Annotated in this window: 51 protein-coding genes, 1 tRNA gene and 1 pseudogene (1 of these 53 running past the window's edge); 27 read left to right on the top strand and 26 right to left on the bottom strand. The window is 68.6% G+C overall.

Annotated features, from left to right (window positions below; all coding sequences use genetic code 11):
- The 5 genes in view from ACWGIC_RS14065 to ACWGIC_RS14045 are tightly spaced (at most 55 nt apart) and all read right to left on the bottom strand, a layout consistent with a single transcriptional unit that may run on beyond the window.
- On the bottom strand, positions 1-1,858 hold the beginning of the coding sequence (locus ACWGIC_RS14065) for a TIGR02680 family protein (protein WP_452076306.1). It extends 2,195 nt beyond the left edge of the window; 1,858 of the gene's 4,053 nt are visible here — the first part of the coding sequence; its start codon is at positions 1,856-1,858; its stop codon lies beyond the left edge, outside the window.
- Complete coding sequence (locus ACWGIC_RS14060) at positions 1,855-3,096, bottom strand: TIGR02678 family protein (protein WP_452076305.1); 1,242 nt, start codon at positions 3,094-3,096, stop codon at positions 1,855-1,857. The genes ACWGIC_RS14065 and ACWGIC_RS14060 overlap by 4 nt, the downstream gene beginning before the upstream one ends.
- Positions 3,093-4,631, bottom strand: coding sequence for a TIGR02677 family protein (locus ACWGIC_RS14055; RefSeq protein ID WP_452076304.1), 1,539 nt, complete (start codon positions 4,629-4,631; stop codon positions 3,093-3,095). Before ACWGIC_RS14055 ends, ACWGIC_RS14060 begins: the two co-directional genes overlap by 4 nt.
- A gap of 50 nt (positions 4,632-4,681) precedes the next feature.
- Positions 4,682-5,917, bottom strand: coding sequence for a TIGR02679 family protein (locus ACWGIC_RS14050; RefSeq protein WP_452076303.1), 1,236 nt, complete (start codon positions 5,915-5,917; stop codon positions 4,682-4,684).
- A gap of 55 nt (positions 5,918-5,972) precedes the next feature.
- Positions 5,973-6,845: a LysR family transcriptional regulator gene (locus ACWGIC_RS14045; protein ID WP_452076302.1), complete on the bottom strand. Its 873-nt coding sequence runs from the start codon at positions 6,843-6,845 to the stop codon at positions 5,973-5,975.
- A 130-nt stretch (positions 6,846-6,975) separates the two neighbouring features.
- Between ACWGIC_RS14045 and ACWGIC_RS14040 the strand changes: the two genes are divergently transcribed.
- Genes ACWGIC_RS14040 through ACWGIC_RS14015 form a run of 6 tightly spaced genes read left to right on the top strand, consistent with a single transcriptional unit; the run spans position 6,976 to position 13,728 of the window.
- The gene (locus ACWGIC_RS14040) at positions 6,976-8,142 is read left to right on the top strand and encodes a CaiB/BaiF CoA transferase family protein (RefSeq protein WP_452076301.1); all 1,167 of its coding nucleotides are present in this window, start codon (positions 6,976-6,978) and stop codon (positions 8,140-8,142) included.
- 3 nt (positions 8,143-8,145) lie between these two features.
- Complete coding sequence (locus tag ACWGIC_RS14035) at positions 8,146-9,318, top strand: acyl-CoA dehydrogenase family protein (RefSeq protein WP_452076300.1); 1,173 nt, start codon at positions 8,146-8,148, stop codon at positions 9,316-9,318.
- Positions 9,319-9,331: 13 nt separating this feature from the next.
- Positions 9,332-10,495, top strand: a complete 1,164-nt coding sequence (locus ACWGIC_RS14030; RefSeq protein WP_452076299.1) for an acyl-CoA dehydrogenase family protein — start codon at positions 9,332-9,334, stop codon at positions 10,493-10,495.
- 14 nt (positions 10,496-10,509) lie between these two features.
- Positions 10,510-11,367, top strand: coding sequence for a 3-hydroxyacyl-CoA dehydrogenase NAD-binding domain-containing protein (locus tag ACWGIC_RS14025; protein WP_452076298.1), 858 nt, complete (start codon positions 10,510-10,512; stop codon positions 11,365-11,367).
- Positions 11,364-12,845 carry a CoA transferase gene (locus tag ACWGIC_RS14020; protein WP_452076297.1) on the top strand — a complete coding sequence of 494 codons (1,482 nt, stop codon included), beginning with the start codon at positions 11,364-11,366 and terminating at the stop codon, positions 12,843-12,845. Before ACWGIC_RS14025 ends, ACWGIC_RS14020 begins: the two co-directional genes overlap by 4 nt.
- Position 12,846: 1 nt before the next feature.
- Complete coding sequence (locus tag ACWGIC_RS14015) at positions 12,847-13,728, top strand: hypothetical protein (RefSeq protein ID WP_452076296.1); 882 nt, start codon at positions 12,847-12,849, stop codon at positions 13,726-13,728.
- Here the strand turns inward: ACWGIC_RS14015 and ACWGIC_RS14010 are convergent.
- The gene (locus tag ACWGIC_RS14010; RefSeq protein ID WP_452076295.1) at positions 13,725-14,324 is read right to left on the bottom strand and encodes a TetR/AcrR family transcriptional regulator; all 600 of its coding nucleotides are present in this window, start codon (positions 14,322-14,324) and stop codon (positions 13,725-13,727) included. The genes ACWGIC_RS14015 and ACWGIC_RS14010 overlap by 4 nt on opposite strands.
- Positions 14,325-14,456: 132 nt before the next feature.
- Here ACWGIC_RS14010 and ACWGIC_RS14005 point away from each other — a divergent pair, with 132 nt between their 5' ends.
- On the top strand, positions 14,457-15,452 hold the full coding sequence (locus tag ACWGIC_RS14005; protein ID WP_452076294.1) for a fumarylacetoacetate hydrolase family protein: 996 nt from the start codon (positions 14,457-14,459) through the stop codon (positions 15,450-15,452).
- Between the two features lie 2 nt (positions 15,453-15,454).
- The gene (locus ACWGIC_RS14000) at positions 15,455-16,405 is read left to right on the top strand and encodes an MBL fold metallo-hydrolase (protein WP_452076293.1); all 951 of its coding nucleotides are present in this window, start codon (positions 15,455-15,457) and stop codon (positions 16,403-16,405) included.
- A 4-nt stretch (positions 16,406-16,409) separates the two neighbouring features.
- Here ACWGIC_RS14000 and ACWGIC_RS13995 read toward each other — a convergent pair whose 3' ends face one another.
- From ACWGIC_RS13995 to ACWGIC_RS13985, 3 genes are all read right to left on the bottom strand, one after another.
- Complete coding sequence (locus tag ACWGIC_RS13995; protein ID WP_452076370.1) at positions 16,410-16,793, bottom strand: hypothetical protein; 384 nt, start codon at positions 16,791-16,793, stop codon at positions 16,410-16,412.
- Between the two features lie 100 nt (positions 16,794-16,893).
- A complete protein-coding gene (locus ACWGIC_RS13990) occupies positions 16,894-18,072 on the bottom strand; it encodes a cytochrome P450 (protein ID WP_452076292.1) in 1,179 nt (392 codons plus the stop codon).
- Between the two features lie 238 nt (positions 18,073-18,310).
- A complete protein-coding gene (locus ACWGIC_RS13985) occupies positions 18,311-18,907 on the bottom strand; it encodes a TetR/AcrR family transcriptional regulator (protein ID WP_452076291.1) in 597 nt (198 codons plus the stop codon).
- A gap of 98 nt (positions 18,908-19,005) precedes the next feature.
- Here ACWGIC_RS13985 and ACWGIC_RS13980 point away from each other — a divergent pair, with 98 nt between their 5' ends.
- Positions 19,006-20,010 carry a hypothetical protein gene (locus ACWGIC_RS13980; RefSeq protein WP_452076290.1) on the top strand — a complete coding sequence of 335 codons (1,005 nt, stop codon included), beginning with the start codon at positions 19,006-19,008 and terminating at the stop codon, positions 20,008-20,010.
- A 32-nt stretch (positions 20,011-20,042) separates the two neighbouring features.
- Positions 20,043-21,356, top strand: a complete 1,314-nt coding sequence (locus ACWGIC_RS13975; protein WP_452076289.1) for an MFS transporter — start codon at positions 20,043-20,045, stop codon at positions 21,354-21,356.
- Here the strand turns inward: ACWGIC_RS13975 and ACWGIC_RS13970 are convergent, their stop codons facing one another.
- Entirely contained in the window at positions 21,357-22,031 is a 675-nt protein-coding gene (locus ACWGIC_RS13970) for a TetR/AcrR family transcriptional regulator (protein WP_452076288.1), read from the bottom strand.
- A 55-nt stretch (positions 22,032-22,086) separates the two neighbouring features.
- The gene (locus tag ACWGIC_RS13965; RefSeq protein WP_452076287.1) at positions 22,087-22,746 is read right to left on the bottom strand and encodes a TetR/AcrR family transcriptional regulator; all 660 of its coding nucleotides are present in this window, start codon (positions 22,744-22,746) and stop codon (positions 22,087-22,089) included.
- Between the two features lie 63 nt (positions 22,747-22,809).
- Between ACWGIC_RS13965 and ACWGIC_RS13960 the strand changes: the two genes are divergently transcribed.
- Positions 22,810-23,796: a methyltransferase gene (locus ACWGIC_RS13960; protein ID WP_452076286.1), complete on the top strand. Its 987-nt coding sequence runs from the start codon at positions 22,810-22,812 to the stop codon at positions 23,794-23,796.
- On the opposite strand, the gene ACWGIC_RS13955 is transcribed toward ACWGIC_RS13960, so the two are convergent.
- Entirely contained in the window at positions 23,763-24,353 is a 591-nt protein-coding gene (locus tag ACWGIC_RS13955; protein WP_452076285.1) for a TIGR03086 family metal-binding protein, read from the bottom strand. The genes ACWGIC_RS13960 and ACWGIC_RS13955 overlap by 34 nt on opposite strands.
- Before the next feature lie 75 nt (positions 24,354-24,428).
- Here ACWGIC_RS13955 and ACWGIC_RS13950 point away from each other — a divergent pair, with 75 nt between their 5' ends.
- Positions 24,429-25,388 (top strand): RNA polymerase subunit sigma-70, encoded by a 960-nt coding sequence (locus ACWGIC_RS13950; RefSeq protein WP_452076284.1) that lies wholly within the window; start codon positions 24,429-24,431, stop codon positions 25,386-25,388.
- Complete coding sequence (locus tag ACWGIC_RS13945) at positions 25,382-26,536, top strand: AAA family ATPase (RefSeq protein WP_452076283.1); 1,155 nt, start codon at positions 25,382-25,384, stop codon at positions 26,534-26,536. Before ACWGIC_RS13950 ends, ACWGIC_RS13945 begins: the two co-directional genes overlap by 7 nt.
- Positions 26,537-26,640: 104 nt before the next feature.
- Here ACWGIC_RS13945 and ACWGIC_RS13940 read toward each other — a convergent pair whose 3' ends face one another.
- The 4 genes from ACWGIC_RS13940 to ACWGIC_RS13925 form a co-directional block, all read right to left on the bottom strand.
- Positions 26,641-27,450 carry an SDR family NAD(P)-dependent oxidoreductase gene (locus ACWGIC_RS13940; RefSeq protein ID WP_452076282.1) on the bottom strand — a complete coding sequence of 270 codons (810 nt, stop codon included), beginning with the start codon at positions 27,448-27,450 and terminating at the stop codon, positions 26,641-26,643.
- Between the two features lie 46 nt (positions 27,451-27,496).
- Positions 27,497-28,279, bottom strand: coding sequence for a helix-turn-helix domain-containing protein (locus ACWGIC_RS13935; protein ID WP_452076281.1), 783 nt, complete (start codon positions 28,277-28,279; stop codon positions 27,497-27,499).
- Positions 28,280-28,295: 16 nt separating this feature from the next.
- Positions 28,296-29,564, bottom strand: a complete 1,269-nt coding sequence (ftsW, locus tag ACWGIC_RS13930; protein ID WP_452076280.1) for a putative lipid II flippase FtsW — start codon at positions 29,562-29,564, stop codon at positions 28,296-28,298.
- Positions 29,565-29,677: 113 nt separating this feature from the next.
- Positions 29,678-30,919 (bottom strand): LCP family protein, encoded by a 1,242-nt coding sequence (locus ACWGIC_RS13925; protein ID WP_452076279.1) that lies wholly within the window; start codon positions 30,917-30,919, stop codon positions 29,678-29,680.
- Positions 30,920-31,166: 247 nt separating this feature from the next.
- Between ACWGIC_RS13925 and ACWGIC_RS13920 the strand changes: the two genes are divergently transcribed.
- Together ACWGIC_RS13920 and ACWGIC_RS13915 are read left to right on the top strand one after the other, a co-directional pair.
- Positions 31,167-31,673 carry a pyridoxamine 5'-phosphate oxidase family protein gene (locus ACWGIC_RS13920; protein ID WP_452076278.1) on the top strand — a complete coding sequence of 169 codons (507 nt, stop codon included), beginning with the start codon at positions 31,167-31,169 and terminating at the stop codon, positions 31,671-31,673.
- Positions 31,674-31,745: 72 nt separating this feature from the next.
- Positions 31,746-32,600 (top strand): SDR family oxidoreductase, encoded by an 855-nt coding sequence (locus ACWGIC_RS13915; protein ID WP_452076277.1) that lies wholly within the window; start codon positions 31,746-31,748, stop codon positions 32,598-32,600.
- Here ACWGIC_RS13915 and wzt read toward each other — a convergent pair.
- Positions 32,572-33,336: a galactan export ABC transporter ATP-binding subunit Wzt/RfbE gene (wzt, locus tag ACWGIC_RS13910; RefSeq protein WP_452076276.1), complete on the bottom strand. Its 765-nt coding sequence runs from the start codon at positions 33,334-33,336 to the stop codon at positions 32,572-32,574. The genes ACWGIC_RS13915 and wzt overlap by 29 nt on opposite strands.
- 68 nt (positions 33,337-33,404) lie before the next feature.
- Between wzt and ACWGIC_RS13905 the strand changes: the two genes are divergently transcribed.
- The 3 genes from ACWGIC_RS13905 to ACWGIC_RS13895 all read left to right on the top strand — a co-directional run bounded on the left by ACWGIC_RS13905 (position 33,405) and on the right by ACWGIC_RS13895 (position 34,373).
- On the top strand, positions 33,405-34,037 hold the full coding sequence (locus tag ACWGIC_RS13905) for a TetR/AcrR family transcriptional regulator (protein ID WP_452076275.1): 633 nt from the start codon (positions 33,405-33,407) through the stop codon (positions 34,035-34,037).
- Positions 34,038-34,053: 16 nt separating this feature from the next.
- Positions 34,054-34,126: transfer RNA gene (locus ACWGIC_RS13900), tRNA-Arg, on the top strand.
- A 58-nt stretch (positions 34,127-34,184) separates the two neighbouring features.
- On the top strand, positions 34,185-34,373 hold the full coding sequence (locus ACWGIC_RS13895; RefSeq protein WP_452076274.1) for a hypothetical protein: 189 nt from the start codon (positions 34,185-34,187) through the stop codon (positions 34,371-34,373).
- 651 nt (positions 34,374-35,024) lie between these two features.
- On the opposite strand, the pseudogene ACWGIC_RS13890 reads toward ACWGIC_RS13895, so the two are convergent.
- The 8 genes and pseudogenes from ACWGIC_RS13890 to ACWGIC_RS13855 all read right to left on the bottom strand — a co-directional run.
- A pseudogene (locus ACWGIC_RS13890) lies at positions 35,025-35,273 on the bottom strand (recombinase family protein); the annotation flags it as partial.
- 873 nt (positions 35,274-36,146) lie between these two features.
- Entirely contained in the window at positions 36,147-36,734 is a 588-nt protein-coding gene (locus ACWGIC_RS13885) for a hypothetical protein (protein WP_452076273.1), read from the bottom strand.
- Positions 36,735-36,919: 185 nt separating this feature from the next.
- A complete protein-coding gene (locus ACWGIC_RS13880; protein ID WP_452076272.1) occupies positions 36,920-38,242 on the bottom strand; it encodes a DNA-methyltransferase in 1,323 nt (440 codons plus the stop codon).
- The gene (locus tag ACWGIC_RS13875) at positions 38,239-39,282 is read right to left on the bottom strand and encodes a DNA-methyltransferase (protein WP_452076271.1); all 1,044 of its coding nucleotides are present in this window, start codon (positions 39,280-39,282) and stop codon (positions 38,239-38,241) included. Before ACWGIC_RS13875 ends, ACWGIC_RS13880 begins: the two co-directional genes overlap by 4 nt.
- Positions 39,279-40,529: a DNA-methyltransferase gene (locus tag ACWGIC_RS13870; RefSeq protein ID WP_452076270.1), complete on the bottom strand. Its 1,251-nt coding sequence runs from the start codon at positions 40,527-40,529 to the stop codon at positions 39,279-39,281. The genes ACWGIC_RS13875 and ACWGIC_RS13870 overlap by 4 nt, the downstream gene beginning before the upstream one ends.
- The gene (locus ACWGIC_RS13865) at positions 40,526-41,278 is read right to left on the bottom strand and encodes a recombinase family protein (protein WP_452076269.1); all 753 of its coding nucleotides are present in this window, start codon (positions 41,276-41,278) and stop codon (positions 40,526-40,528) included. The genes ACWGIC_RS13870 and ACWGIC_RS13865 overlap by 4 nt, the downstream gene beginning before the upstream one ends.
- Positions 41,279-41,380: 102 nt before the next feature.
- On the bottom strand, positions 41,381-42,301 hold the full coding sequence (locus ACWGIC_RS13860; protein WP_452076268.1) for a DNA methyltransferase: 921 nt from the start codon (positions 42,299-42,301) through the stop codon (positions 41,381-41,383).
- Entirely contained in the window at positions 42,294-43,277 is a 984-nt protein-coding gene (locus tag ACWGIC_RS13855; RefSeq protein ID WP_452076267.1) for a hypothetical protein, read from the bottom strand. Before ACWGIC_RS13855 ends, ACWGIC_RS13860 begins: the two co-directional genes overlap by 8 nt.
- A 534-nt stretch (positions 43,278-43,811) precedes the next feature.
- On the opposite strand from ACWGIC_RS13855, the gene ACWGIC_RS13850 reads away from it, so the two are divergent.
- The 9 genes from ACWGIC_RS13850 to ACWGIC_RS13810 all read left to right on the top strand — a co-directional run bounded on the left by ACWGIC_RS13850 (position 43,812) and on the right by ACWGIC_RS13810 (position 56,107).
- Entirely contained in the window at positions 43,812-44,834 is a 1,023-nt protein-coding gene (locus ACWGIC_RS13850) for a hypothetical protein (protein ID WP_452076266.1), read from the top strand.
- A 185-nt stretch (positions 44,835-45,019) separates the two neighbouring features.
- Positions 45,020-45,337, top strand: coding sequence for a pilin (locus ACWGIC_RS13845; RefSeq protein ID WP_452076265.1), 318 nt, complete (start codon positions 45,020-45,022; stop codon positions 45,335-45,337).
- 4 nt (positions 45,338-45,341) lie between these two features.
- A complete protein-coding gene (locus ACWGIC_RS13840; protein ID WP_452076264.1) occupies positions 45,342-47,510 on the top strand; it encodes a hypothetical protein in 2,169 nt (722 codons plus the stop codon).
- Positions 47,507-48,670 (top strand): PrgI family protein, encoded by a 1,164-nt coding sequence (locus ACWGIC_RS13835; RefSeq protein ID WP_452076263.1) that lies wholly within the window; start codon positions 47,507-47,509, stop codon positions 48,668-48,670. The genes ACWGIC_RS13840 and ACWGIC_RS13835 overlap by 4 nt, the downstream gene beginning before the upstream one ends.
- Positions 48,667-50,577, top strand: a complete 1,911-nt coding sequence (locus ACWGIC_RS13830) for a VirB4 family type IV secretion system protein (RefSeq protein ID WP_452076262.1) — start codon at positions 48,667-48,669, stop codon at positions 50,575-50,577. Before ACWGIC_RS13835 ends, ACWGIC_RS13830 begins: the two co-directional genes overlap by 4 nt.
- Positions 50,578-50,663: 86 nt before the next feature.
- On the top strand, positions 50,664-51,500 hold the full coding sequence (locus ACWGIC_RS13825) for a GP88 family protein (RefSeq protein WP_452076261.1): 837 nt from the start codon (positions 50,664-50,666) through the stop codon (positions 51,498-51,500).
- 42 nt (positions 51,501-51,542) lie between these two features.
- Entirely contained in the window at positions 51,543-54,044 is a 2,502-nt protein-coding gene (locus ACWGIC_RS13820; RefSeq protein WP_452076260.1) for a type IV secretory system conjugative DNA transfer family protein, read from the top strand.
- Positions 54,045-54,112: 68 nt separating this feature from the next.
- Positions 54,113-55,147 carry a replication-relaxation family protein gene (locus ACWGIC_RS13815; protein ID WP_452076259.1) on the top strand — a complete coding sequence of 345 codons (1,035 nt, stop codon included), beginning with the start codon at positions 54,113-54,115 and terminating at the stop codon, positions 55,145-55,147.
- Between the two features lie 6 nt (positions 55,148-55,153).
- Positions 55,154-56,107, top strand: a complete 954-nt coding sequence (locus ACWGIC_RS13810; protein WP_452076258.1) for a M23 family metallopeptidase — start codon at positions 55,154-55,156, stop codon at positions 56,105-56,107.
- A 96-nt stretch (positions 56,108-56,203) separates the two neighbouring features.
- Here ACWGIC_RS13810 and ACWGIC_RS13805 read toward each other — a convergent pair whose 3' ends face one another.
- On the bottom strand, positions 56,204-56,479 hold the full coding sequence (locus ACWGIC_RS13805; protein ID WP_043837078.1) for a hypothetical protein: 276 nt from the start codon (positions 56,477-56,479) through the stop codon (positions 56,204-56,206).
- Positions 56,480-56,636 lie beyond the last annotated feature (157 nt).

Here is a 56,636-nt window from a genome sequence, read left to right as displayed (position 1 = left end):
GGTCGTTTTCCGGACTGTCGGCGGAGAAGTCGACAAGCCGCCACAACGGCGCACCGGCCATCCGCGTCCGGTCAGCGGTGCGGGTCGACGGCGCGGGCGGGGGAAGGTCCTTTTCGGACTGGAGCCGGGCGATCTCGGTGCCGCAGTCGTCCCGTCGCTGTCGTAACTCGGTCACCCGCGCTTCGCGGGAAGCTTCCTGCCGGGTGATGTCCTCCAATGCCGTGTTGACCGCGTTCTCCACCTCGGCGTTCAACGCCCGTTCTGATTCGAGGAGGTCCAGCAGCAGGTCAGGCTCGGGAAACGCCAGCTCGCGACAGGCACTCGCCCACGCGAGTACATCGGTTCGCAGCTGTTCCAACGCGGCTGTCTGCTGCGCCGCGGCAAGGTCCAGTTCTTCCTTCGCCTTGGAGAACGCCGACCTGGCCTGCTCCAGTTCCTCCTCCGCCTGCCCCCGGCGGTCGACGGCGCGCTCGTGGCCGTCCAGCGCTTCGTCGACTGCCCGCAGCTGCTCCTCCCGGCTTTGCACGGCGGCGCGCAGCAACGGCCGGGCCGCGGCCGGGTTGTCGCCGTCCAGTTGAGCCGCGAGCTCGTTGTGCACGCTGGGCATCCCGGCGCGGACGGCGGCCTGCCGGGTTTCGTCGGTCAGGTTCCGTACGTGCTCCGTCCGGCGGCGGACGTCTTGTTCCGCGATGCTCCTGTCGCGCTCGTCTTCCTCCGCTGCCTTTTTCTTCCGGCCGGACGCGGCCGTCAACCGCTCCGCCCGGGACTTGGCGTCGCCGGTTCGCCTGCGAAGGAGTTCCAGTTCCGAACCGCGCTGATAGGCCTCGCTCTCGATCAACCCGGTCTTGTGCGCCGACGAGGTGCGGATCTGCTTGGCCAGTTCGTCGATCTGGTGTTCAGCGGCTTCCTTTTCCCGCGTCGCGGTTTCGTACCGGGCCGCCGACTCGTGTGCCGTCGAGGCCCGCTTCTCCATCTCGGTGGTGGCTGAGATCAGCGTGCCCGCGCCGGCGCGCAGCACCCGCTGGGCGTACGTCCGCTGCCGGGCAGCCAGCGTGCGGGTCGATTCGACCAGCTCCTCCAGCCCCTTCAACCGTTCGTGGTGCTTGTCCAGCCTTTCGAAGCCCTCGGCGAGGTCGGCGATTTCCTGCCGGCCCAGCGGCGGGAGCGCCTTGGAGAGCAGGTCGGACAGCATGCCCGGGTCCAGCCGTTGCGACAGCTTCGGCATGCGCAACTGGAGCAGCGCGAGGATCAACGCGTCGAACCGCTGTTCGCTCAGCCCCGGGAACAGCGTGGTGCGGACCTCGGCCCGGTAGTCGGTCGCGTTCCCGTAGAGCGTGCCGTCGGCGCCGAGCCGTTGTTCGAGCGCCTGCCGGGTCAGCGGCTGCCCGGAATCGTTGACCAGGTCGAGGCCGCCGGGAATCCTGATCCGCTGGGAGGTCGTGAAATAGTCCGGGTGCACGGTCGAGGTGCGGGAGCTGGCCTGAAGCCGTGCGCCGCAGGTGAACCACCGCTCGGGGGTTCCCGGAAAACGGAACTCCAGCCAGACGTATCCGACCCGGGTCACCCCGGTCGCACCTTCGCCCATGAGGTTCCAGTGCATCGTGCGTTCGCCGGTGCCGAACGTGGACAGCCTGTTCGCGCGGAGGCTCGCGTCGAAGAGGAACGGCAGCAGCAGTTCGAGTGCCTTCGACTTGCCGCTGCCGTTCGGTCCCCGGAGCAGAAGCCTGCCGTGGTGGAATTCGAAGACCTCGTCGTAATACCGCCAGATGTTCAGGATCCCGGCGCGAACCGGTTGCCACCGGTCCGCCTGGGGCGAGAACGAGTCCTCGGCGTGCCGAGGGAGTTTGGTGACCGTCATTCCGACGCTCCTTCGGGATCAGAGGTGCGGGCTTCGCGGACGGTATAGCGCGCTGCCGCGGGAAGCGGCCGGACGATTCCGGAAGACAGCTGGGCCAAACCGAAGGCCATCAGCACCTCGATCGCATCGGCGGCCAGCCGGGCCGCACCGTCCGTACCGCGATATCCCTCGGCCCAACGAGGGAATCGGCTGAGCAGCCCAGATGCTTCAACGCGCAACTGCTCGACAGTGACCGGGCCAGTGAGCTTCTCGAGCAAGAGGAGCGCGGCCACCTTCGCGTTGCCTGCGTCGTCGGGGAAACGGGAATCCGTCGCGACGCTCTCGATGTCAACCAGCAGCACGCCCTCCGCGCGCTCTTCCAAGACGAAGCCGCCCTGTTCGGCCGCTCGGCGAAGCAGTTGCCGTCCGGTGGGGGAGGCTAGGTACGCGCGTTCAGCGCTGCTGAGGTCTTCGAAGTAGAGCACGGGGTCGTCGACCAGCCGACGGAAAACTGAGTGCCGGAGCCACAGATTGCGCTGTACGTCCGATTGCCTGGGACGGTCGCTGTGTGCGCTGGAGTCGCCGTAACGACGTTCGCGGGACACGGCAGCGAGGAGTTCCTCGAAGCGAAGCGCGACTTCGTCAAGCGGCACCGCGAGACGAGAAGGCCCGATCGGTGCGGACAGCAACCGCAGCAGCAACGTGCCGTCGATCTGGTACAGCACTTTGGCTTCGGTCGATTCGACGAACGCTTCGGTCGAGCCGTCGACCGCGTCGAGGACGCCGTAGTGCTCCAACAGCCGGAGGACATCGACCAACGCCCGCCGTTCTTCGCGGCTGGCGGTGTCCAGGGTCGCGAGCGCTTCGTCGGCGGCGGTGGCTTGGACCACTCGTTTCGCGAGCAATCCGATGGTGGTCACCGGCGTCGCGAGCAGTTCCGCCGCGGTGAGGCACAAGAGCACATAACGTCGCCGATCGAACGGAGCTTTGCCGGAGCGGAGCCGGCGCAGCGGTCGGCTCGGGTCCTCCGCGACCCGCACCTTGGCCAGGCGCGCGTAACCGAGCCGCGGCTCGACCGTCAAAGCCCAGCCGCAGTAGTAGTCGAACCATTGCCGGATCGGATCGCCGCGTCGCCGGATCAAGTCGAACGCGTCCGGTTTGCCGCGTTCGGTGATCAGCGGAGTGGCGAGGAGCTGGCGGATTCCCAGCGCGACCTCCTCGCGCTCTGCCGCGGCCAGTTGATTCGCCAGCTGGCTCATGACCCGCCCCCGCTCGCGCGGCGGACCCGGCTGGCGCCCCCGGAACGGATCTCGATCTCGTAGTCGGGTCCGTGGAAGAACCCGCGCGGAGTGGCGAGCTTGGCGACCGCTCCGTCGGACGGCGGGCGGAGCAGAATCTCGATCCGGCCGTCGGAAGTCGTGCTCTGCCGGACACCGCCTCGGCCCGGGCCGGTTCCGAGAGCGCGGCCGAGCAGGTCGAGCAGTCTTTCGAACACCGCGTGGTCGAGCCTGCCGAAGGCGGAGAGCCGGATCGGCCCGCCGGTGTCGAGCAGGTCCCAGGCGGCTTCCAGTTCGGCTCGCTCGGCGCGGGCCTGCTCCGCCCTCGCCGCCTTGATCGCGGCGACGTCGCGGACTCTGCCGGTGCGGCTGAACCGCTCGGTCTTCCCGGAGGTGCGGAGCAAGGGGGAGACCTCGACCGGGGGAGCTTCTTCCCACGACGTGGCCGAGCTGATCAGCTCGGGATCGGGATGGGCGAGATGGGCGTGGCGCGCCGAGCTGAGGCCGAAGACCGTCGACCACAACCGGTGCAGATCGCCCTGGGCGGGGACGGCGGCGAACCACCTGGCCAGTTCGCGGAAATCGGCCGCCGCGCTGCTGGCCCGCCGCCGTGATTCGGTGATCCGGTCGAGGACTTGCAGCAGCGTGATGATCGCGCGGCGGGCGACGACATGCAGCTGTTCGGCTCGTGGCGTCGCTCCGTCCGAGGGCAGGAACCAGGCCCGCAGCCCGTCCCAGCGAGCCCGGCGATGCGCCAGCCACTCCGGACCGGGATCGGTGCCGGAGAGCTGCGGCAGATCCGCCCCGACCAGTGCGCGCTGGTGCATCAGGGCGACCCCGCGGTCTTCGATCTGCTGGATCCGGACGCTGATCGTGTGCTTCCGCTGCTCCAGGTCTGTCAGGAACTCCTCGAGGTAGGCCACCGTGGACGCCTTGACCTCATGGAAGGTGTCGAGGGTGGCTCCTTCCGAACGCAGCAGCCGCTGCAGTTCGCCGTTGAACTGCTTGGTGTTCGCGCGCAACGCTTCAAGATGGCTTTCCAGTTCGGTCAGCGCGGTGAACACCCGGCGATCCGAACCAGCGTCCAGTTCGCGCGCCAAATCGGCGAGCCGGTCGGCGATCGCGTCGAGGACCGCTGTTTGCAGCGCTCCGGCCGAGGCGAGCACACCCATCGCGTGCACGACGCCGGCGAACGCGGCTTCGCCTTGCCTGGTCAGGGAATACTGCAGGTTGCGCCGCTCGTACTCGGCGGCTGAGCGGTAGTTCTCCGAGTGGTTCTGGACGATGTCGACGAGGTGCCAGGCGTGGAGCTGCTCCAGCGCACGCCGGAGGTCCTCGTCTTCGAGCGCGTCGAGCCAGCCGACCGAACGCAAGCGGGCCCGGACGTCGTCCAATCCGAGGGAAGTCTCCAGCCGCTCGTTCGCCTCTCCGAAAGCGTGCAGCACCGACACGTACAGCCCAGCCAGGTCTCCGCTGGTGAAGCGGAACATCTCAGGCGGGACACGGATCGGGTCCATGCGTCCTCCCGCAGTCGTCACCGGCAACGGTACGGGAGGACACCGACACTTCAGCCGTTCGGCCGCACGGCCCCGGTTCGAGAGGACAGTTGTTCGACGATCTCGTCGAACAGGCGGTCGGCGACGCGTTCTTCCGGCACCGTTTTCCCTTGCTCAGCCAGGTGGATCGCCAGTTCCGGATCCCACGGAACCGGGGTCGCCCTCCCCGCCGGAGGGCCGTCGGCGAGGGCGGCGAGGTAGTCGGCGCTCGTCATCCGCCAAGGCTGCGCACCGGTTCGGGCTACGACATTCGCGGCGATTCGCAGTCCGTCACCGTCGAAATCGCCGTGGTAGTACAGAGTTGTTCCGATCTGCGCCAGCTGCTTCAGCAATGCGACCCCGGCGCTGCTCGGCCAGCCGGACGTGCAGACCATGGGGGGACAGGAACTGCCGAAGCGGGCCAGCGCGAGGGCGAGAACGCTGGGATTCTCGAACACCCAGACCGTGCTCGGCGCTGCTGCCAGCCTGGAGCCGCGGAGCTGCTGCAACGTCAAGACGGCAGCCGTTCCCGTGTCGCGGCACGCCTGGAGGATCCGGCCGACGACGTGGTCGCCGGGGAGCTGGAGCCCAGCCGCGAGCACGGTTGACGACAGTTCGTCGTCGGCGATGCCCGCTCGCTCCCACAGCGCGCGACGTTCAGGTGCGTCCGTCGGCGGCGGCACGTCGTAGATCGCGGTCAGCGCTTTGAGGACGAGATTCGCGGTGCGGGTGCCCTCGTCCAGCGCGTGAGTCGCATCGAGCACCGAGTCGGCGAATACCGGCAAGGGCACCCCCGCGGCCGGCAGTTCGGACAGCACGCGCAGCGCCCGCTCGAGTTCGAGCTGGGTGCGTTCGATCGAACCGTCGATCAAGCCGGCCCGGCGGATGCCCGACGTCCAGGACCGCAACGCTGGCTGTGCGGCGATCACTGGATGGCCGTCCAGCCAATTCCACAGCCGGGCTCGGGCTTCAGCGGCCGTCCGGCGATCCTCTGCCCGGTTGCCGATCGGGCCGACCAGCCTCGCGACGACTTCGCGCACCCCGGTGCCGGTGACTTCGTGAAGGACTTCGTCCAATCGGGTCAAGGCGATGTTCGGGTACTGCCCGGGCAACTGGGCCGAGCCGAGCAGGTCGGCGACAGCCGTTTGCTGCTCGGCGTCGAGCGGGCCGACGCGGACGCGGCTGACCGGAAGCCCGGACGAGAGCCGGGCGTGGACTGCTTGCCATACCGGGGCCAGCGCCGCGGGAAGACGGTGGATGGGGTCCACTTTGGCGAGTGTAGGGCTCGTGAGTGGCAATGCCGGTTCTAACCGGGATTGCCACTCACGAGACGCGGGCGTGCCGCAGCACCTCGACCACCGGATCCAGCCGGGTGTCGGCGGTGCGCCGGATCAGGAACGTGGTCAGCGTGGCGACGAGATCGTCGATCGGCAGGACCGCGCATTCGTTCGGGTCCAGTGCCAGCACGGTCGCGGATTCGATCGGCACGAGGGTGAAACTCTTGGTGCTGCGCAAGAAGATCAACAACCCGCTGACGTCGGAGAACTGCGCTTCCGGATCGACCAGCACGCCCCGGGTGGCGAGCTGCTCGGCGCGCCGGGAGCCCAGATCCCAGTGTCGCGGACCTTGCAAATACTGGAATCCGCGCAGGTCAGCCAGGGTGAGCGAGGTGCGGCCGGGGAATCGCGACGCGTCCACCACGGCGCCGAGCGGCTCGCGGTAGAGGACGATTGTGGACAGCCGGTCGTCGGAAGTGCCCAAATGCGACACCGCGAGGTCGAGCGAGTTGCTGAGCAGCGCCGACTCCATCCCGAGCGACGGCATCTGCCGCAGCGTGAACCGGTAGGAGCCGTCCAGTGCCCGGATCGATTCGCTGAGCTGGCGGCGGTGCGCGGGGTTGAGCACGTCGGGGATGGCGAGGCGGACGTCGGCGCGCTGGTCGCGGGTGCGCATCCGGAGCGGAATGGCGTCGAAGCCGGAAACGACCGATTCGGCGAGCGGCAGCAGCGCTTCGCCCGCTTCGGACAGCCGGGTGTGGTGGGTGGAGCGGTCGAACAGCGGTTCGCCCAGCTCGCGTTCGAGGTCGCGAATGCGCTGGCTGAGCGGCGGCACCGACATGTTCAACGCGCGCGCGGCGCGGGTGAAGTTCAGCTCGCGCGCGACCGCGAGGAAGTACCGCAGGTGGTGTATCTCCACGCTGAGCAGCGTACCCACGGTGTTATCACCGTGGTCATACCGATCTGATGCACTCGGTCATTCCCTTCCGGTGAGCGAGCGCTTAGCGTCAGTGGTGAAGCCAAGATCGTCAACGGGAGGGACCGCGAAGATGGATGCCACCGGACCGCTTTCCGGGGTGAAGGTGCTCGACCTTTCGTCCGCGGTGATGGGCCCGTACGCCACGCAGATCCTCGGCGACTTCGGCGCCGACGTGATCCGGGTCGAACCGCTGCGCGACGTCGCCCGGCACTCGCCGGCCAACACCGGCCGCACGCCCGGGATGGCCCCGCTGTACATGCAGGTCAACCAGAACAAACGCAGTATCGAACTCGACCTCAAGGACCCCGCCGGCCGCGAAGACCTCTTCGCCCTGCTCGCCGACGCCGACGTCCTCGTCACCAACATGCGCGCCGCCGCGCTCGACCGGCTCGGCCTCGGTTACGAGCAGCTGCGCGAACGCTTCCCGCGCCTCGTCTACGCCCACGCGCAGGGTTTCGCGCCGACCTCGTCGCGCGCCAACCGGCCCGCCTACGACGAGGTCATCCAGGCCACGTCCGGACTGGTCAGCCTGCAGGACCGGGCGGGCGGCACGCTCCAGTTCGTCCCGACCTTCATCGCCGACAAGACCGCCGCGCTGTACCTGCTCAACGGCGTGCTCGCCGCGCTCTTCGACCAGCAGCGCACCGGCAAGGGCCAGCAGGTCGAACTGGCGATGGCCGACGCGATGATCGCGGTCAACCTGGTCGAACACCTGGCTGGCGACGTCTTCGTCCCGGCCGCCGGCGACGTCGGCAACCCGCTTTCGCTCAGCGACACGCACGCGGCCATGCGCACGGCCGACGGCGGCGCGATCGCCGCGGTGCCCTACACCAACGACGCCGTGCGGACGCTGCTGATCGGGGCCGGCCTCGAGGACGCCGCGGCCGATCCGGCCTGGGACTCCCCGGTGATCGACCGGGAGATTTTCACCGCGGGGGTGGAGAAGGTGCTGGCCAACTCGACCAGCCGCACCACCGCGGAGTGGGAGGAGTACCTGACCGCCCACGACGTTCCGTACGCGGTCGTCGTCGACATCGCCGACCTGCCGACCGACCCGTACGTTCAGGAAGTCGGGCTGATCACCGAGCGGGAACACCCGACCGAGGGCACGATCCGCGTCGTGGAGAGCCCGCTGCATTTCTCGCGGACCCCGGCCGGGTTCCGCAGGCACGCCGAACGCGCTGGCGCGAGCACCGCCGAAGTCGTCGGGGCCGTACGCACCACTGAAGGGGTTTGATCGATGGATCTCGAACTGTCTAAAGAGGACCTCGCGTTCCGCGACGGGCTGCGGGAGGTGTTCCTCGGCGCGATTCCCGAGGAAATCCGCAAGCGCAGCGCACTCGGCCTGATCACGCGCGACGACATCGTCACCAGCCAGCGGATCCTGAACGAGCACGGCCTGGCTGTGCCGCACTGGCCGGTCAAGTGGGGCGGTCGCGATTGGACTCCGACCCAGTCCCACATCTACGCCTCCGAACTGCAGCGCAACGCGGTGCCGCAGCCGCTCGCCTTCAACGCGAGCATGGTGGGCCCGATCATCGCCGAGTTCGGCAGCGAGGAGCAGAAGCAGAAGTTCCTGCCCGCCACCGCGAATCTCGACATCTGGTGGTCGCAGGGCTTCTCCGAGCCGGAGGCCGGGTCGGACCTCGCCGGGCTGCGCACGACCGCTCGCCTCGAAGGCGACCACTACGTCCTCAATGGACAGAAGACCTGGACCACGCTTGGCCAGTACGGCGACTGGATGTTCGTGCTCGCGCGGACCAACCCGGACGCGCCGCGCAAGCAGCAGGGCCTGTCCTTCCTGCTGCTCGACCTGAACACGCCGGGCATCGAGCGTCGTCCGATCAAGCTGGTCGACGGTTCCGCCGAGGTCAACGAGTTCTTCTTCGACAACGTGGTGATCCCGGCGGAGAACCTCGTCGGCGAGGAGAACAAGGGCTGGACGTACGCGAAGTTCCTGCTCGGCAACGAGCGCAACGGCATCGCGCAGGTCGGCACCGGTCAGCGGATCTTCGCCGACCTCGCCGCCGCGGCCGCTGATCTGCCCACTGAGGACGGTCCGCTCGCTGACGACGCGGAGTTCCGCGCGGCCATGCACACCGCGAAGACCACGCTGCTCGCGCTGGAGGCGACCCAGATGCGGGTCACCGCCGCTTCGGAAAACGGCCAGCCGAGCCCGGTGTCGTCGCTGCTCAAGATGGAGGGCACGCAGGCACTGCAGGCGCTCACGAAGCTGCGCATGCGCGCGGCCGGTTCCGACGGCATGCTGCTGGACACCGAATCGCCGGTGCGGGCCGACGAGGCCTCCGTGGTGGCCGCGGCGCAGTACCTGAACCAGCGGAAGCTGTCGATTTTCGGCGGCTCCAACGAAATCCAGCGCGGCGTCATCGCGAAGACGATCCTCGGTCTGTAAGGGACGGCGACTCATGAACCTCGAATTCAACGAAGACCAGAAGCTGCTGTTCGAGACCGTCGACACGGCGGTTGGCCGCGGCTACCCGGCAGGCGGCCGCGCGGCCGCGACGAGCAGCGAACTCGGATGGAACGACCAGGTCTGGAGCACGCTCGGCGAGCTGGGGCTCGCCGGACTCCCGATCTCCGCCGACCACGACGGCGCGGGCGCCGGCCCGGTCGAGGTCTACGCGACGCTGGAGGCGATGGGCAAGCACGCGGCGGCCGAACCGCTGCTCGACAACGTTTTCCTGCCGTCGTGGATCATCGCCGAGCTGGGCACCGACGACCAGGTCAAGGAGCTGTTGCCGCTGCTGGCCAGCGGCGGCACGACGATCGCGGTCGCGCACGCCGAGCCGGGACGTCCGTGGGGCGTCGCGCCGTCGGTGTCGGCGGCCGGTTCCGCGCTGACCGGGGTCAAGTCGCCGGTGCGCAACGCCGACCAGGCCGACAAGTTCCTGGTCACCGCGGTCGACGAGAACGGCCGCACCGGGGTGTACCTGGTCGAGGCCACCGCGGACGGCATCACCCGGGTGGACGGTCGCGCCGCGGACTGGGGCCACACCTCGCAGGTCGAGTTCGCTGGTACGCCAGCGGTTCTGCTCGGAACCTCGGACGCTGAGGTGTCGGCCGCGTTGCGTCGCGCGTTCTCACGGGCGCGGGTCGCGGTGACCGGCGAGGCGATCGGCCTGATGGAGACCGGGCTCGCCATGACGGTCGAATACCTCAAGACCCGCAAGCAGTTCGGTGTTCCGCTGGCGGCGTTCCAGGCTCTCGTGCACCGCGCCGCCGACCTGTACGCGAAGGTCGAGCTGGCTCGTTCGCTGGCGCTGTGGGCCACCGCGACGGTCGAGGCTTACGACAACGGTGCCTCCACAGTGGACCTCGCGACCGCGGCTGACGACGCGTTCGTGTTCGTGTGCGACGCGGCGACCGCGGCTGCCGAGGAGATCGTCCAGCTGCACGGCGGCATCGGAATGACTTACGAATCAGAGGTCGCGCACCACGCGGCGCGCCTCATTGCAATTACGGAGAGTTACGGCGGAGTGAGCGCGGCCCGTCGCCGCGCGCTAGCGTCGGACGCGTTGCTGACGCCGCCGAGCGCGCTGCTCAACAACGCGGACGCGGTCACCGCCTGAGAAAGGAGTGCGCCATGCCGGTCGTCGCGATCGTCGGCGCTGGGGTCATCGGAGTGTCGTGGGCTCGGCTGTTCGCCGAGGCCGGCTGGACGGTGCGGGTCAGCGATCCGCGTCCGGACCTGGGGGACATCGTCGCCCGGGACCTCGCCGGGCTGCCCGCCACGGCAGTCGCGGACCTCGCGGAAGCCGCTGAAGGGGCCGACTTCGTCCAGGAGTCGGGCCCGGAGCGGATCGAGCTGAAGCGGGAAATGTTCGCGACGCTCGCCGCCGCCACGCGCGACGACGTAGTGCTGGCCTCCTCCTCGTCGTCGCTGTTGCCCTCGGTAATCGCCGAGGGCAACGCGGCGGCGTCGCGGATCGTGATCGGGCACCCGTTCAACCCGCCCGAGCTGATGCCGCTGGTCGAGGTAGTGCCCGGGGCTTCGACCTCAGAGGAGACCGTGGCGAAGGCCGTCGAGGTCTACCGCGGGCTGGGCAAGAAGCCGATCACCCTGAAGAAGGAAGTGCCCGGCTTCGTCGGGAACCGGCTGCAGAAGGTCTTCAACGACCAGGCGATGTACCTCGTGCAGCAGGGCGTCGTGTCCGCGACGGACCTGGACGAGCTGGTCAAGGCGTCGCTCGGGCCGCGGTGGGCGACCATCGGGCCGTTCGAGAGCATGCACCTCGGCGGCGGCCCGGACGGGATGCGGCATCTGGTGGGCCACGTCGGCTCGCAGATGAAGTTCGAGATCGGCCGCCCGGACCGCGAACACTTCGAGTCGGTGATCGAGGAGGTCGAACAGGCCTACGGCACCGCGGACACTTACTCGCAGCGGGTCGAAGCTCGCGACAGCCGGACTCGCGCGGTGCTGGACGCGCTGGAGAAGGAATGAGCCTCACCGAGCAGCTCGAAGCCGCGCTCGCCAAGCCTGCCACCACCGGCGAGTACGACCTGCACCAGCCGCTGGCCGATCTGCTCGGCTCGGTCGGTCTGCAAGAGTCCGACGCCGGCGGCCGGATCGAGTTCACCGGAGCCGACCCGGTGCTGCCGGGCGCGCTGCGGCTGGCCGGGGCGACGTCCATCGCCTTGGCGGCGAAATCCGTTGCGGTGGCGAAGATCTGGCAGCTGCGCGGCGGACGCGGGCAGGACATCTCGATGGACCTGCGGACCGCGCCGCACCGGCTGTGCCCGTTCTACGACAAGAAGTGGGAACTGCTCGACGGTTACCCGCAAGGAGATCCGGCGCGCGTCGACCCGGCGTTCGGCACGGATCGGTTCTACGCCACCGCGGACGGCCGCTGGGTGCATCCGATCAGCCCGTACCCGAAGCTGCGCAACGACGCGGCCGCCCTGCTGGGCGTCCCGGAGCGGGATGCCTTGGTACAGCAAGCGATCGCGCAGCGGAACTCGTTCGAGCTGGAGGACGCCGCCGAGGCCGCGGGCGTCATCATGCCGGTGGTGCGCACGACCGAAGAGCTGATGGCGACCGAGCAGTACCAGTCGGTGCTGTCGACGATGCCGCCGGTGATTGTCGAGCGGATCGGCGACAGTCCAGCGGAACCGTTGCACCGCAACCCTTCCACGCCACTCGAAGGAATCCGCGCGCTCGGCCGGGCACACATCATCGCGGGCGCTGGCTGTGGCCGTGCGCTGGCATTGCACGGTGCGGACGTGCTGAACGTCTGGGATCCCGGCGAATACGAACTGCCGGTGCTGTACGCGACGTCCAATGTGGGCGTTCGTTCGACGCGGCTCGACTTCCGCCGCCCGGCCGACCAAGACCGGATGCACTGGCTGCTGACCGGTGCGGACATCTTCTACGCCAACCGCCGCCCAGGCTACCTCGCGCGGCACGGTCTGGACGCGGAAACCGCCGCCGAAATCCGGCCCGGCATCATCCACGCCGAGGTGACGCTCAACGGCGGCACCGGCCCGTGGTCCGGCCGCGTCGGTTTCGATCAGACCGCTGGCTGCCTGTCCGGCGTCATGCTGCTGGAAGGCGAGGGCGGGGTTCCGTCGCTGCCCGCCGTGCCGGTGGTGAACGATTACATCACGTCGTGGTTCCTGCAGCTGGGAATCCTGCGCGCGCTCATGCTCCGCGCGGAATGGGGCGGTTCGTATCGCGTGCAGGTTTCGCTGACGCGCGTCGCCTTGTGGTTGCTGAGCCTGGGAATCTTCGACAAGGGCTACGCTGCTGAGGTCGCCGGCGTCGCGCCCGGGCACGAATACTTCGACCCCGAGACGTTCACCGCGGACACCCCGCTCGGCCGCTATCGCGGCGTCACCGAGCAGATCCGGATGTCGGAGACGCCGGGTTATTACACGAATCCTTTGATCCCCATGGGATCGCACCGTCCAGAGTGGAGGTGACATGTTCAGCGAACTTGTGGTGCTGGGCATTCGCACCGGGACGATTTACCGCGTCGGGCTTCCCGACGGGCAGGTTACCCCGCTGTACAAAGAAGCCGGTGTCTCGCCGGATGGCGTCGTGGTCGCCGATGGCACCGTTTATTGGACCACCATGGGCATGCCTTCGCGCGATCCGTCGGTTCCTGGCGAGGCAGGCCTTGACTACTCGGCTCGCAACGGCGGTCTGCACGCGGTGTCCTTCGACGGCACCGGTGCGCGCGACGTTGTCCCGAATGGAACTTTGACCACCGGGAAGCAGCTGGCGTACAACGGATCCCTTTACTGGGGAGACCGGGAAGGCTGCCGGATCACCCGGGTGCGCCCAGACGGCACGGGGCTCGCCGATCTGATCGTGAACGAACCGGACGGCAGCGGGACGCAGGAATGCGTCGGCGTCACGGTGGACGCGACGCATCTGTACTGGACGCAGAAAGGCCCGGCTAAGGGCGGCATCGGGCGGATTTTCCGGGCTGGACTGGAGATTCCGCCGGGGGAGACGGCACGCGAGCGGTCCGACGTCGAGGCTCTGTGGGAGCACTTGCCGGAGCCGATCGACCTGGAAATTCACGGTGGGTACCTGTATTGGACTGACCGTGGTGCCGCTCCGAAGGGCAACACGCTGAACCGCGCGCCGATTCCTGTCTCGGGGGAGAAGGGCGCCGAACCGGAGATCCTGGCGAGCGGGTTCACCGAGGCGATCGGCCTGGCGGTGGACGACGAGGTCGCGTACGTGTCCGATCTTGGCGGCCGGATCACTGCGGTGTCATTGAGCGGCGGCGAATCGCGGGTAGTGGTGGACATGGGCGAGTTGCTGTCCGGGATCGCCGGGGTCGTGAGGAGCTAGCTCGCCGCGATCCCGCGCAAAATCATCTCCACCATGTTCAGCAAATGCTCCTGCAGATCGAACGGCGCGTCCTCGCTCTCGATCCACGAGCTGAGCGTCCCGAAATAGGCCGTGGCAAGCAACAACCCAGCCTGTGCCGGATCGATGTCCGCCCGGATCTCCCCGCCCTCCTGCGCCCGGGCGACGAACGCGCCGAACTGCCGTGCCAGTTCCGGATTGCCGAACACATTGGTGGAGTGGATCGCCGCGCCCATGCAGGCGACGGTTTCCGCGCGAGAGTCGAGGCTGTTGCGCGCCAGTTCGATCAGGTACCGGCTGAGCACCTCGCGCAGCGGCCGGTCCTCCAGGCGTTCGGCGCGCACCGCGGTCATCGCGCGTTCGCGGCGGCGCAGGCTCCACTCGTCAAGGAACGCCGTTTTGCGCTGGAAGTGGTTGAACACGGTGGCGCGCGCGGTGTCGGCGCGCTCGGCGATGTCCTCCATCGTGGTGTTGTCGTAGCCGCGTTCCACGAACAGCTCCACGGCCGCCTGGAACAGCCGGTCCCGGCGTTCGTGTCGCTGCCTGGTCCGCCGGTCGCCCATCGCTTCTGCCGTCATGTCTGGCAGTCAACCATCATTTTCTCCCGGCGCCTGCTGAACGGCGCCCTTGACGACTTCTGCCGCCGTGGCATAGCTTGGCAACTAGTTGGACTCCAGTCCAAAGTCAGACTCTGGTTCAAGGAGGCGGCGGTGCGTCTGGTCACCTATGACTCCGCGGGCACGGCCCGGCTCGGTGTGCTGCACGGCGACGCCGTGGTGGATCCGGCGCGGGTTTTGCGGGCGGAGAAGGCCGGAATCGAGGTCCCGGCCGAGATGGTCGCGTTCTTCGAGGGCGGTGCCGAGGCGCGTGGCCGGGCTGAACAGGCTCTTCAGCTGGCGGACGCCGCGGCCGACCGGGGAGATCTCCTGATCGACGAAGGCCATCCGGCAGTGCTTCCGCGCGACGAAGTCCGGCTGCTCGCTCCGGTGCCGAGGCCGCGCCGGATGCGCGACTACCTGACTTACACCGAGCACGCCTCGGGCTCCGGCTTAGCTGTTCCACCCGCCTTCGCGGCGATGCCGATCTGCTACCAGGGCAACGTCGAGACGGTGGTCGGGCCGGAGGAACCATTGCTGTGGCCGTCCTACACCGCGCAGCTCGACTTCGAACTCGAACTCGGGTTCTTCACCTCTGGCGGCGGCACAAACCTCACCCCGGACGAGGCCGCCGGACGCATCGCCGGGGTCACGATTTTCAACGACGTCAGCGCCCGCGACATCCAGATGTTCGAGATGAGCATGACCATCGGGCCGTCCAAGGGAAAGCACTTCTGCACCGCGATGGGCCCGTGCGTGCTCACCATGGACGAGGTCGACGAATGGGACGTGCGGATGTCGGCGACGGTCAACGGCGAGGTCTGGGCCTCCGGGTCCACAAAGGACCGGCAGTTCTCGTTCGCCGAGGTGCTCGCGTGGGCGTCGCTGGACGAAACCGTCTATCCCGGCGAGTTTTTCGGGCTCGGCACGGTCGGCGGCGGCTGCGGGCTGGAACTGGACCGCTGGATTCAGCCGGGCGACGTGGTGGAACTCGCCGCGTCCGGCGTCGGGGTGCTGCGGAACCCGGTGGGCCAGCGGCAGAGCGCGCCGGAAGGCGCGGGATTGGCTTCGTATCAAGGTGCGCCCGAGGTGCACGTCCCTAGGAGGTAAGGTTGCCGCGCACACCCAAGGATGTTCCCTACACCAAAGGACATCACCGGCTCACTGAACACTGCTCAGCCTGGCTGGTCCCGGACGGAACCTGGGGCTGGAGCAATGCCGGGCTGATCGCCGGTGCAGAGGAATCCCTCCTGATCGACACGCTCTTCGACGTGCCGATGACCCGGGAAATGCTGACCGGGCTTCAGGAAGACACAGTGGACAGTCCGATTAAGACAGTCGTGAACACGCACGCGAACGGAGACCACTGGTTCGGCAACGAACTGGTCGCCGACGCTTCCATTATCGCGTCCGAAGCCACCGCGGAGGAGATGCGCACCAACGGTCCCGACCTCATGCGCGGCCTGGTGCATCAGGAAGGACCGCTGGGCCGTTTCGCTCAGCACATTCTCCACCCGTTCGACTTCGACTCCATCACCGCGACCCCCGCGACCCGGACGTTCTCCGAACAGCTGAAGCTCGACATCGGCGGCGTCGCAGTCGAAATTCGCTGTCTCGGCCCCGCGCACACCGAGGGCGACAGCGTGGTGCTGGTCCCCGACGAGGGCGTGCTGTACGCCGGGGACCTGCTGTTCATCGGCGGCACCCCGATCACCTGGGCCGGGCCGGTGTCGAACTGGATCGCCGCCTGCGACGCGATGCTGGCGATGGACGCCGAGTTCGTCGTCCCCGGCCACGGACCGGTCACCGACGCCGACGGCATCCGCTCAGTTCTCGACTACCTGCAATGGGTGCAAGCCGAGGCCGCCGACCGTCATCGCCGGGGAATGACCTCGGAGGAAGCGATGCGCGACATCTCGCTGGGCCGGTTCGCCGACCTGGACGAACGCGGCCGCCTCGCGCAGAACGTGCTCGCGGTGTACTACGAACTCGACCCGGAAATGGAGCGCGTGGACACCCGCGAGGTGTTCCGGCGCATCGCCGAACTGGAAGGGTTCGCGTGAGCCGTTAGCTCGCCACGGTCAGGATCCCGAGCGCCAGCAGCACGAGCACCTTCACGGCTTCCGTTGCGACGTAAACGAAATGCGCCCGGGACCGAGGCACCTCCACGCCTTCCGGGGCGGCGAGGACGCGGTCCGTCCGCCGGTTCAACGCCGGACGGACCGCCCCCAGTTGCACGACCAGCACCACCACAGCCACCGCTGCCAGCACCGTCACCGCGGTACTCGGCCGCCCGGCTGCCACGGTGACCACCACGCCCGCCGCGAGCAGGATCTCGGCGAGGTTCAAGGCCCGGAACACCAGCCGTCCGATGCCGAGGCCGATCGGGATGGTGACGCCAGGGGCGCGGAACTTCAGCGGGGCTTCGAGGAACGAGATGGCGAGCACCATCCCGAACCAGACGAACGTGAAGGCGCCGATCAGAGCAATGTCACGCACAGCGCGGAAACCTCGATTCCGGTGTCGTTCCGCCGCTGTCAGGCTACTCCCGTCACCAGGTGACCGGGAGCCGCACCGGGCCGAGGATCGAGGCGTCGTAGGGCAGTTCGACCTCGGAGAACGGCACCGCGAGCCGCAGGCCGGGGAACCGCGCGAACAGCCGGAACAGCGAGATCCGCATCTCGACCCTGGCCAGCTGCTGCCCGAGACATTGGTGCACCCCGTGCCCGAAGCCGAGCTGCCCGGTCGCCTTGCGTGTGACGTCCAGCTCGTCCGGGTTCGGGAACTTTTCCGGATCCCGGTTGGCGACCGGCAGCGACATGACGATCGGGTCGCCCGCCTTGATCGTCACGCCGGCGAGTTCGACGTCCTCCAGCGCGGTGCGGATCGGGCCGATGTGGATCACGCTGAGGTAGCGCATCAGTTCCTCGACCGTGCCCGCGGTGAGGCCCGGGTCGGCCTTGAACTTCTCCAGCTGCTCCGGGTTCTCCAGCAGCGCCAGCGTGCCGAGCGCGATCATGTTGCGGGTCGTCTCGAATCCGGCGACCAGCAGCATCATGCCGATGTTGGCGAGTTCCTCGTCGGTCAGCTCGCCGCCGCGGACCAGATCGGACAGCAGATCGTCGCCGGGGTTCGCCCGTTTCTCCTCGACCTGCCCCGCGATGAACGAGACGACGCCCTGGGTGGCCTCCATCCGGTCGGTGAGCGGAACGTCCTTGGAGAACATGGTGGTGGTGTAGCGGTCGAACTCGTCGTGCCGTTCGTAGGGCGCGCCGAGCAGTTCGCAGATCACCAGCGACGGCACCGGACGCGCAAACGCTTCCACCAGGTCGACCGGACCGTCCGCGGCCGCCATCGCGTCGAGGTAGCTGTCGACGATCTCGGCGACGCGGTCCTCCAGCTTGCGCATCCGGTGCACGGTGAACGCGCCGGTCAGCAGCTTGCGGTAACGGTGGTGGTCGGGGTCGTCCATTCCGCTGAACACCCCGGGGTCGGCCGGTTTCGGCGGCGGCAGCGGACCGAAATCGATCGGTACTTTCGTCAGTTCCACGCGTGCGGACATCCGCTTGTCCGAGAGGATCGCCCGCACCTCCTGGTATCCGGTGACGAGCCAGCCCTGGGTGCCGTCCGGATACGTCAGCGGCTCGACCGGCGCCTGCGTCCGCTGGGCCGGCGCCGGATCGAACGGACACGCGCCCCTTTCGAGCGGGAGTCCTGCCTGACGGGTCATCGTCGCTCCTTCCCCTCTGAATAGTTCAGAAGGTACACAGGTTTCACAAACTTGTGAAGAGAATGTTGGAGCTGAAGGCGACTTGGGCGGGGATTCACTGGCTCGGCCTAGTTCGGGCGGCGGACAGTCAACTGCTGATGAACGTCGCGAGATGGGAGCCGGCCGAGGTGCTCGCCGCGGCGTTGGGCAACTCGGGGTTTCAGAGCGTGGCGTATGCGAGCAGATCGACGTCTGAGGTCTAGCTCTCGGCGGCGTCGAGAGCGGGAACGAGCGGTTCGAGCGTTCGCCGCAACAGGTCCGGCAGTGACCCCGACACCACGACCAGGCCGTTTCCCGCCGGTTGCGTCCACTGCTCCAGCGCGACCCGCACCGCGGCCGCGACCGACGCGGCCAGCACGCGCGCCGTCTGCGGGTCACCGATCCGACTCGCGATCGCTTCCTGCAGCGGGTCTTCAAGCGCGGCCGGAGCTTCGAGAAATGCCGTACGCAGGCCGGGATTCGTGGTGATCATCAGCAAGGCGTCCCGGCTTTGCTCGCCAGGATCGGTGTACTGCTCCGTGATCGCGTCGAGGATCGCCTCGGTTAGCCGGGTGTCCGGCGAGCGCTCGGCGACGGCCGCGGCGATCCGGCTTTCGCGGTCCGCGGTGACCGCGGCGACGATCGCCTCTTCGCGGCTGGAGAAGTAGTTGTTGTAGGTCCGTGGCGAAACCCCGGCCGCCTCGGCGATGTCGTCGACGCGCACGTTCGCTGGCCCGTGTTCAATCGCCAGCCGCAGCGCCGCTTCGCGCAATGCGACGCGAGTGGCCTGCTTCTTCCGTTCGCGCAATCCGGTCACGTCGCCAGTCTCGCAGCTTAGATGCGCATGCGCAAACTTGCGCGCACGCAAGTTTAGTGCGTAACGTGGGCGACGTCCCCAACCGAGAGGAAACCGCCATGCGCGGCAAGGGAATGACGTACGAGACCGGATTCGTCCGCAATGGACGGTCGTCGCGGGAGAGTTTCGAACCGGAGGTGGCGAAGCGCGAACTGGCGATCATCCGCGACGACCTGCACTGCACCGCGGTGCACGTCATCGGCGGCGATCCGGACCGGCTGGAACAGGCCGCGCAGTGGGCGGCCGACCTGGGATTGGAGGTCTGGTTCTCGCCGTATCCGCTGGAGCAGACCCACGACGAGATCCTCGCGCTCTTCGCCGACTGTGCAGATCGCGCGGAGCGGCTGCGTGCCACCGGGGCGAACGTCGTGTTCGTGACTGGCGTCGAGTTGAGCGTGATGAACCCCGGCTTCCTCCCCGGCAAAGACACCGCCGAGCGGGTTGGCTTGCTGTTCGCCGAACCCGAGGGTCGTGCGGAGCGGCTGGCCGAGGTGGGCAAGCGGCTCGATCCGTTCCTCGACACCGCTGTCAAGCTGGTGCGGCAACGGTTCCACGGCCCGGTCACCTACGCGTGCATCCAATTCGAGCAGGTGGACTGGAGCCGGTTCGACTTCGTCACGGTGGAACTCATCCGCTCCGCCGAGGTCGCCGACATCTTCCGGACTGGCGTGCGAACCCTGGTGGCGCAAGGGAAACCGGTCGCGATCACCGGTTTCGGAACGGCCACTTGGCGCGGGTCCGGCGACGTCGCGCCGCGGAGCATGGAAATCGTCGAGTACGACCGGGAAACCGGCGATCCGCTCCGCATCGACGGCGAGTACGAGCGCGACGAAGCCGGGCAGGCCGCGTATCTGCGCGAACTGCTGGAGATCTTCGACGAGGAGGGAGTGGACAGTGCGTTTGTGTTCCTCTTCGCGCTTTACAACTACCCGGACGATCTCGACCTCGCGAGCTTCGGCCTGGTGAAGGTACTGGCGGGCCGCTCGGGCACGGCGTACCCGGGGTTGAACTGGGAACCGAAGGAGGCGTTCGCCGCGGTCGCCGAGCATTACGCGAAGCCTTGACGCAGCGGGGTCCGGCCAGGTGAGATCCGGACATGTCGACGAAGACGAGCGCACTGGGCAACCGGGTCATGGCCAAGGCGGCGGTGCGGATCATGCCGCTGCTGATGCTGCTGTACTTCGTCAACTACCTGGACCGGGTCAACATCGGGTTCGCCGGTCCGAACGGGATGAACAAAGAACTCGGCCTCACCGCGACGGCCTTCGGACTCGCGTCGGGCATCTTCTTCCTCGGCTATCTGATCCTCGAAGTGCCGAGCAATCTCGCGCTGCACCGGTTCGGCGCACGCCGCTGGATCGCGCGGATCATGATCACCTGGGGCGCGGTGGCCGTCGCGATGGCGTTCGTGCCGAACACCGCGACGCTGGTGGTGCTGCGGTTCGTGCTCGGCGTCGCCGAGGCGGGGTTCTTCCCCGGCATCATTTTGTATCTGACGTACTGGTTCCCGGCGGCGCAGCGGGCGAAGGCGGTCGCGCTGTTCATGTGCGCGGTGCCAGTGTCGAGCGCGATCGGCTCGACCGTCTCCAGCCTGCTGATCAGCGGCGGGCACGGGGTGTTCGGCCTGTCCGGCTGGCGGTTCATGTTCCTGGTGGAGGGCGTTCCGGCGATCCTGCTCGCCGTGGTCACGTGGTTCTGCCTGAGCGACCGGCCGGAAACCGCGAAATGGCTGTCGGCGGAGGAACGCGACTGGCTCACCAGCGAACTCGACGCCGAACGCCGCGCCACCGAGGCCGAACACCACTGGCCGTTGCGGAAAGCGCTTACCCACCCGCGGATCCTCGGGCTGGCGTTCGTGTACTTCGCGGTCGTCTACGGCCTGTACGCGCTGGGCTTTTTCCTGCCGACGATCATCGCCGGGTTCAGCGAAGAGTTCGGCACCAAATTCAGCGTGCTGCAGGCGGGACTGGTGAACGCGATCCCGTACGTCGCGGGTGCGCTGGTGATGGTCCCGTGGGCGCGCCACGGCGACCGGACCGGGGAACGGACATGGCACGTCGCGCTGCCGATGCTCGTCGGCGGCGCGGCGATCCCGGTGGCCCTGTATCTCGGAAACCCTTACGCCACAATGACTGCGGTGACCATCTGCGCGATGGGCGTGTGCGCGGCGCTGCCGACGTTCTGGGCGCTGCCGTCGAACTTCCTGTCCGGCGCGGCGGCCGCCGGCGGGATCGCGCTGATCAACGCACTGGGCAACTTGAGCGGGTTCGTCGCGCCGTACATGACGGGCTGGCTGCGCGACCTGACCGGTACGCAGCGGACCGGTTTGTGGGTCGTCGGGGCGTGCATGGTGGCCGGAGCGGTGCTTGCGGTGGCGTTGGGGGCGAAGCCGCGCGCGTCCCGCCAGTGATCAGGTGGCGCGGCGGACCCGGTCCGTCAGCACCTGCACTTCGGTCTCGAACAACGCGTCGGCGTCGAGGCCCATCGCGGTGAAACCGCCGCCGATTTCGAGGCTGACAAAGCCATGCAGCCGCGACCACAGCGCGACCGCCAGCTGGTGGTTCTCGGTGTTCGCGCGCCGGGCGTCGAGCACTTCCTCGTTCTCGTAGGCGGCGGGCTTCTCCGCGGCGTCGGAATCGGTGTGGTGCAACACTCCCAGCACCACGCCCATCAGCGACCGAGCCGCTTCGGCGAGCGGTTTGGCGTGCGCGTCGTATCCGGGGAACGGTGCCTTGAACAGCAGTTCGTACCGATGCGGTTCTTCCCGTGCCCAAGCGCGGTACGCGGCGGCCAGCAGCCGGATCCGCGCCTCCGCGTCGGGCGCGTCGGTGTCGAGCGCGTTCGCCATGGCATCGCGAAGATCGTGGTAGGCGTCGATGACCAGGACGGTCAGCAGTTCGTCGCGGCTGGAGAAGTAGCGGTACAGCGCCGGCCCGGACACGCCGAGCTGCTTGGCGATGGCGTTGATGGAGATCGCCTGCGCGCCCCCGGCCGCGAGCTGGTTGAGCGCGACGAATTTGACCTCCTCGCGCACCTGCTCGCGGAACCGTTCGCGCATCGGCTTGCGGGTGCCTGCTGCGGGCATCCCCACCTCCTTGACGACGCCCGACGGTAACATGGCCGATCGTTCGAAAGACCCTCTAACTGTTCCCCTTGGCCTCGAAAGCCTGCTCGACGTCACTGCGCTCGAGGGCGGGACCAGGCACTTCCACCGGCCCTTCGGCCGCGATGCCGTTGAGGAAATGCGCGATCTGCCGTCTCGCCAGGTGGGTCCAGTCGAGGACCGAGGCCTTCGGCTGCGTGAGCAGGGTGCTGAACGCGATGAGATCGGTGGCGTTGACCGGGCCGCGGATGCTGCCGTCCTCGCGGCCGGTCGCGAGAAAGAACTCGAGTCGCCGGTAAATCGACTTTCGCGCCGCTACCGCTTCCGGCGTGACGAGCGGGGGCGCGCCGTGCAGCGGGAGCACGAGCTGGTCGGCGAGGTCCACGGTGCCTTCGAGATAGCCGCGGACCGCGTCAAGGCCGGTGCCGTTGTCTTCGATCTTGTCGAGGAGGTCGTTGAGCAGGCCGTACGCGCGGTGCTCCAGGGCCTGCAGCAACGCGTCGCGGTCGGGGTAGCTGCGGTAGAGCGTGCCGATCCCGAGACCGGCTTCGGCGGCGATAGTGGCCAACGGGACGTGCCGGCCTTCGCGAAGCATTGCCGCGGCGGCCGCGGAGAGCAGCCGTTCGCGGTTGGCTTCCGCGTCCTTGCGGACTTTGCGCGGGCGGGACATCGGGTTCTCCTCGCGGTGCCTGGACACTGCCCGGCAGCCTATTCCTCGCCCGGGAAAATCCGGTTGCCCACACCGGCAAAGTGGAGTCACGTGAGTGATGACGTGAACCACCTCCTCCGTGCCGCCAGCCTGGCAACCCCCATGGCGTTGCGAGTCGCGGTGACGCTGGGCCTGCCCGACCGGCTGCGCGCCCGCGGCACTGTCGACGCCGTCGCCGCCGAACTGGACCTTTCCCCGATCGCGCTCGACGTCCTGCTCGGCCATCTGGTCACGCTCGGCGTGCTCGAGCGTACCGAGAACGGCTACCTGACCACCGCGTACGGCGAAAATCTCTGCGCGGACAAGGAAAACGGCGTGGCCAACCTCCTGCACCTGGACCGCGCCGCCGGTCGCGCCGAACTCGCTTTCGTCGAGTTGGCGCACAGCGTCCGGACCGGCGAGGCGGCCTACTCCCGGCGGTACGGCAAGGATTTCTGGGCCGATCTTTCCGGACAGCCGCAGTTGCGCCAATCCTTCGACCAGCAGATGACGAACCGATTCCGCACGGAGATCCCGCAAGTGCTCGCCGGAATCGACTGGTCTTCCTTCGAAACGGTAGTCGACGTCGGCGGCGGCCGAGGCGATTTGCTCGCCGCGATCCTCGAAGCAAATCCTCGGCTGCGCGCCCACCTGATCGACCTCGAACCGACCGCGATGCAGACCCGCGCCGCCTTCGCCGCCCGCGGCTTCGCCAACCGGGTCGAGGTGCGCGGCGGCAGCTTCTTCGACCCGCTCCCACCTGGCGCGGATGCTTACGTGCTGGTCGACATCCTGCACAACTGGGACGACGACAACGCCCGCCGGATCCTGGAGCGGTGCGCGGAAGCGGCGGGCCGGTCCGGCCGGATTCTCGCCATCGAAGCGGTCAGCGGAATTCACGCGCGCACCGAAATGGACCTGGTCATGCTGGTCCATTTCGGCGGGCGCGAGCGGCGCGTCGAGGAATTCCGTGCTCTCGCCGATTCCGCGGGCCTAATACTGGAATCGGCGGCCCCGTTGACCGATCAACGAGGTCTGCTGGAATTCCGCGTCGCTTGATTCGGAGACCGTCCGAGCAGCGCGACCAGCCGATCCAGCGGCGGCGCGTCCTCGGCGACCGGCACCGGCGGGGCGAACGGGCTCCGCTCCGCCGGGAGGTCAGCGAGTTTCGCCGCACTGAACGCGATTTCCCGCTCCACGACAGCGTCCTCGAACTTCGGCTCCTGCCCCGTGGCGCGAGCGAGGTCCCAGCCGTGCACGAGTTCCTCGACGATCCTCAGATGCGCCGCGGCGATCCCCGGAACCGTCCCGGCTGGGACCTCGAAAACCCGCTCCAACACTCCCGGCTGCCGGAACGCCGCGAGCAGACCGGCAACCGCGTCCCGATAGGCGGCGACCGGATCGTCGCCGAGCACGTCGGAAGCGTGCGGGTCCAGCGCGCCGCCCGGTTCGCCGCGCAGAACGGCGGTGAACAGCCGGTGCCCGAGGACCAGATGGTTCACCAGTTCGCGGACAGTCCACTCCGGGCACGGCGTCGGTGCATCCCAGCGAGACATGCCAGCGACCAGCTCGCAGGTGGAATCGAGGACGGCGGCCAGATCGTCGACAGGGTTCATCGGTTCACCTTTCTCAGGGGTCGCCAGTAGAGACACCGACCGCCCCGCGAACGGAACGATGGCAGGATGCGACGGGTGGGCCAGGACCTCCTCGAACGCGCACGCGCCGGAGACGCGCGTGCCTTCAGCGAGCTGGTCGAGCCCTATCGGCACGAGCTGCAAGTGCACTGCTACCGCATCCTCGGCTCGCTCATCGACGCCGAAGACCTGCTGCAAGAGACGCTTCTCGCCGCCTGGCGCGGGCTGGACGGCTACGCCGGCCGCGCCTCAGTGCGTTCCTGGCTGTACCGGATCGCCACGAACCGCTGCCTGAACGCTCTCCGCGACGCGGGCCGTCGTATCCCAGCCGAGCCCTCGCCGCCGTTCACCCCGACCGAGCCCACCCGTCGCACCGAGGTGACGTGGCTTCAGCCCGCGCCGGACGATCCCGCCGCGAAATACAGCGCCAAGGAAACCTTCGAGCTGGCGTTCGTCGCGGCCCTGCAGAAACTCCCGCCGCGCCAGGCCGCCGTCCTCGTGCTCCGGGACGTGCTCGACTACTCCACCGCCGAGGTCGCGGACCTGCTGGACACCAGTTCCACCGCGGTCAAAGGCGCTCTGCAACGCGCGCGGGCCCAGCTGCGGCAGACCGTCGAACCCGCCCCGCCAGCACCCCGCGAACGGGAAATCGCGCAACGGTTCGCGGACGCGTTCAGCGCGGGAGACGTCGAAGGCGTCGTCGCGCTCCTGACCGACGACGGCTGGCTCGCCATGCCGCCCGCGCCGCATGAATACGTCGGCCGGGAAGCTGTCGCCACGTTCCTCGCCAGGTTCGGCGATTGGCGCGGCACCCGGCGGTTCCACCTGCTCCCTACGCGCGCCAACACCCATCCGGCCTTCGCCTGCTACCTCACCGAACCCGGCGGAACGGCGGCGTATCCCGCCGGAATCCTCGTCCTCGCGCCGTGGGGCGACCGAATCCGCACCGTCACCTGGTTCCTCGAACCCGAGTTGTTCCCCCGCTTCGGCCTGCCCGCGGAGGTGCCGGCGTGCTGACCACCCTCGCCATCCAGAACTACCGCTCGCTGCGTGACCTGGTGTTGCCGTTGTCGCAGCTCACCGTGATCGTCGGAGCCAACGGCACCGGAAAGTCCAGTCTGTACCGCGCGCTGCGGCTGCTCGCCGACGCCGGACGCAACGGCGCGGTCGCCGCACTCGCCGGGGAAGGCGGTCTGCCGTCGACGCTGTGGGCTGGTCCGGAGACGATCAGCCGAGCCGTCCGCGAAGGCCGGGCACCGGTGCAGCCGTTGCGCCGGACCAAAGCGGTGGGCCTGCGACTCGGCTACTCCGGCGACGAGTTCGGCTACGCGCTGGACTTCGGCCTTCCGGTGCCGACCCAAACGGCCTTCAACCTCGACCCGGAATACAAACGCGAATGCGTCTGGCACGGCCCGGTATTGCGTCCGTCCGCGCTGCTGGCCGACCGCTCCGGCACCAGAGTCCGCATCCGCGACGAGTCCGGCCGCTGGGCCGAAAGCGGCCACTCGATCGCCCTCACCGACAGCATGCTGAGCGAATTCGCCGACCCGCGGCTGTGCCCGGAACTGCTGATCGTGCGCGACCGAGTCCGCGCGTGGCGGTTCTACGACCACTTCCGCACCGACGCCGACGCCCCCGCCAGGCAAAGCCGGATCGGCACCCGCACCTGGGCACTGGACCACGACGGCGGCGACCTGGCCGCGGCCCTGCGCACCATCCAGGAATCGGCCGACGCCGACGCGCTGGCCACCGCGATCGACGACGCCTTCCCCGGCTCGTCCGTCGAAGTGGCCACCGCCGACGGCCGCTTCGACCTCCGCTTCCACCAGCACGGACTGCTGCGCCCGCTGAGCGCGGCCGAACTCTCCGACGGCACCCTGCGGTACCTCCTCTGGGCCGCGGCGTTGCTCAGTCCGCGACCGCCGGAGCTGCTGGTATTGAACGAGCCGGAAACCAGCCTGCACCCGGATTTGCTGCCCGCCCTGGCCGCGTTGATCATGGCCGCGGCGAAGAAGACGCAGCTGCTGGTGGTGTCGCATTCCCAGCTGTTGGTGCGGTTCCTGGAGGACGCTTCGGTGCTGGAACTGGAAAAGGAGTTCGGCGCGACGGTGGTGGCTGGGCAGGGGAGGCTCGACCAGCCGGCTTGGCATTGGCCGAAACGGTGAGGGCTGGCAGGATGGCCGGTATGAAGACCAGAAAGGGCCATGCCGCGTAGGCCCCTGGCCCGCTCGATGCCCGCGCCGGAGGTCGCACACCTTCGAGCACTGCTCTAACGCTTCGCCCGTTGCCCCTTCGCCAACTGCTCGGTAATCGCCTCCGCGCCAAGACGACGTTGCACAGCCGCGGCCAACCCTGGCGCGATCCCGCCGAGCAACGCCGTCAGCCGCAACCCGAACGGAGCCACGTCAATCTCGGCGAGGTTGCGTTCGATCGCCCGCACCGTCGCCCGCGCGACATCGTCCGGAGTCCGGGTTCCCACGCCGAATGGCAGCGTCGCCCCCGAATCGGCGAACATGCCCGCGTCACTGATGTAGCCAGGAAACACCGACGACACCCCGACATTGAACGCTCGCAGATCCTCGCGGAGCGCGAGAGCGAACCCGCGCAGCCCGAACTTCGTCGCGTTGTACAGCGAAGCCTGTCCAGACGCCGTCTTCCCGGACAGCGACGAGATGAAGACCAGGTGGCCACTCCGCCGGGCGAGCATCTGCTCGGCGGCCAGCTTCGCCATCACGATCGGCGCACGCAGGTTGACCTCCAGCGCTCGGTCGAGTTGGTCGAGCGAATAGCCGGCCAGCAACCCCGTCGCGGGAAGGGCCGCGTTCGCGACGACGATGTCGATTCTCCCAGCAGCGGCAAGGAGTTCCTCGACCGCGCCCCGATCGGCGAGGTCAGCCGGAACCGCGCGACCGCCCACCTCCGCGGCCAGCGGTTCGAGCAACTCCGCCCGGCGGCCGGTCAGCAGGACGTCGGCGCCGCGCGCGGCCAGCGTGCGGGCGAGCGTCCGGCCGATCCCGCCGGTCGCTCCGGTCAGCAAGGTCTTCGCGCCCCGCAATTCCACAGTGGACAATTTCGGCATGTCCGCAGTGTGGCGCGAGCGGGGTCGGCGGGTATTGCACAAATGTTCAGGCGAACGCGCTGCGATCCGCCGCGAACCCGGCGTCGACGGCCAGCCGGCCCGGCGTCACCCCGGCGAACGCCACGACCTCCCGGTGCAGATGCGACTGGTCGGTATATCCGCACACCGCCGCGACCTCGGCCGCGCCGGCCCCGGTCGCCAAGCGGCGCGCGGCGTGGTCGAAGCGCACCAGATTCGCCGCTCGCTTCGGCGGCAACCCGATCTGCGCCCGGAACCGTTCCCACAACCGTCGCCTGCTCCACCCGCATTCGGCCGCCAGCGACTCGACCCGCACCCGGCCGCGGCTCTGGACGATCCGCCGCCAGGCCAAGGCAACCTCTGGATCCGTTGCCGGAACCGCCGAGAACCGACGAGCGAACGCGGCCTCCACCAGTGCGAACCGGGTGTCCCACGAACCGGCTTCGCTCAGCTGGTCCCGAAGCCGGTCCGCGTCCCGGCCCCACAACTCGCCCAGCCCGACCGCCCGGTCCAGCTCCGCGGGCCCCGCGCCCAACCCGGTGGCGGCCAACGGCGGCAACCGGACTTCGACGCATTCGAGGTTTTCCCCTCGCAACCGCACCCCGCGCGGCGCGAGCCCAGCGACGAAGCTGCCGTGCTGAGCACCGTCGTCCACGAGGAGTTTGCCGTCGCCGAACTCCAGCACCACCGTGATCGCCGGATGCGGCACCACCCGCAGATCGACCGTCCCGCAGGTCCGGTGGCGGAATCCGCCCAGGGAGAACGGACCCGCGCGACCGGGCCGCGCGACCTCCCAAGCACCGCTCTCCACTACCGCAGTGTAAGAGTCAGCGAGGCCGCACCGGACGTCGTGCGCGAGTCGGCTTCGCCGAGGTCCGGACCGGCCGATACGGCTCCGGCACCGGCAACCGGAGAACCCGCCCGATCTTGCCCGGCCCCAGATGATTCAGGTCCGCTGCCGCCGCCGGTTCGTGCCGGGCGCAGCTGGCGAGCACGCCGAACAGGAACATCGTCACGATCAGCGACGTCCCGCCGTACGACACCAGCGGCAGCGTCACCCCGGTGACCGGCAGCGCGTTCACGACGTACCCGATGTTGACCGCCGCCTGCGCCACCAGCAGCACGGTGATCGTCGCGGCGACGATGCGGATCCAGGGGTCGAGGTTGCGGGTCGCGATCCGGAGGCCGACCAGCGCGAGCCCGCCGAACAGCAGCAGCACCACCGCGCAGCCGAGGAAGCCGAGTTCTTCGCCGATCAGCGCGAAAATGAAGTCGTTCTGCACGTTCGGCAGGTACTTCCACTTCGACGCGCCCTGTCCGAGCCCGACGCCGAACAACCCGCCCTCGGCGAGCGCGTACTGCGCCTGCACCGCCTGATACCCGGCGCCGGAGGTGTCCGCGTCGGGGGAGAGGAACGAAAGCACGCGCGCGAGCCGGTAGTCCGCGACCAGTGCGAGCACCACAAACCCGGCCACGCCGCCGGCCAGCAGCGCGCCGAACAGCCGTCCCGGCGCGCCGGAAAACCACAGCAGCGACAGCAGCACGATGCCGAGGGAGATCGTCCCGCTGAGGTTCGGCTGCGCCATCACCAGGGCGAAGATCAGCAGCGCGACCGGCACCAGCGGCACGAGCAAATGCCGCCAGTGATGCAGCAGCCGGGCCTTCACGACGAGAATGTGCGCGCCCCACAAGGTCAACGCGACCTTCGCGACCTCGACCGGCTGCAACGTCAGCGGCCCGAGCGCGAACCACCGTTGCGCCCCGTTCACCTTCGCGCCGAACGGGGTGAGCACCAATGCGAGCAGCGCCAGCGTGACCAGCATCAGCATCGGCGAGAGAGACCTGATCCGCCGCAACGGAATCCGCAGCCCGGCCCACAGCGCGACCAGTCCGATGAGGACGAAGATGACGTGCTTCTGGAACGTGCTGTACACCCCGCCCGGCTGCGCCGAAGACGCCGACAGCACCATGACGACGCCGAGCAACGTGAGCAGACCGCACAGTGCGAGCACGAGGTGGAACGACGCCAGCGGCCGGGACAGCCAGCCGACGATCGCGACCGGAACCCGGCTTCGTCTGTTCCGTGTCGTAGCCACCCGAGCACCGCCGTCCGCCGATTTTCGGCGCGGGGAAAGAACGCGCCGGACTGATTGTGCCTTAGTTGTCCGGGCGGGACATTAAGGCGCGCGGAGTGTTCGCGATGCTGAAGTTATTTCACGCAAGGGATTCCGCCTCCGCTGAGCGCTGGCGGGGGAGCGGGAACGCTGCTGCCGTGCGTCATCGGTGTCACGTACGCGGCCGGGGTCGGCACCGGAGCGTCACTGAGCAGTTGCTCGACCAAGGACTGGATTTGCGTGGTGTTCACGAAATTGACGTCTTCGCCGGACGGGCTCTTGCCGAAATGGTCGACCGGAAGGGTCACGAAGCTGACATTCCCGCCGGTGAGGCTGGACGCCTGTTTCGCGAGCGCGAGCAGGTCCAGCGAACTGTCGATCGCGGTGTTCTTCTTCGCGACGTCCATGATTCCTTGCAGTTTCGCCGGGTTCGTGAAGGTCCCGCCCTGTTTGAGCTGATAGGCGAGCGAAGCGATGAACGCCTGCTGCCTGCGTTCGCGGTCGAGGTCGGTGAAATTGAGCGCCGGATGCACGTTGTCGCGGCGCTGCCGGACGAATTCGACCGCCTGCTCGGCGCTGATCTCTTGCTGTCCAGCATGGAAATTCGCGCCCGAGTAGCTGTCCTGGGTGTCCTCGTTGAGACACACCGTGATCGGCTGGACGACCTGCGCGATCTCCAGGAACGCCACCAGGGTGACCTCGACGAAGTGGTCGATCGGGACGTCGCCGAGGAATTTCCGCACGGTGTCGATTTCCGCCCGGCGGCCCGCGTCGCGAGCCTGCTGCTCGCGCTGGGATTTGTCGGTGACATGTTGCGAGACGAGCTGTTTGGCCTTTTCGTCGAACGCCAGCCCGTAGGCCTGTTTGATCTTGCCCTTGCACACGTTGTCCGGACAGCCCGCCAGCGGAACGTAGTCGTCGCGCGGAATCGAGATCGACGTCGCTTTGCCGCCGTTGCCGGGGATGTGCAGCAGCATCAGCACATTGGCGTTGTAGCCGCCGTCCTGCTGATCCCCGGCGTGCAGGGAGTTGTAGATGTCCTTCGGCAGCGGGTTGCCGTTCTCGTCGAGCCGCGAATCGAGCCCCATGATGAGGATGTTGGTGTCACCGCCGCTGGAGGTCGACTCTCCGTCGAGTACATCGGAAACCTGCAACCCGGACACGACGCCGTGGTAAGCCGCCCAGCCGTAACCGGTCAGCGAGAGCGTCAACGCGGCCGCGAGGGCCAGCGCGACCCGGCCGGTGATCCGCCGTCGCCGTGCCGCGGCACGGGCAGCGACACCGCGTGCGGCGGCACCTCGGGTTGCGGTGACACGTCTGCCGTAGGGGTCGGTCATCAGGCCTTCCGGTGCTGGGGCTTCATAGTTTCCACTGTTCTGCACACTCGCTGTGAGCATGCTGAGAGGCAATCTGACGCAGAGTTAACCCGTGAATCATTCAACGCGAGCCGCCGAACAACTGTCAAGCACTTGTACAAGTGTTGCATTCATCAATGTGACCCAGGACACTGCTGAAGGAATGTCGAGAACGCCCTCGCGGCTCCGTCCCCGCAGCACCTGGCCGCACAACGAGAAGGAGACAGTCATGGAGCCGCAGGAAATCGCCGAGGTTCTGAACCGCCCGCTCAGCCGCGAGCTGCTTGCCCGTGACCTGACCCGGCTTGCCTACGTCGCGAAGGACGGCACGCCGCGCAGCGTTCCGATCGCGTTCAGCTGGAACGGCACCGAGATCGTCATGTGCACCACCAAGAACGCCCCGAAACTGCCGGCGCTGCGCTCGAACCCGATGGTCGCCCTGACCGTCGACACCGAGGCGCACCCGCCGAAGATCCTGCTCATCCGCGGCCGCGCCGAACTGGACTACGTCGACGGGATCCCGGAGGAGTACCTCGAAATGAACGGTTCCTACGAGATGACGGCCGAACAGCGCGTCGAATGGGAGGCCGAGATCCGCTCGCTGTACGTCGACGGCATGGTCCGCATCGTCGTCACCCCGACCTGGGCGAAACTCATCGACTTCGAGACGACTTTGCCGTCGGCGGTCGAGGAGCTGGCGCAGCGCCGGGCTCAGGCAGCTTCGAACGCCGGATAGCCGGTCGCTGATCCACTACACTGAATCGCCTACACGCGAACGTGATTCCCTCCACGCGCGAAGGCGGAGCGCATGATCCTGGTGACGGGTGCGAGCGGCAACGTGGGATCGGCGCTGGTCGCGCAGCTGCGCGCGGCCGAGGTGCCGTTCCGCGCCGCCTACCATTCCCCGGAGAAGGCAAGGAAAGCCGCCGACGGCGGAATTGACGCGGTCACTGTCGAAATGTCCGATCCGGCTACCGTGCAGCCCGCGCTGGCCGGGGTGTCGAAGGTGTTCCTGCTGGGCGCGATGAGCCCCGGGCAGACCGGCAACGAGTCCAATGTGGTCGAAGAAGCCGTGTCCGCCGGGGTCTCGCACGTGGTGAAACAGTCGCTGTGGCGGGCGGACGAGGAACTGACCCCGATCGCCCGGCTGCACCGTCCGGTCGAACGGATGCTGGAGACGTCGCCGCTGTCCTGGACGTTTCTCCGGGCGAACTTTTACCTGCAGGCGTTCTCGGGAAACTGGGCCGGAACCATCCGGTCCGGGAATTTCTTCGCCAGTCCGCTGATCCGTGCACGCATCGCCTTCGTGGACGCCGAAGACATTGCCCGCGTGGCGTTTCGGGCGCTGACCGAGGACGGACATGAGGGCAAGGCCTACGCGCTCACCGGCCCTGAGGCACTGACCTACGACGAGGCCGCGGCAGTGCTCTCCGAAGTGCTCGGCCGGCCGATCGAGTACCGCGGAATGTCGAACGAACAAGCCCTTTCCGCCTTGGCGGAAGCCGGAATGTCGTTGTTCCACGCCAAAGCACTGGTTGAGGTATGCAATACGTACCTGGACGGCGGCGCGGAAACCGTGACGTCCACGGTCGAAGACGTCACCGGCCAGCGGCCGCGAAGCTTCCGCGAGTTCGCTACGGCGCACCGGCAGTGCTTCGAGTAGCCCTTCCGCTGTAGGCGTCGAGCACTTCGGACAACGGCCCGTGCTGCCTCACCTGTCCTTCGTCCATCCACAGCGCCGTATCGCAAAACTCGGCGAGCAGTTCGTCGGAATGATTCGCGAACACCAGAATCCCCGACCGTTTCACCAGGTCTTTGAGCCGATCGCGCGCCTTGGCGAGAAACGCCGCGTCGACCGCGCCAAGCCCCTCGTCGAGCAGCAGAATCTCCGGATCGATCGTGGTCACCACGCCCAGCGCGAGCCGCACGCGCATTCCGGCCGAGTAAGTGCGCAACGGCAGCTGCAGATAGTCGCCAAGCTCAGTGAACTCCGCGATCTCCTCGACCCGCTTCGCCATCTGCTTGCGGCTCATCCCGAGAAACAGCCCTTGGACCAGGATGTTCTCGCGCCCGGACACCTCCGGATCGAGCCCAACCCCAAGATCGAACACCGGCGCGACCCGCCCCACGACCCGCCGGCCGCCGCGCGTCGGCTCGTAAATCCCGGACAGCAACCGCAGCAACGTGGACTTCCCGGCCCCGTTGTGCCCCACCAGCCCGACCCGATCGCCCTCGCCGAGCCGGAACGACACGTCCCGCAACGCCTCGATCACCGGCACCTTCGCCCCGCTGGCGATCCTCCCGCCGACCTTCCCGAGCACGCGCTTCTTCAACGACCGGGTCTTGGCGTCGAAGATCGGAAAGTCGACGTAGGCGTTGCGCACCTCGATGCTGACCATGGACCCTCCCTAGATGTGAATGGAAATTACCATTCGCATCTACTGGATGGCCAGGTAAGGTTCGCCAGGTGAGTCAGATCAGCGAGGGCTTCCGCCCGCCGCAGCAAGCGCGAAGCCGAGCTTCGCTGCAAAAAGTGCTGGCCGCCGCTGAACACGTCCTGGCCGAGCAGGGCCTGGAGGCCTTCACTGTCGCCGCGGTCGCTTCGCAGGCGGGGATGTCGGTAGGCACGATCTACCGCCGCTTCGACGGCAAAGATCAGCTGCTGCACGCCGTCAAGGATCAGCTGCTGACCGAGCTGGAGACGAGCGTCCGAGACGCCCTCCGCTCCGCGCCGCCCGACCTCCGCTCGACCTTCCGCGCCTTCGTGACCGCGCTGGCGCAGACGTTCCAGGAACACGACCGAATCTTCCCGGAACTCCTGGACGCCCAACGCTCCGAAGGCCGAGACCGCGGCCTGGCCGCCCTGTCCGCGATCCAGGACGCCCTGCTGGAAGCCTTGCCACTCTCCTCCGCCGAGGCCGACGCGGCGAAAATGGCCGCCCGAACGATCATCGGAGCCTGCGTCCACCGCGCCGCGACCTGCCGATTCTGGCCAGACGGCCGGTCATGGGCGGCGTGGCTGGAGGAGGCAGCGGAAATGGCACTGGCGTACCTGACTTCACCGCCCGAAGCCCCGCCTCCGGCCACCGCTAGGATGTAGGCAGCAGCACGCGACTGCCCTCGTAGCTCAGGGGATAGAGCACGGCTCTCCTAAAGCCGGTGTCGCAGGTTCGAATCCTGCCGGGGGCACTCCAAGGATGGGAACGGGAGAGGTGCTAGCCATGGCACCCTCCTTGTTCTCGTTGTCGTGTTTGCGCTGGTTGAGTCGCTGCTCTCGGTCGAACGGCAGGATGACGGCCTCGTGGGCGGCGTGCCGCGTCGCTGGCAGTGTTGTTCCGGCCAGGGTGACCGTGCACTTGACCTGATTGGTGTCCTTGTAGTAATGGAGTTCGAGCCGGAGGGCTTCGAACAGCCGTCGCGCGATGTCTTCGGGTAGTTCCTCGATCCGGACCTCGCCCATGGGCAGGGTGTCGAGCAGGTCGGGATTGGGTGCCTGTTGGTTGGCCTCCTCGGCTTCGGCGAGCTGGGCTTCAAGTTGGGACTTGCGCTGGTGAAGTTCGGCGCGTTCCTCGTTGATGTCGCGGACGAAGTCCTCGGTCGGTGTGTCGACACGGGAGAAGTTGCGGACGAGGTTCTTGATCATTCGGGTGGTGTCGTCGATCTCGCGTCGCAAGGCGGCGATGCGTTGGTCTCGCTCCCGTTGGGCGGCGGCACCGAGGTCTCGGACCGTGCTGTCGAGCAGGTTGCGGCGGTAGGTGCCGAAGATGTGGGTGGAGAGGAACTCGTTGAGCTTGTCGATGATCGCGTCTTCGCGAATCCAGAAGCTCCCGGCGGTGGGATGGCCGTCGGGGACGTATCCCTTCTTCGGTTCGCACACGTAGTAGGCGTGGCCACGGCGGGTCTTGCCGTTCATACGCCGGCCGCAGTCACCGTGGAACAGGTAGGTGCGCAGCAGGTACGAGCGTTTGGTCTGGGGATGCTTGACGTTGGTGTTGCTGGTGCTGCGGGAACCGAAGCGGTGTCCGCTGATGTCCTGGGCTTTGAGCCAGTCCTCCAAACTGACGAGCGGTTCGTGAACCGGTTGCGCGGACCAGATCCATTCCTCGATGGGGTTGGCGCGGTTGCCGCGGGACTTGCGGCCCTTGCGGTTCCACACCATGTGCCCGGTGTACTTGGGGTTAGTGAGGATGTCGCGCACGTTCGAATAGGTCCAGCGGCCGACGGAGCGCTTCGGGTCGACGGGCACCGGCGGTGGATAGGTCGCGGGATCGAGGTTGAGCCGGTCCGCGATGGCCTGGTAGCCGAGGCGTTCGGTGATGCGCCAGTGGTATGCCATGCGGACGGCGGGTGCCTGCGCGGGGTCGAGGTCGAGGAACGTCTTCTTGACGCCCTTGGCCCGCTTGGCGGGGACCGGGTGCGGGACGTGCCGGGCGCGGTAGCCGTAGCACGGTTTCCCGACGTTGTATCCCGCCTCGGTGTGGATCGCGAAGCCGTCCCAGGACTTCTCCAGCATGTCGACGACATAGAACTCGGAAATACTCTGCTTGACCCGGCGGGTCAGCAACGACGTAGCGACCTTCGGCTTGCGACCGTCCACTGTGGCCAGTTGGAAGGGCTCATCGGCCGCGAGCAGACGCACCCCGGCACGCTCCAGGCGGTGCTCGATGGTGGTGCCGTAGTACATGTGCCGGGCGGTCCGTTCGATGGACTCGCAGATGACGTAGTCGAATCGCCGATCGGGACGTTCGGCCTCGGCGAGCAGGTCTTGGATGCCGCCGTCACGAGTGATCGGAATGTCGAACTGTTCATGCGCGTGCCCGCCGCCACGCGCTTCGAGGTCCATGCGCCCGGATTCGACGTCGTAGAAGTGCGCGACGATCAGTCCGTCCTCGGGCAGCGCGCGCTGCGACGAACCGAGCTGGCGCGGCAAAGACAGTGTGGGGTCTTGCATGTCGCGAGTGGACACTCGGCCCAGCCACGCGAACCGCAGCAGAGTCGGCTGAGCCGCGGCGATCGGCTCACCGTCCGCTGCCGCCGCGCTGTAGGGGCTTCGCGCGCGTCCTACGCTGCGTTGTCCAGCCCATGCGCGGACCTGTTCCGGGCCTGCCATTGCGTCACCTCCCACAACACTCGTGCTTGTTCTGCGGCAAGTCGCTGAGCCTCGATTCCTTCCACAGTCCGGATTTCGGCGACCAGTTCCGGTGGCTCGTCAGGAGCCAGACGTCCGGTGGCGTCGTCGCGGCGCTCGTGTTCCCCTGCCAACGCTCACACCCCCTTGTCCGCTCATGTACAGGTTTTCGATCGTGAAGTAGCTGGAGCCCAGGACGCGGCGGCGAATCAGCGTGGTGAGCGCACGTGCCTGCGGCAGCATGTCCAGGACAGGGTTCCAGGGCTCGGTCGCGTAGGCGATCGGGACGCAGTGCTGCGCGGCGAGGCGTTCGCGATCCAGAATCTCGAACGGATCGCGCGACAGCCGCTCCGCCTTCTCGCAGACGATCAGGTCGTAGCCCGGTTCCGGGGTGGACAGAGACGCGGCCAGCTCGCGCCACCCGCCGTCGCTTCGGGGTAGTCCCGCATCGTGTAGCAGCACCGGGTCCACCTCGGCGGGCAGGTCGTAGAAGCAGTGGGTGATCACCACGCGGGGACGAAACACCTGCTCGCACAGCGAGTACTGCTGGCGCAGGAGGCGCAGGGCGATCGTGTCGGTCCTGTTCTTGCGGCCGTAGAACGCCGCCCTGATCGGCTCGGGCGCGGCGGTGATCCCGTCGGTGGCCGTAGTCGCTACTGGGGCGGACATGGGGATCGTGCCTCCTGGTCTCCTCGTCCCGCGCCACGCGCAAGCACCTGTCGTTCAGCGCAAACCAGCTGGTCAGAGCGTCCTGCTGGGTGGTGCGGGCCTGGGATCGTAGCGTCGATCGGTGAAAAACGGAGGCCCCGAACGAGTGGGCCCCTCCTGTCGTCCACGTCACATCGGCACGGGTGTCACGCGGCGCGCGGAACCGGTTCCGGGGCCTGGTGGGTGTCGCGGGCTCGTGCTTGCTGGCGGGGGTTGCGAACGCGCCAGGTGGCGAGGCGGCAGTAGTCGCGGCTGGCATCCAGCGAGATGGCTCGTCGGCCGTGTACGGCGGCGGCCAGCGCGGTGGTTCCGGTGCCGCCAAAGGGATCGAGCACTACACCGGGAACGCTGGGCGCGCTCGTGTCGGCGCAGTCGCAGGCGTCGGCGAACTCGGTGGCCCGCGACAGCAGGAACTCGCGGGCGTAGCCGCCCAGCGCCGCGCGCGCCTCGGCGACGAGCTGTTCATCGGGATGCTCATGCCCGCCCGGACGGCCCTGGGTGTCGATGGCACGGGGCGTGTCGTTCAGTCCCGCGGCTCGCAGCGCGGACAGGTGAGCCTCGGTCAGGCCGTGCTCGCGCACCAGTTCCAGCGCACGCCTCGTCTGCGGCCGGGAGGTGTCGAGGCCGAAGGCGACCGGAACTCGGCGGCGGCCATGCCCGCACGCTGTACAGACGCGTCGTGGCGACCACCCGAGGACGAGTCGCCGAGGCCATTCCACAGGAAACGACGCATAGTGCGCGACGTCCAAGTGCGGGGGCACCCGCAGTGGCTGGGGTGCGATCTCCCATACGGATCCGGGCAGGCGGCCGTGCGGGTGCAACATCTGCCGTCGTTTCAGGGTCTGCTGTTCTGCGCCTGGGTAGTACCGGCCGTCGCGTGCCGCGCGGCCAGGATCGGATCGGTGCGGTGCTACACGAGCGAGACTCGCCGCGGAGTGCGGGAGCCTGATGGTGTCGAGGGCGCTGTAGTAGCGCGGATTGAGCGTGAAGTGGAACCAGGTTTCGTGGCTGCGGCGGACCCGGTCGCGCACGGACTCGGGCAGTCCGTGGGGTTTGGACCAGATGATCTCGGCGCGCAGGATCAGTCCGAGTTCGTCGATGCAGCGCAGGGCGTAGCGCCAGGGCAGGCCGATCAGCGACTTCGCCGGGGTTCCGCTCAACGCGCGGCCTGTGCCGCTGCCGTTGGTGTGGCCGGAGTATTTGTCGCCGAGGTTGATGAAGATCGACCCGGACGGTTTGAGGACGCGGATCATCTCGCGGGTGCAGGTGATCAGGTTCTCGAGATAGGCGCCCGGGGTGTCTTCGGCGCCGAGCTGGCCCCGGTAGGCGGTGTTGCTATCGCGGTAGGTCCGCAGCCCGAAGTAGGGAGGGCTGGTGACCACCAGATCGACACTGGCGTCCGGGACCGGAAGGTCACGGGCGTCGCCGTGGATGATCTCCGGTTCGACGAAGGTGGTGTCGTCGGTCATTGCGGCCCTCCTACGTCCGGGCCGGCAGCGATGATGCGCCGGCGTGCGAGGTCGTGGTAGGCGGCGTTGGTGTCGATGCCGGTGAAACGCCGGCCGAGCGCGCGAGCGGCGACGCCGGTGGTTCCGCCGCCGCTGAACGGGTCGAGGACGTGACCGCCGGGCGGGCATCCGGCCGCGATGCAGCGCCGCGGGATCTCCACCGGCGACGGCGCCGGATGCCCGGAACGGGTGCGGTCGGGCGGGATGGTCCACACGTTGCCGGGATTGCGACCCCGCTGTCCGTCGGCGGGTGTGCGGGGCCAGGTGCCGCGGGCGGTATTCGGCTTCGTGCCGCCGTAGTGGGCGCGGCGGGACAGGGCACGGTCGCCGGTGTAGGGCTGCCGGATCGCATCGAGGTCGAAGTAGTAGTCCGGCTGTGTGACGAACAGGAAGAGCATCTCGTGGCGGGTCGCGAGCCGATCGGAGATCGGGGTGGGGGTGGCGTGGGGCTTGTGCCAGACGATCGCCGACCGCAAGATCCACCCGTCGTCCTGCAGCGCGAAGGCAAGCCGCCACGGCATGCCGAGCAGGTTCTTGTGCGGCATGTCCGCTCGTGGCCGGTAGCGCGGTTGCCGAGCTTGCCCTGGGGTCGTGCACCAGTAGCCGTCGGAGTTGGTGGAGTAGCTGTCACCGAGGTTGAGCCACACCGTGGCCCGCGGGGTGAGCACCCGCCGGGCCGCGGCGAACATCGCGCGCAGGGTCTCGATGTAGTCGTCCGCGGTCGGTTCCAGCCCGATCTGCGGGTGCTCGCGCCGTGCCCCGCAGTCTCGGCACCGCCACCGCCCGGCACCCGCGTCGCGGAGGCTGGCCGGGCGGTGGCGGCAGCCGGGCCGGCCGCCGGTCCAGCGGTCGGGGGCGTAGTCGCGCAGCCGCCAGTAGGGCGGGCTGGTGACCAGACAGTCCACCGAGTCCTCGGGCAGGTTCTGGATTCCGGCTTCCGCGTCGGCGGTCACCAGCGTGACAGCGTCGTCCTCACGGGAGTGTGCAGCGAAGGCGGTCACGCGGCCCTCCCGGTGTCCTGGGCGGACAAGCCGAGACGGCGCAGGCCGATGTCGTGAAACTCGCGATTGAGGTCGATGCCGACATAAGAGCGGCCGAGCTGGCGCGCGGCCAGGCCGGTGGTGGCGGCGCCGCTGAACGGGTCGAGCACCACACCGCCGTCGGGGCATCCGGCGGCGATACAGCGCAGCGGGATGTCGACCGGGAACGCGGCGAAGTGCGCCTCCCGCAACGGGCGGGTGGTGATCGACCAGACGTCACCGGGATTCTTGCCCCGAGCATGCGCGGCGGCGTGCCGCGCTCCGGTCGGGCGCATCGCATCGCCGTGGGCTTTCCCGGCGAACGGATCTGTGTCCCGGTATTTGCCGTACACGCTGTGTCCGCGGCGGCGCGCGGTCGCGTCGATCCCGCCGTGGTGGCCCTTGTTCGCGCCGCCGATCACGATGCCCTCCCCGACCGCCTCGGGACGGGTGAGTGGTTCGCGGATCGGGTCGAGGTCGAAGAAGTACTTCTGCTGTTTGGTCAGGAGGAACAGCATCTCGTACCGGTTCGAGACCCGGTCGCGCACGGACTCGGGCATGGCGTTGGGTTTGTGCCACACGATCGCGTTGCGCAGAATCCAGCCATCGGCCTGCAGCGCGAACGCGACCCGCCACGGCATCCCAACTAAGTTCTTCCGCGGCAGGCTCCGTGTACGTGCCACCCCGGCCTGGCGCACTGATTCCCGCAGCGGCGCTGCCGCGCTACGTCCGGACAGGGTGCTTGTCCGCATCGCGTCCCCGGCGCGGCCCGGCGGTTCGGCGGAGTAGGAGTCGCCCAGGTTCAGCCACACCGTGCCGGTGTCTGCCAGGACACGGTGCAGCTGGGCGAAGACCTCCCGGAGCCGGTCGACGTAGTCCTGCGGGGTCGCCTCTAGGCCGTGCTGGTCGTCCTCGCGGCGGGCGCCGCACCGGCGGCAGCGCTGCGGCACGCCACCGCGATGCGCCGCGGACGCGGGATAGGCAAGACCGGGGTGTTTGGACTGGGGAATGTTGCCGCCGCGTCCGGTCGCGGCCAGGTGGGCGCAGTCGGGATCGCCGCCGACCCAGGTTCCGGTCCCGTAGTCGCGCAGTCCCCAGTACGGCGGGCTGGTGACCACGCAGTCCACGGACTTCTCCGGCAGGCCGGCGAGGGTGGCGGTGGCGTCGCCGGTGTAGAGCGTGACCGTCTCGTCGCGGTAGTGGACGGTGCTCGTCGGATGCTGGGTCATGCCGCCTCCCGGCTCTGGTCGGTGAGTCCGGTGGTGTCGGTGTCCGGGGTCGGTGAGACCCAGCGGGCTCGGCGGTTGTGGACCGTCCAGAACAGGGCGGGTTCGATCAGCGCCCGGTGGCTGCGCTGACGTGACCACGTCCAGTTTTCCGGCGGCTGGTCGACTCCGCGCAGCGTGCGATCACGCACGACGTAGCCGAGGTAGACGGGGTTGGCCAGGATGGTGCGCACCACCGCGCGGCTCCACGCGCGCGCTCGGCCGGACACGGGATCGACCGGGCGGGGATGCCGCTGTTCGGTCAGGCGCCGGGCGATGGCGCGGTCGCTGAGGTTCTCGTGCACCGACCAGGCGAAGATCAGCGACACGACCGGCGCACGCAGCGCGTCAACGACCAGCCGGTGCCGCCACCCCGCACGAGCGGACTCCGGCTCCACCCAGTGATGTTCCAGGGCGTAGCCGTACGGCGCGGGGCCCAGCCACCAGCCATCGCGGGTGCGCTGCCACAGCGCCAGCTGCGACCGCCTGGTCAGCTCCACCTGATACAGGTAGACGCCCAGATCGGCCGACTCGCGCCGGTCATCGTCCTCATACCGAGCCAGTGGGTATCCCGTGAGGGCTTCGCGCAGCCTGCGCCAACCGGTGGGTGACTCAGGCCTGCGCGTGCGATAGCTGACGAACGGGTAGAACAGAGGATTGATCCGGGGCGAGACCCGGCGCGGGCGGCGACCCGGTTGCGGGGTGATGTCCATGAGATTCGCTCCTTCGGCAAGATGAGTTGAGGTCGCGAGCCGCGGCACGTCGGCTCACTCACGAGCGGGGCACCGACGGGTGCTCGGTGCAGCGGCGCGCACTCAGGCGGCGGTCGAATCGGGCCGTGTTCCGCGCCCGGGGCGGTGTGGTCGCGGCGCTGCAGGCAGCGCCGGGAGGGACTGGTTCAGGGCCGGATCGGCGGCGTCGGGATCGGCCCGGAGCACGAGCGCGGTGTGGTGTGCGGGCAGCGCGACCGGATGCCCGAGCGCGCGTTCGGATCGGGCGGCGGCGCGGCGCTGGGCCAGCGACGCGCGGGTGTACGTGCGGCCTCGTCGCACCGTGGCGGTCAGCGCCGCACACCGAGCGACCGGTGCCAGCCCGGCCGCGGTGGCGAGCGCCGCGATCCGGCTGGGGACGTCGATCAGGTCGTGCCGCACGGGGTGGCGCTGTGGGGCGCTGGTGATGACCACGTGCCCGCCCGGACGCAGCAGCGGCCGGTACTGCGCCAGCAGCCCGTGCAACCGCTCCAGCGCACCATCGAGGTCGCCGACCGGACCGGGTCGCAGGGTCGTCAGGAGGAGATCGATCCGCCCGGTCAGCCCGGCCGTGGCTGCGGCGACGGCCGTTCCGGGGCGTCGGTCGAGGATGAGGACCATGCCGTCGACGAACACCCCGCGCGCCTTCGTGGCGGTCACGTTGGTGCGCGCCAGGCGCCACCACCGGCGCTGCCCGGTCAACCCGATCGCGTGCCGCCCGGCCCGGAGCGCTTCGACGATCGTGGTGCCCGCTCCGCAGTCGGGATCGAGCACGACATCACCGGGCCGGGTCAGCGCCGCGATGGCGTAGCGGGCGATCGCCGGGGCCATCAGGGCGGGGTCGGCGCCGGTGGCGTCGTGGTAGCCGCCCTCGTTCAGCTGGTCGGTCAGACTGTCGGTCCCGGTGGGCCAAACCGACGCCACAACCGGGCCTTCCGACCGCTCCCCCGCCGGGTGGGGGAGCCGCGTGCCGGTGCGCTTAGACATCCGAGGTCTCCTTCTCGTCGAGGGCACCGTCGTCCGTCGCGTCCGGCGCCATCCTCCCGAGCAGAACGAGGTCGTGGTGCACCGCGCGCAGCGGCGGCGCCGCAGCGTCGACCGCGCGCGGCGAGACGTCCGGCGCAGGAACCGCGGTGCCCATCCGGTCGGCGGTTGTGAGGCAGTCCGGCGTGTCCGGTACGGGCGCGGTGAGCACGGCGATGTGATCGAGACACCGCAACCCCTGACTACCCAGTGTGTTCAGCAAAGTCGCGTGCGGATCGCGCAGCCAACCATCGCGGTTATCACTGTGTGTGACTGTCGCGAGGAGGCCGCGCGGGGTGAGCAGGGCGTCCCAGTCGGTGCGTGCGAGCCAGTCGGTCGCGTGCGGATCGAGCGCGGTGATGATCAGGTCGAAGCCACCGCGCGGTCCGTCTCCGTCGCGATACCGAGGGCGCGCGGAGTCGGGGTGCGGTCCGGGCACCGGGTGCAGCCCGAGCCGACCGAGTGGGGGTCGCGACCCCCACTCGGCTCCGCAGCGACGGGGTGAGTCGGTGTGCTCGGCCGGGTAGTCGGGGGCGGGTGCTGCGGTCGCGGTGTCGGCGCCACGACCGAGCCGAGCGACGGTCCAGACCGCCTCGGCGAGACCGGCGTACCCCTCGGCGCTGCGGGCGTTGCCGACCGCGTGCTGAAGAGCGCGCGGGGAGGGCGGCGGGGTGAGCAGAAGGACGCGGTCGCCGGGGCGGGTGTAGGTCGTCACGAGGGTGACGATCGTGCGTCCGAGCCAGCCGGGAAGCAGTGCGGTACCGGGCAGCATCTCCGCGTCGGCGAACGACCAGAACGTCGCCGGACGCGGACGCCGGGCCGCTGCGGCAGCAGGTGTGGTCCGTGGCGCGCGGTGCCGGCCACGGCGGAGGCTCGCCGTGTCGCGATGTGGCAAGCGGCGGTGACGGCGTCCGGGCTCGGGATGCGGTGTTGAAGTCATCGGTGGCCTTCCTCGCGGTGTGGTCGGCGTGGTCTGCCAAGTCACCCCAAGAAGCCGGTTTTGAGGCCGTTTTTCGACACCGCTCGCCCAAGTTTTTTGCGAACTCCCGAAGCCCAGCGCCCCACGCAGTCAGGCGCTAGTCCGAATACATCGACACTTTCCCAGAATGCGGAGGAATTCGAGTGCGACACGGCGCGGATTGGCCTGCTGTCGAGTCACCCGGGCTCGGGTCAAGAAGAATTTCTGGCCCGAATCAAAAGACGCTCGGCCGGAGTCGCCGTGGGCCACCACGACGGACCGCCGACTGCCTACTAAGGATCGCTTAAAAGACCAGTTCACGCGCTACTAAGGCGATCCTGGACGCCGCCGGGGCAGACTGTCCCGAGCGGGGTTTCTGAATCCTTCAAGACTTCGGTTTTAGTAGCCAAGTCCACCTACTAAGAAGATCATCCTTGTTCTTTTCTTGTTCTTTTCTTGTCGCCGCCCTGGCGTCCTGACGGAGCTGATTCACCAACTCCAGTCAGGAGCACATCAATGACGAACGACGAGATTGTGTCCGCACCTATCCGGCCCGATCACGAGGGGCACGAATGGTTGCCGCTGGACACCGCGCGCGACGCCTTCGGGTGGCTGGTCACCGGGCCGAAGCCGATGGCCGTGGACGGGGCCCGGTTCGCCGGTTTGCCGCGGCGCGCGGTGCCGCTGGACGAGCTGCGGGACCGAGTGATGAGCAAGCAGTGCCCGCATCGCACCCAAGACGACGTGTGGGCGCATTTGGTGCTGCGGTCCCGCGCTCACGGGGGCGCGTGGACAGTCGCGTGCGTCGGGATGGCACTGCCGTCGCTGGCCTCGAGTTCCCGGTGGCTGGCGGCGCGGTATCCGCTCGATCGCGCAGATGTCCACGCGGCCGTACTCGCCGGATTCGTCCAAGCGTTGGCGACGGTGGATCTGACCGATCCGGGCATTATCGCCAGGCTGCACTTCGCCGCTCGCCGTGCCGGGCAAGCGGCGCTGGAAGCGTCTCTGGACGCTCCGCTGCCGGCAGGCTCGGGATATCACTCCGCGGCGCCGCGCCCGCCGTACGGGCACCCCGACTTGGTGCTGGCGCGGGCGGTCGGTGAGCAGATTCTCACCCCCGCCGAAGCGGACCTGATCTCGGCGACCCGGCTCGGCGAAACGTCGGTGACCGACTGGGCGCAAGCCCACGGCACCGCGCTCAAGACCGCGTTCAAGGCCCGTGATCGAGCCGAAGACCGACTCGTCACCTGGCTGCGCGATCAGCTCGCCGACACCGACTCCGAAGACCCCGTCGCCGACGCAGCGGTCGCCGCTCTGGTCTCCGACTCGCCGGACGCTCCCGCCGAGGAAGACCCACCTGTATCACGTGCTGTAAGCGGTCGTCTGCGCAACGGCTGGCCGACCACTTCCAAAAAATCGTCACGGGCGGTGTCGAAAAACGACCCGAAATCCGGCTTCTTGGGGTGCGGGGAGACCCCACCCGGCTCTCCGCGTACCGCCGAGCACGAGCCGACTTCGGAGGTGCGCCGATGCGCGTGACACCCCATCCCCAGACCCAGCACACCACCGCGCCGCCGCGCTCGCCCGCGTCGAGCGCATCCGATCAGAACCGGCCCCACGCGGGCGTCGTCAGCCACTCGCGGCCGACGGCACACACGAACGCCTCAGGTCCACGTCATCGGACCTCTGCGGCGCGACCGGCGCGCCGCGCGGTGACGCGCTCGGTGGCCTTCGCGGTACTCGGCGCGGTCCTGCTCAGCTCGCTCACCGCGGATGCGGCGCAGGCCTCGACACAGGTGCTCGCGATCGCGAGCAGCGTCGGCCAGGTCTTCGACAACATCCGCAATTGGCTGGTCGGCATCCTCGCCGGGCTGGCGACGGTGTTCCTCACCGTCGGCGGCGTCCGGTACCTGATGGCCGGGGGTGACCCCGGGGAAGTGGAGAAGGCCAAGCAGTCGTTCAAGAGCGCCGGGTGGGGCTACGGGCTGGCGGCGCTGGCGCCGCTCGTGGTGGAAATCCTGCGCGGGATTGTCGGGGCCTGAGGCCATGACCGCGACCCGACACTCCCGCGTGCCCGAGCCCGATCGCGGCGAGCCCGGCACCGGCGCACGCCCGGCGGACCCGGCTCGCCGGGAGCGGGTCCTGCTCGCCCCGCCCACCTCGCAGCGCACTGGCCGTAGCTCCCGGCGGCGGCTGGTGTGGCTGCTGGCGCTGGGTCTGACCGTGGTGCTCGGCGGGGTGCTGGCTGTCGGTGCGTGGGCCTCGCCCGGCGCGCCCCAGGCACCCGGTACGCAGCAGGCGGCGCTGGCGCAGCCCGCGGCGCAGCAGCCGCCGCCGCTGCCGCTGCCGCCCAACCCCAGCGACACGTGTGCCCCGAACTCGCCGGACCCCACGTGTCACTTTCCGACCGGCTCGCCGCGCCCGTCGGCACCGGCGACGCCGCTGCCGCCGATCACCGAGCTGCCGCCGCCGACGAGTTGCTTCCCCGGCCAGATCGGGTGCACACCCGGTGGCCCGACCACCGCGCCGAGCACGACTGCGAACCCGCCGTGCACGGGTGAGGACTGCATCCCGCAGCCCACCCCGACACCGAGCACGAGTCCGCAGCCGGGTGGCCCCAGCACGGGAAACGGTGATCCGGACTGCGGCCTGACCAACATCACCGGCTGCATCGCCAAGGCGATCAACGGTGTGTTCAAGGATCTGGTCAATGCCGCGCTGTCGCCGATCCTGGAGCTGCTCGGCCACACCGCGCTGACCACGCCGACGCTGGATCAGCTTCCCGGCATCGGTGAGCTGTGGGACAACTCGTGGCAGATCGTGCTGGCGTGCTACGGGATGCTGATCCTCGTCGCCGGGATCGTGGTGATGTCCCACGAGACGGTGCAGGCCCGGTACTCGATCAAGGAGATCGGCCCGCGGATTCCGATCGGATTCCTCGCCTCCGCGCTGTCGTTGTTCTTCGCCGAGAAGTTCATCCGGCTGGCCAACGCGCTGTCCGCCGCAGTGCTCGGCGACGGGGTGAATCCGCCGTCGCTCGGGTCGACGCTCAAGGACGCGGTCGAGGGCGCGGTCTCCGGCGGGTTCTTCATGATCCTGCTGGCGTTGGTGCTCGTGGTCGTCGGGATCGCGCTGCTGATCGTCTACGTCGTCCGCGTGGTCATCACGTTGATCTTGATCGTCACCGGGCCGCTGTTTCTGATGTGTCATTGCCTGCCCCACACCGATGGCATCGCCCGGTGGTGGTGGAAGGCGCTCGGGGCGACGTTGGCGATCCAGGTTGCCCAGTCACTGGTGCTGATCACCGCCGTGCGGACTTTCCTGGCCGGCGGGGTGCATCTGTTCGGCTCGACGTTGTCCGCGCTCGGCATGCTCATCGCCGCGATCGCGCTGTTCTACATCTTGTTCAAGATTCCGTTCTGGTTCCTCTCGGCCACCAAGATCGGCCACGGCCGTTCCTTCCTCGGCGGGCTCGCGAAGGCGTACATCGCGGCGAAGACGTTCGGGATGGTCGCCGGGAAGTCTGGCGGGCTGGGCAAGGCCGGAGCGGTCGCCGGTGGCGGAAAAGGCGGTAAGGGCGGCGGGGGCCGCGGCGGTGCTGCTGCCGATCCACCGTGGCCCGCTCAGCCGCGGATCGCGCCGACACCGGAGGCGGTCAACAAGCGGTTGCAGGCGGCCTACGACGCCGACCGCGCCCGTGCTGCCCAGCAGCCGCGCCCGCCCTCGCAGCGACCGGAGTTTCTGCAGCCCGGTCCGCAGGAGACCACCCACGACCCGGCCGTCACCCCGGCCACCCAAGGACCCGTCATGCCCGAATTCAGTTCCGCATCCAAGCCCGCTACTGCGGTCCCGCCGCCTGCCGGGCGGCACCGCAGGCAGGCCGCGACGGCGCCCCGGTTCCAAGCTCCCGGTGCGCCGCGCCGGGCCGGTGCTGCCGCGCCCCCGGCTCGACCGGTCGCGGTGGCCGCGGTTCCGCCGCACTTGCGGTTCCAGCCGCCGACGCCGGAACCGCCCCACGTGTCCCAGCCGGTCACGCCCGCGACTGCGCCACCCGCCGCACCGGTGTTCCGGACCGCGCACCCGGAGCCTCGCATCGGAGACGCCCGCCCGCGCACGCCGTCCGTGCCGCCGGTGACGTTCCGGGCGCCGACCACGCCACCGACGCCGCCGAAATCCGTTCCAGAAACCCCGCCCCGTGGAGGTGAGAAGTCATGACCCAGCCCGTGCGCATACCGTCAGATGTCGATCGCGAGGATCGCGTCCTGGCCAATCTCACCGCTCGCCAGCTGGCGATCCTCACCGTGACCGGGATCGTGCTCTACGGCGCCTGGACGCTGGCCCGCGGTGTGATGCCGCTGCCGGTCTTCCTGATCGTCGCTATTCCCATCGGGGTCAGTGCCGCGGTCCTGGCGCTGGGTCAGCGCGACGGCATGAGCCTGGACCGGCTCGTGCTCGCGGCGCTTCGCCAGCGGCTGCAACCCCGCCGCCGAGTCGCCGCTCCCGAAGGGGTGCAGCCCGCGCCGGAGTGGCTGACCAGCAGTATCACCACCACGGACGCCACCGGTGCTGCGGGCAAGTCGGAGGTATCTCCGGCGGCGCTGCGGCTGCCCGCGGAAGGGGTCACCGAGGCCGGTGTCGTCGACCTCGGCCCCGACGGAGTCGCGATGGTCGCGGTGGCCAGCACCGTGAACTTCGCGCTCAGGACGCCCGGTGAGCAGGAGGCGTTGGTCGCGTCCTTCGGCCGGTATCTGCATTCGATCTCCGCGCCGGTGCAGGTGCTCATCCGGGCCGAACGGCTGGACCTGAGCCGCCAGATCAGCGACTTGCGCGAGGCGGCCCCCGGGTTGCCGCATCCGATGCTCGAAGCCGCCGCGCGGGAGCACGCGATCTACCTCGACCAGTTGCGCCGCTCCACTGATCTGCTGCGCCGCCAGGTGCTGCTGGTGCTGCGCGAGCCGGTCCGCGCAACGGGGCCGACCGACGGGCTCGGCGGCGCGTCCCCGCTCGCCGCGCTGCGGGCGCGGCGGGACCGCAGTCGGGAGGGCGAGGTCACCGAGACTGCGCGGCGCTCGGCGGAAACCCGGCTCGTGCGGCGTCTGGGCGAAGCCACCGAACTGCTCTCCCCGGCCGGGATCACGATCACGCCCTTGGACGCCGGGCAGGCCACTGCCGTGCTGGCCACCGCGTGCAACCCGGACAGCCTGATCCCGCCCTCGGCGGGTCTGGCCGGCGCGGACGAGGTGATCACCACCACCGCGGCAGACCCCGACGACGAGCCACCAGTCCATCACCGAAGCACGGCCAGCCGGGGCGGGCGCGACAGCGCGCCGCCGGAGCCGACGGCCCTGGATGAATGGGAGGGCGGGGACCTATGAGCAGGAAGTTCGGCCGTACTCGAGGCCGCGGGGCACCGCACACGAACGCACCGTTGGGAAGGGCCAGTGCGTTCACGCCGGACTCGCTGTCGGTCGCGCCCCGGCATCTGGAGATCGGCGGCGAATGGGTCTCCTCCTTCGCGATCACCGGCTATCCGCGCGAGGTGCACGCGGGATGGCTGCAGCCGCTGCTGTCCTACCCCGGCCGCGTGGACGTGTCGCTGCACATCGAACCGATCGACCCGGTCACCGCCGCCCACCGGCTCAAGCGCCAACTGTCCAAGTTGGAGTCCGGGCGACGGCACACCAGCGAGAAGGGGCGGTTGCTGGACCCGATGGTCGAGGCCGCCACCGAGGACGCCTACGACCTCTCGGCCCGCGTCGCCCGCGGCGAAGGCAAGCTCTACCGCCTCGGGCTATATCTGACCGTGCACGCCACCAGCGAAGCCGATCTCACCGAGCAGGTGGCCGCGGTGCGGGCGCTCGCCGCGTCGTTGCTGATGAACGCTCAGCCGACCACGTACCGGTCGTTGCAGGGCTGGGTGGCGACCTTGCCGCTGGCGCTGGATCTGATCGGCATGCGCCGCACCTTCGACACCAGTGCGCTGGCCGCCGCGTTTCCCTTCACCAGCCCCGATCTGCCGCCCGCTGACCCGACCAGTGTCGCCGCACCGGCCGGGGTGCTGTACGGGTTCAACGTCGGTAGCCAGGGTTTGGTGCATTGGGACCGCTTTTCCGCCGACAACTACAACGCGGTGGTGCTCGGGCGGTCCGGCGCGGGCAAGTCGTACCTGGTGAAGCTGGAAACCCTGCGCAGCCTCTACCGCGGGATCGAGGTCGCGATCATCGATCCGGAGGACGAGTACCGGCGGCTGTGCGAGGCCATCGGCGGCACATACATCCACCTCGGCGACGCCGATGTCCGCATCAACCCGTTCGACCTGCCGATCGCCATCAGGCCGGACGGGCGTCGCACCGCCCCCAAGGACGCACTAACCCGCCGGGCGCTGTTCCTGCACACCGTCATCGGAGTGCTGCTCGGCACCGAGCTGTCCGCACAGCAACGAGCCGTGCTCGACCGGGCGATCATGGCCACCTATCAGCAGGCCGGGATCACCAGCGACCCGCGGACCTGGGGCCGGCAGGCGCCACTGCTGGCCGATCTCGCCGCGATCCTCACCGGCACCGCGGACCCGGTCGCGGCGGACCTGGGGGCCCGGTTGCACCCGTTCGTCGAGGGCGCGTTCTCCACGATGTTCTCCGGGCCGACCACGACCAGGGCCGAAGGGCACCTGACCGTGTTCAGCCTGCGTGACCTGCCCGACGAACTCCGGCCGATCGGCACGCTGCTCACGCTGGACACGGTGTGGCGGCGGGTGTCCAACCCGGCCATCCGGCGTCCGAGGCTGATCACGGTCGACGAGGCATGGCTGCTCATGCAGGATCCTGCCGGGGCGCGTTTTCTGCACCGGATGGCCAAAGCAGCCCGGAAACACTGGGCGGGCTTGACGATCGCGACCCAAGATGTCGGCGACGTCCTCGGCACCGAGCTGGGCAAGGCGATCATCGCGAACGCGGCTACGCAAATTCTCCTACGCCAAGCACCACAAGCGATCGATGAGATCGTGGCGACCTTCAACCTGTCCGAAGGCGAGAAACAGTTCCTGATTTCCGCGGACAAGGGACAAGGTCTGCTCTCGACCGGGACACAGAGAGTCGCGTTCCAGTCGCTGGCGTCTCCACAGGAAAACGCGCTCATCACAACAGATCCGGCCGAGTTGGCCCAGTACGCAGACCACGAATCTAGCACGGACGACGGCGCGTTTGTGGACCTCGGCGTTCACGACACTGAGCTGGCTCTCGACGCAGACATCGACGGTCACGTCGACCTCGGCAGCGCCGCATAGCCCGCCCCGTCGCTGCGGATCTCTTCGACCACAACCGTTTCTGCTCGTTTCTTGTACTCGCCTGACTTTCCTTTGCGAGGTGTCGTATGTCTTCTTCCGCCAGCATGACCACGGTTCCGGCGCGGCCGTCCCGGTTGCTGACGCAGAACCGGGAGATGCGCGCAATTGGCGTCTGGAACTGGACCCTGCCCGCGCTGGCCGCCCGTTTGCCTGACGGACGGACGCACGTGACCTGCCCGGCGGCGAGCGCGTGCACTCGCATCTGCTACGCGCGCAACGGAACTTATCTCTTCCCTGCGGTAAAAGCCAAGCATACCGCCAATCTCGCTTACGTCCTGGACGACTTGCCTGGCTGGGAAGCCGCCATGATCCGCGAACTGTCGGCGCCGCGCCTGGTCGGGAAATTTGTCAGGGTGCATGACGCAGGGGATTTTTTCAGCGATGCCTACACTTTGGCGTGGTGTCGGGTGATGCGCGCCTGCCCGCAGGTGACGTTTTACGCCTATACCAAGGAAGTTCGGCGGTTCAAGCGGCTGATCGAACCGGACCCGCCCGAGAATTTCCTGTGGGTGTACAGCTACGGCGGTCGCGAGGATTCGTTGATTGACCCCGACCGTGACCGGGTCGCCGATGTGTTTCCCGATGAGGACGCCATCACTGAGGCCGGGTGGTCGTCGCAGGAAGCCTCGGATCTGCTCGCCGTGCTCGGTCCGCGATTGGTCGGGGTGCCCGCGAACCGCATCCCGCAGTTCCTCAAGCGCATGGGCGGGCGGCGCCTGTCGCAGTGGCAGGCCGAGATCGACGCCGAACGGGCACACAAGCGGCGCCGTCATCTGCGACTCGTGCCCAACGACCCGTCAGCGCCTACCTCGATGCCGGAAGGCCAACCGAGCGCGGACGACGCCGAGCGATACGCGGCCTGAATCCGCGTCCTTTCGACTTTTCCTTGCGAGAGGAGATTTCTGATGTCATCCACTCAATCTGTTGTCGCTTCGGCGAGGACGCTTGCGTCACCGTTGCAGGACTACCTGCGCGATCCCGGTGCCGCAGTGCGCGCTGTCGTCGCGACACTGCGGGAATTCGCGCTGACCTGGGGGCCACTCGTCGGGCCGGCCGTTGCCCTGGCGGTGGCTGGCGTCGTGGTCGGGCGCCGGTGGTGGGCGCGCCGGTGCCATGACCGGATGGCCGCCGACGCCCGGGTGGTCACCGTGCTGGCTCCGCCCACGGTCGATCCGGACGGCGCGGCGGCCTTGTACTCCAACCTGGTCGGGCTGTTGCGGTCCGGCTGGAAACGGCGGATGCACGGCCAGCCGCACATTGTGTGGGAGTACGTGTTTTCCCATGCCGGGGTCGCCTTGCGACTGTGGCTGCCAGGCGTCGTGCCGCCCGGCATGGCCGAGCGCGCCATCGAGGCTGCCTGGCCCGGCGCGCACACCCGCACTGCCCCCGCCAAGCCGCCGATCCCCTTGTCCAATCCGCCGGGCAAAGCGGTCGAGGCCGTGGGCGGCGAACTGCGCCTGGCCCGCAGCGAGGCACTGCCCATCCGGTCGGACTTCCCCACCGATCCCGTTCGAGCCTTGCTGGGCGCCCCGGTCGGCATGGCCACCCACGAGCGTGCCGTGGTGCAGATTCTCGCGCGCCCGGTTACCGGCGCCCGTGTCCGCAAAGCCCGCCGCGCCGCCCGCCGGGTCCGCACGGGCAGCTCGGTCCGGCTGGCCGGACGCCTGCTGGACCTGATCACCCCGCACACCGGATCGCGCAAACCCAGCGCCACGGCCAAAAAGCCGGTCACCGATCACCAGACCTCGCTGGAGAACTCCGCGCAGGACCGGGTGATCGTGGCCAAGCAGCGCAGTTCCCAGTACGAGACCCGCATCCGGTATGCCGTGGCCACCTTGGTCGACGAGCATGCGACCAGCACGGAGCGGGTTCCGGTGCGTGAACACTTGCGCGGACGCGGGCATGCCATCGCCAGCGCGTTCGCGGCTTACAGCGAGCACAATTACTACCGTCGCGTCCGGCTCACCAACTCCATCCGGGCTGTGGCCGAACGACGCCTCACCTCCGGTGATCTGCTCTCGATCGCCGAGCTGGCCGCGCTCGCGCACGTCCCGACCGACGAGGCCGTGCCCGGTTTACAGCGCGCCGGAGCAAAGGCGGTGCCGCCGCCACCGGGGATCGCCACCGAGGGCGCCGGAGTGAAACCGATCGGGATCACCGACTCCGGCCACTCCCGGCCGGTGGGGCTGCGCGTCGCCGACGCGCGCCATCATCTGCACATCCTCGGTGCGACCGGTTCAGGCAAGTCCGAGCTGATGGCGCGGATGATCCTCGACGACGCCGACGCCGGCCGCGGCCTGGTCGTGATCGATCCCAAGGGAGACCTGGTCGCGGACACCCTGATGCGGCTGCCCTCGCGGCTCGGGGAGAAGGTGGTGCTCTTCGACGCTGACAGCCGCTCCCGCCCACCGGTGCTCAACCCGCTCGAAGGCGACGACACCGCCCGCACCGTGGACAACCTGGTCTCAATCTTCTCCCACGTCTACGCCTCCAGCTGGGGACCGCGCACCGAGGACATCCTGCGCTCAGGGCTGCTGACCCTGCGCGAGCTGCCCGGCACACCAACGCTGACCGATCTGCCGAAACTGTTGACGGTGCCCGCCTTCCGGCAGCGTGCACTCGAACAGATCTCCGACGATGTCCTGACCGGCTTCTGGCACTGGTACGACGATCTGTCCGACGCCAGCCGGGCACAGGTCGTCGCACCGCTGATGAACAAACTCCGCGGCCTGCTGCTGCGCCCGTTCGTGCGGGCATCCCTCGCCGGTGGCAAATCCACAGTGGACATGGACGCGGTACTCGACGGCGGGATCTGCCTGGTGCGCCTGGGCAAGGACGCGCTCGGGATGGACACCGCACGGCTGATCGGCTCGATCGTCGTGGCCCGCACCTGGCAGGCAGCCACCCGGCGCGCCCGGATACCGCAACGCGACCGCCACGATGCCTCGCTCTACATCGACGAGTGCCACAACTTCCTCAATCTGGCGTACCCGATGGAGGACATGCTCGCTGAAGCCCGTGGCTACCGGATGTCGATGACGCTCGCGCACCAGTACCTGCGGCAACTGCCGCGCGAACTGGAAGAAGGCATCAGCACCAACGCCCGCTCGAAGATCATTTTCTCAGCGTCGCCCGAAGACGCCCGGGACTTGGCCCGGCATACCGCGCCCCGGCTCTCCGAGCACGATCTCGCCAATCTCGGTCGGTTCCACATCGCCGCGCGGCTGGTGCTCGACAGCGAGGAAGCTCCCCCGTTCACTGCGGTCACCGAGAAGCTTCCGCCCGCGATTCCGGGGCGTGCCAAGGAGATCCGTCGGCTCGCGCTCGTGAACACCGAGCCTCGAAACACGCCTGAGCCGACCGAGAACGTCCAGCCGGTGGCGTTCGATCCGCGCCGGGCGGCCTGACCCGCTCAGCTTTTCCGTTTGCCCGCAGGGCGTTCTGGCGTCCTGCGGGTTTGGAGGTGCACATCACGATGGTTAGCAATCCCACCGCGCAGCGACAATTACGCGCGCATCGGCCGGAACGACCTGTTGCGCGGGTGCTCAACTCGGCCGAGCATCACGCGTGGCTGGCTCGGCATCTCACCGACCGCGACCGGTGGCTGTGCCGGATGCTGTTCGAGCACCACGTGCTCACCAGCACCCAGATCATCGATATCGCCTTCGCCGGGCGCCGTGGGGCGAACCTGCGCCTGCGCAGCCTCTACCAGTGGGGCGTGGTGCACCGGTTCCAGCCGCACCGCGACCGCGGCTCGCACCCGATGTACTACGTCCTCGACACCGCCGGGGCGGTCGCGCTGGCCCGCGAGGACGGCATCGATCCCAAGGAACTGGGCTACAGCCGTGAGCGCGAGATCGGACGCGCGTTCTCGCTACAACTGGCGCACACCGTGGGCTGCAACGGACTGTTCACCACCCTGATCCGCCGAGCGCGTCAGCCCGGTGCCGCTGGTGTGCTCGCGGCGTGGTGGTCGGCCGCCCGGTGCGGCCGGCACTGGGGCGACATCGTCACCCCGGACGGCTACGGCCGCTGGCGGGAGGCTGGCCGGGAGGTCGAGTGGTTCATCGAGTTCGACTTCGGCACCGAGCAACTGTCCCGCCTGGCGGGCAAGCTCGCCCGCTACGAGCGGCTGGCCGAGGTCACGGGCATCACCACACCAGTGCTGGTGTGGGTGCCCAGTGCCAGGCGCGAGGTCAACGCGCGCAGGGCCATGGCCGAGGCGCTGCGCGGTCTCGACCGGCCTGCACGTGTGCCCGTGGCGACTAGCAGCGGCGAGGCCGCGGCGGATCCGCTCGATATGGCCGCGCCGCGCTGGCGACGGCTCGACGAGTCCGGCACCGCCGGTCGGGTGGCGCTGGCTGACCTGCCCGCCCTCTGGCCGGACCTGCGTGCCGCCGCTCCCGGCGGTGGGCAGCGTCCGGCGGCCGCGACGCCTGCGACCGCACGTCCGGAGGTGGCCCCGCCTTCCCCGATGCCCCCGCCCGACCCCGCGCGTCCGTGGAGGTGATGCGTCGTGGGCAAGGTGGCCGCCGCCGGTGCTGGGTTCGTCGTCGTGATCATGCTCTTCATTGGCGGCGGCGCCATCGCTGTGGTTCAAGCCGTGTTCGGCAGTTCCAGCAGTTCCGCCGGTGGCCTGAACTGTGCCCCCGCTGGGGCGAGCGCGACCTCGGCAGCGGGGTACGGACCGCAGGAGATGGGCAACGCGGCGACGATCGTCGCTGTCGGCAAACGGATGAACGTGCCCGAGCAGGGCTGGGTCGTCGCGGTCGCCACGGCGCTCACCGAGTCGCAACTGAAGAACCTGAACTACGGCGATCGCGACAGCATCGGTCTGTTCCAGCAGCGGCCCTCACAAGGATGGGGAACCGTCGCGCAGATCATGGACCCCACCTACAGCAGCGAGCAGTTCTACCGGCATCTGCTGGCGCTGCCGAACTGGCAGAACATGCCGGTCACCGTGGCCGCCCAAACCGTGCAGCGATCGGGCTTTCCCGACCGCTACGCGAAATTCGAGCCAGCAGCGCGCCAGATTGTCGGGGCCGTCCAAGGTGCCACCTGCACGACCGGTGCGACGACCGGCGGCTGGACGACCCCCACGAGCGGCACCTGCACCTCCGGATTCGGGTACCGCGGCAGCGAATTCCACAAAGGACTCGACATCGGTGCGCCCATCGGTACGCCGATCCTGGCCGCCAACTCCGGCACGGTGATCAGCTCAGGCCCGGCGTCCGGCTACGGGCTGTGGGTACGCATCCAGCACGGGGACGGGACCGTGACGGTCTACGGTCACAACGACCACAATCTGGTCCGCGAAGGACAATCCGTTCAGGCCGGCCAGCCCATCGCCGCGGTCGGAAACCGGGGAGCTTCCACCGGAGCGCACCTGCACCTGCAGATCGAGGCCAACGGGCAGGCCGTCGATCCCGTGGAGTTCTACCGGCAGCGAGGAGGCCAGCTCTGCCGATAGACGCGCACAGCACCGGGAAGAGCATGCGTGACGTTCCCGGAGCGTTCCGGCGCATGGCCCTGATTCTCCGATAATCGTCCAGATCCGTGAGTCCGGCTACTCGTCTGCCGGGGTGCCTTTGAGGTGGTTGTAGAGGTTCGCGCGGCTGAGGCCGACCTCCTTGGAGATTTTGGTCTTCGGCACACCGGCCTTGTCCGCTTCACGGATATCGGTGAGCCGCTCCGTTCGTTCGACCTTCCGCTGCTGGAGCAGGATTTCCCGCATCTCCTGCAGGGAGCTTTCCACGTCTCGGATGCTCTCCAAGGCGGTTTCGATCGCTTCGATGCGCTGTCGGCGGGCGCGCAGCTGCGCGATGTGCTCGTCCTTGTCCATCTGCGGCCCTCTCTCGTGTGGCCGGGGTTGGCCGACCTCTGGGCGTGGCTGACCATCTGTTTGCCGCCGTGTCGCCCTAGACACCTTACTGAGACAGCCCGCGGTCAGCAGGGGTGTGGGGGGTTGAGAGAATAAGTGGGGGGCCCACACCCACCGT

This window comes from Amycolatopsis sp. NPDC054798 (assembly GCF_053611505.1).
The sequence above is the reverse complement of the archived record's forward strand: the minus strand, read 5'-3'. Positions and strand labels throughout refer to the sequence as shown.

What these genes read in the sequence shown, in the direction of transcription:
- ACWGIC_RS14060 (WP_452076305.1), bottom strand. Translation starts at nt 3,096, where the DNA reads ATGAGCCAGCTGGCGAATCAACTGGCCGCGGCAGAGCGCGAGGAGGTC.
- ACWGIC_RS14055 (WP_452076304.1), bottom strand. Translation starts at nt 4,631, where the DNA reads ATGGACCCGATCCGTGTCCCGCCTGAGATGTTCCGCTTCACCAGCGGA.
- ACWGIC_RS14040 (WP_452076301.1), top strand. Translation starts at nt 6,976, where the DNA reads ATGGATGCCACCGGACCGCTTTCCGGGGTGAAGGTGCTCGACCTTTCG.
- ACWGIC_RS14035 (WP_452076300.1), top strand. Translation starts at nt 8,146, where the DNA reads ATGGATCTCGAACTGTCTAAAGAGGACCTCGCGTTCCGCGACGGGCTG.
- ACWGIC_RS14030 (WP_452076299.1), top strand. Translation starts at nt 9,332, where the DNA reads ATGAACCTCGAATTCAACGAAGACCAGAAGCTGCTGTTCGAGACCGTC.
- ACWGIC_RS14025 (WP_452076298.1), top strand. Translation starts at nt 10,510, where the DNA reads ATGCCGGTCGTCGCGATCGTCGGCGCTGGGGTCATCGGAGTGTCGTGG.
- ACWGIC_RS14020 (WP_452076297.1), top strand. Translation starts at nt 11,364, where the DNA reads ATGAGCCTCACCGAGCAGCTCGAAGCCGCGCTCGCCAAGCCTGCCACC.
- ACWGIC_RS14015 (WP_452076296.1), top strand. Translation starts at nt 12,847, where the DNA reads ATGTTCAGCGAACTTGTGGTGCTGGGCATTCGCACCGGGACGATTTAC.
- ACWGIC_RS14010 (WP_452076295.1), bottom strand. Translation starts at nt 14,324, where the DNA reads ATGACGGCAGAAGCGATGGGCGACCGGCGGACCAGGCAGCGACACGAA.
- ACWGIC_RS13995 (WP_452076370.1), bottom strand. Translation starts at nt 16,793, where the DNA reads ATGGTGCTCGCCATCTCGTTCCTCGAAGCCCCGCTGAAGTTCCGCGCC.
- ACWGIC_RS13990 (WP_452076292.1), bottom strand. Translation starts at nt 18,072, where the DNA reads ATGACCCGTCAGGCAGGACTCCCGCTCGAAAGGGGCGCGTGTCCGTTC.
- ACWGIC_RS13980 (WP_452076290.1), top strand. Translation starts at nt 19,006, where the DNA reads ATGCGCGGCAAGGGAATGACGTACGAGACCGGATTCGTCCGCAATGGA.
- ACWGIC_RS13975 (WP_452076289.1), top strand. Translation starts at nt 20,043, where the DNA reads ATGTCGACGAAGACGAGCGCACTGGGCAACCGGGTCATGGCCAAGGCG.
- ACWGIC_RS13970 (WP_452076288.1), bottom strand. Translation starts at nt 22,031, where the DNA reads ATGCCCGCAGCAGGCACCCGCAAGCCGATGCGCGAACGGTTCCGCGAG.
- ACWGIC_RS13955 (WP_452076285.1), bottom strand. Translation starts at nt 24,353, where the DNA reads ATGAACCCTGTCGACGATCTGGCCGCCGTCCTCGATTCCACCTGCGAG.
- ACWGIC_RS13940 (WP_452076282.1), bottom strand. Translation starts at nt 27,450, where the DNA reads ATGCCGAAATTGTCCACTGTGGAATTGCGGGGCGCGAAGACCTTGCTG.
- ACWGIC_RS13925 (WP_452076279.1), bottom strand. Translation starts at nt 30,919, where the DNA reads ATGACCGACCCCTACGGCAGACGTGTCACCGCAACCCGAGGTGCCGCC.
- ACWGIC_RS13920 (WP_452076278.1), top strand. Translation starts at nt 31,167, where the DNA reads ATGGAGCCGCAGGAAATCGCCGAGGTTCTGAACCGCCCGCTCAGCCGC.
- ACWGIC_RS13915 (WP_452076277.1), top strand. Translation starts at nt 31,746, where the DNA reads ATGATCCTGGTGACGGGTGCGAGCGGCAACGTGGGATCGGCGCTGGTC.
- wzt (WP_452076276.1), bottom strand. Translation starts at nt 33,336, where the DNA reads ATGGTCAGCATCGAGGTGCGCAACGCCTACGTCGACTTTCCGATCTTC.
- ACWGIC_RS13885 (WP_452076273.1), bottom strand. Translation starts at nt 36,734, where the DNA reads ATGTCCGCCCCAGTAGCGACTACGGCCACCGACGGGATCACCGCCGCG.
- ACWGIC_RS13880 (WP_452076272.1), bottom strand. Translation starts at nt 38,242, where the DNA reads ATGACCGACGACACCACCTTCGTCGAACCGGAGATCATCCACGGCGAC.
- ACWGIC_RS13870 (WP_452076270.1), bottom strand. Translation starts at nt 40,529, where the DNA reads ATGACCCAGCATCCGACGAGCACCGTCCACTACCGCGACGAGACGGTC.
- ACWGIC_RS13865 (WP_452076269.1), bottom strand. Translation starts at nt 41,278, where the DNA reads ATGGACATCACCCCGCAACCGGGTCGCCGCCCGCGCCGGGTCTCGCCC.
- ACWGIC_RS13860 (WP_452076268.1), bottom strand. Translation starts at nt 42,301, where the DNA reads ATGTCTAAGCGCACCGGCACGCGGCTCCCCCACCCGGCGGGGGAGCGG.
- ACWGIC_RS13855 (WP_452076267.1), bottom strand. Translation starts at nt 43,277, where the DNA reads ATGACTTCAACACCGCATCCCGAGCCCGGACGCCGTCACCGCCGCTTG.
- ACWGIC_RS13850 (WP_452076266.1), top strand. Translation starts at nt 43,812, where the DNA reads ATGACGAACGACGAGATTGTGTCCGCACCTATCCGGCCCGATCACGAG.
- ACWGIC_RS13840 (WP_452076264.1), top strand. Translation starts at nt 45,342, where the DNA reads ATGACCGCGACCCGACACTCCCGCGTGCCCGAGCCCGATCGCGGCGAG.
- ACWGIC_RS13835 (WP_452076263.1), top strand. Translation starts at nt 47,507, where the DNA reads ATGACCCAGCCCGTGCGCATACCGTCAGATGTCGATCGCGAGGATCGC.
- ACWGIC_RS13830 (WP_452076262.1), top strand. Translation starts at nt 48,667, where the DNA reads ATGAGCAGGAAGTTCGGCCGTACTCGAGGCCGCGGGGCACCGCACACG.
- ACWGIC_RS13825 (WP_452076261.1), top strand. Translation starts at nt 50,664, where the DNA reads ATGTCTTCTTCCGCCAGCATGACCACGGTTCCGGCGCGGCCGTCCCGG.
- ACWGIC_RS13820 (WP_452076260.1), top strand. Translation starts at nt 51,543, where the DNA reads ATGTCATCCACTCAATCTGTTGTCGCTTCGGCGAGGACGCTTGCGTCA.
- ACWGIC_RS13815 (WP_452076259.1), top strand. Translation starts at nt 54,113, where the DNA reads ATGGTTAGCAATCCCACCGCGCAGCGACAATTACGCGCGCATCGGCCG.
- ACWGIC_RS13805 (WP_043837078.1), bottom strand. Translation starts at nt 56,479, where the DNA reads ATGGACAAGGACGAGCACATCGCGCAGCTGCGCGCCCGCCGACAGCGC.